This is a genomic window from Ruminococcus sp. AM26-12LB, from assembly GCF_003480785.1.
GTDB lineage: Bacteria > Bacillota > Clostridia > Lachnospirales > Lachnospiraceae > Blautia_A > Blautia_A fusiformis.
The window spans coordinates 1-57,671 of the sequence record NZ_QUJX01000021.1 but is presented as its reverse complement, the minus strand read 5'-3'; the positions used below and the strand labels follow the sequence as shown (position 1 = coordinate 57,671).

The following is a 57,671-nucleotide window of genomic DNA, read 5'->3' as shown; positions in this document are numbered from 1 at the left end:
GTCCGTTTTTCCGGGGTGTCATCCGTGCGGTAATACTGAGGGGAAGCGTTTAAGCCGTCCCTCGCTTTTTTGATAAAATAGACCACGCCAAGAGGAATCCCTTCCTCCAGTATGGCTGCATAGTCCGGCTTTTTCCAGACATTATCCTTTTTCACAAATTTTTCGGCTTCGCGCTCATTCATGGCTTCCAGATCATCTGCATACAGCCCGCGGTCTTTCCACAGATCTTTTTTAGCACCGCCGATCTTTTCGCCGAAATCTTCATGCACTCCTGCCAATCTTCATCACCTCCAGTCAGTGTAAAATTCTTATCGCTCCGGGGCAGGGCGGCGTTCTTCGTTTTTGTGAAGTTGTGGGAGGTTTCCTGTGAGCCGGTCAGTTTCCCTGCGGATCAGTTTGTCCAGAGCGCCTAAATCCTCCGGTGCAATGGCAAACTCCCGGTAATTTTCATACCACAGGCCCGTAGAGATTGCCGCGATGGGCGCAATTTTCTCCGAACCGGATGGAAGAAGGCGATACACAGGGGCTTCGTCATAAAGAAGCATCTGCTTTGCCGTTCCCTGTGGTATGCGGTACTTATCCATATCCGGGTTCTGGGCTGCCTCCATATATTGCATATTCAGGCGTTCTTCTAAATCCTGGGGCATATAACGAAATGCCTGATCCATCCACTGTCTGAACATCGTGGAATAGTGGTACTGCCATTCCGTAACTTGATTCGGGGCATAAGAAAATCCCCAGCTTTTCAGAGCATCTTTTTCGTAAAGCTCCATTCCAGTCCATTCTTTCAGGCTGACCGTAGCCACTGAACCATCTTTGCGTTCGATATTGACGCCGCAGGGATAGAGGATATTTCGTTTTATATCCTGCCGCAGCGTGTCTAAATCCATCATCAGGACATCTCCGTACAAGTGACCGCCCTCTCTGCGATCCGTATGAAACAGGAAAGCCCTCGCTCCGATAAACTCCGTTGTTAAGATCATTTGATGAAGATCTGCCGTAGAACAATAAGCAAACAAAGCGTCGGAAAGCCACATGTGATTTTTCCCCATGATGGCAATGGAATCAGCCCCGGCATTTGTCGCCAGAGAACGCATATTGAATTCGCATTCCCTGAGAAAATCTCCGGCAAAAATATGGAGCTCATACGCAAAGACGGATAAGTCTGTATCGCGGATCAAATGAATCTGCGGTAGTGGTTCCTGATCCAATCAAATTCCTCCTTTCATGTGAAGCAGCTCTTTGACCTGCTCATTTTCCGCAAACGGCTGGCTATCTGTCTCCGCCATTTAATCAATCCCTCCCATCTGCCGGTAGCTGCCCGCCGGCAATCTTGCCGACAATCTCCGGACCGGTTTCATAAATCTGCATGAGGCGTTTTGCTGTGCCGCAGGGCTGTGCAGCTCCGCTGGTCCAAAGACGCACTGTGGATGGGGCAACATTCATCAAAAGAGCAAAGCCCTTTTCGTTCATGTCCAGCTTTTTCATCAGCGATTTAACCATATCGGGGCCGTAGTCTGGACACCGGGAAGCCTCGGCAATCATCTGCAAAGCGGTATTTTCAATTTTTTTCATTTTCAAATCCTCCTGTTATTTGTTTTCCAGCCTTATGCCGGAGCAAAGCTGATCTGGTTGTGTTTCATCCTTTTGGCAAAATCCGGCAGCGAATAATTTACCCCGTCAATTTCTGCATGGGTGTCATCCAGACGATGACAAACAGCAAAGTGCCTGTCCCCGTTTCCATAGAACAGGCAGAGTAAACCATTGTCGGGAATGGAAAACAGCGCTTTTCCGGCGCTGTCTGTAAAGCAGATATGTTGAGATCCATTCATGTTGAAATCCTCCCTAAATTGAAACAGCCGCCTCTTTTGGGCGGCGTTGGTGCTGGCTGGTTTGCAGTTGTTCCCGAACCAGCAGCAATTTCTCATTGTAATCTTTTCCCATCCGGGGAGGGTTGACACTTACCCGGATATGACGGAAACGTTTATCCTCGTGAAGCATGGTCTTGATTTTCCGGGCATTGACAAATCCGGCAAGGTCGTGGTCCATATAAAGGGTAACACGCCGTATCTCCGGGTGGCGTTCCAGGAAAGAAGTCAGCGCCACATGGGAAGTACCGCCCAAAGACAAGCGATAACCATTCCATTTCCATCCCTCCAGCTCTTGAAGTGTCGCATGGGAAAGCGCATCAATAGGAGCTTCAAAGACTGCCACATGCCGGCTGCCCGGACTTTGCGGGGGATAACAAAAGTTATATCCTTTGTCGCTGCCATAGACATCCTTTTTGAGATTGCCGCTGATACTGCGCATACAGGCAAACTTCGCTTTCCCGGAATCATCTTTCCCAACAAACACACAAACCGGTTCTCCATGATACCGGGCTTCGTAAAAAATCCCGGCTTGTAAACACTGGCGAATGACTTCTGAGCTGATCCCCCGTTTCTGCAAATAGGAGACCGCAGCGGTCGCGCAACGTCTGGCCCAGGGGAGAGCGAATGTTTTCTTTTCCGGCTCTTTTGATACCTGTATTTCTGCCGTACTTCGGTAAGCCGGTTCCTGTGGGATTTCGCCACCTACCAGAGCATGAACCGCATCCACAAGACCATATCCCCGAATCTGGATCAGGTAGTCCAGCGCATTGATACTCCGTCCGCGGCTGTTCCAGTACCAGTACCTTTTCCCGGTCACATATACCAGACTGTCATGCTCCTTATGCCGGAAATTAGGTCCATCCTGTTTCAGCACGCCGGGTTCATGGAATTGCAGGTAAGTAAACAAGTCAGCTTCCCGCGCTGCCTGAATCTGTTCTTTGGTTACGCCGGGCATAGTACCGGCACAGTGTTTCTTTTCATTGTGCTTTGCCTCCTTCCTGTGATGAAATGAAAAAAGACACCCAAAGGTGCCTAACAGCCGTACAGGTCGTGATTGACCTCGGCACGGTAATAGCTGTCCATTGTAGCCGGGGCATTATACAGCGCCGCCAGCAGATACGCTTTGATGTTTCCGACCTTCGTTGTGTTCTTGTCGATACAGTCAAAGACATACTCTAAGTGGCCGGAATTGATCTTCAGGAACCGGCTCTTGACAATCTCCCTCGGAAAATCATCTCCGGCAATGCGAATGTAAGGGCGTTTCGACAAAATCACTTCAAGCATAAGTTCAAGGGCTTCATCCAAACGTTCCCTGCCATACCGTAAGACCAGTAAGTCATATTCAATATTTTCTTTGATGATTTCACGATAGGCTTCTATCAGCTCTATCCGATCCATCCCATCCGTGCGGTTTGCCGCTTCCGGCTCTGCCGGATAGATTGATGGATAAGTTATTGATTTATCTTTTTTTGATTTTTTTGTTTTTAATGGATTAGTATTTAATTGTGCCGGATTTTCCTGTTCAGGTTCCGCCTGTTTAGGTTTTGCCTGTTCTGGTTTTACCTGTCTTGGATTTTCCCGTTTAGGTGAAAGCCCTGTGTTTTCGGTACTTACAGGCTGCTCATGGATCGTATATTCAATGTCTCCCAACTGCCCGTTATCATAGCGGAGGCGCTGTCTGGTGAGATAACCATGCCGCTCCAGTTCCTTCAGGGCAGTAGTGATAGAATCCACACCATCCTTGCAGATATGGGCGAGTCCCTTTGTGGTATAATCCCAATCTTCCGGCAGCGACAACATAAGTGATAAAAGCCCCTTTGCCTTTAAGGACAACTCCGTATTGCGCAGATGGTGATTGCTCATTATCGTAAAGTCCTTTGTTTTCTCTACACGGAATACTGCCATTGTACCGCCTCCTTTCTTCGACTATTCCGTTACAAGGCATGATCCCTGCGGTCATAATGGAGATGACCGTCAGAGACCTTCGCATGGTTTTTCAGTTTCACTTCGCCCCGTTCCTGGCTCTCTAAAAATTTCTGATAGCCGGCATCTGTAAGGAACAAGCGCATCTTATCGCCTTTGTCGCCAACAGGGGAATCGTAAGACAATACATCAAAGACGATCATGTGCTTTACTTCTGGATCAAAGCGTTCAAGTGCCATGATGTCATGCCCCTTCAATTTTTCTGCCCCTGATTGTTGTCTGGCCTCGGCGATCTTTTCTCCAATCGTCCGGGCTGGATAGGGCAGACGGTAATTCTTCTGAATATCTTTTACCAAGTCCATGCACTCTGCATTTGACAGAACACGAAGTTTTGCCATAAGACCTTCTGCCGCCTCCCGCTGTTCGGAATTATTTGAATACCGCACGGTCATATAAAGTTCATTCAGGATCTTTGTCTGATAATCGCCCTCCACTTGAAAGAGCAGCTTTTTTTCCATTTCGTTTAATTCCATGTGGATCTCCTTTCTCTCGAAAATGAGTATGAAAAAAGGGCGTCCACCTATAAAAGTGAAACGCCCACGGCAACCAGCGGTCAGACATAAAGCCGGACCGCTGGCACTATTAAATTTTGTCGTTAATAAAACAGCCTCCTTTTTTCTTTATAGTTTTCGTCAATTTTCAACTTGGAAAAGGAATTGAATAAAAGACGACAAACGCTCAAACCCCTTGAAAATAAAGGCTTTTTCTGTTTGTCGTTATTATACCGTAACGGCATACCTACACCAGCAACCTGCTCTCGAATGGAGCTGCTCCGAAAGATGTACAGGAACTGTTAGGACATTCCGATGTCAGTACCACAATGAACATTTACGCTCACTCAACAAGAAAAGCAAAGCGGGATTCCGCAAGACTTCTTGATAAAGTAGCGAGCAACGCTTAAATAAAAATTTCCCTTATTTCCCTTGCGGATTCCTCACAAGGGTAAAAATAAGGGAAAATACATATCATTTCACTATCTAAGGGGCTAAAAAGCCTGTAAAATAAGGAAAACTCAGGAAATCTCTCCACAAATTCCGATTTCTATTTTTGTTTCCATAGCATAGTGTACTCTTTTTCACCAGTATCTTCATCTAAACCTTCACATTGAATAATGAACCCTTCTCTTTGGTAATTACTTTTCTTACATTGATAAAATGATAGATTGTCAGCTCTGCAAACTGGAATCTGATGCTGTCTACCTCTTATCCAATCCATTTTTTAATTTCAAAATATCTTTTCTGATTTTTTCAATGACTATCTTAAATTTCTCATCACTTTTTCCTGTTGGATCTTCAAGTCCCCAGTTATCATCAAACGGTCTTCCTATAAATGGACATCCCACATTACACCCCATTGATATTGCAATATCCGGATTTGGAATATCACTAACCAGCTTACTGAACTGCCCATCTGCTTCCATATCTATATTATATAATTCCTTCATAATACGGACAGCATCTTGGTTAATCTGTGGTTTTGTTTCTGTACCCGCCGAATAACTTTGAAACACATCTGATGCCAGATGTCTTCCAAAAGCCTCAGCAATCTGACTTCGGCAGGAATTATGGACACAAATAAATGCCACTTTTACATTACTCATGAAATGGACACCTCTCCTTTATACACTGCTCATTAAAATCTGTGAATCCACATTGCATTTGTTCGTATTGCAATGTTACTCCATAATGAGCATTCACATAATCAATACCATTCTTAAATGCTATCATTGCATCTCTCTTGCAACATCTTGGTCCGTTTATGGCTCCTAATTCTCCGATTGCTTTCGAGGTAAACTGCATATGATTTCCCCATGTTCCATCTGTTGAAAGCGGACCTGTTCCGTCGATGATTGCAAGTGCAGCGCCAATGGATGTGATTGCTCCGCATATTCCCCATAAACCGCACATTGCTCCCGGCATCCGAAGTCCTTCTGACATCAGCCTGTCCAATGCCTGTTCTAAGTCTATCTCTCCACCTGCGTTTTTGTAGGCTACTAGCAAACTTGCACCATCTAATATATGGTGTTCCGGTCCATGAATGCTGATATATTCCTTCTCTGCAATCTGCTTAAAAATAACAACCGGATTTGTTCCCTGTTCTTTCTTTATATCTTTTACAATCAGTTCTGCTTTTTCTCTTACTGTCATAGAAACCTTCCTTTCGTCTTATTTGCAATTCTTACAAGCATAAGCATTACCGGAACTTCTGTTAAGACACCCACAGTAGTAGCAAGTGCAGCCTCACTTGTTGTTCCAAACAATGCAATCGCCACTGCCACCGCAAGTTCAAAGAAATTAGATGCTCCTATCATTCCTGCAGGTGCTGCAATATTGTGTGGCAGTTTTAACAGATAACACGCTACGTATGCGATTCCAAAGATCAAAAATGTCTGAATTATCAAAGGTATTGCAATCAGTATTATGTGTATAGGATTTTTCAGAATAACTTCCGACTGAAACATAAATATCAGCACTAATGTCAATAGTAGCCCTATAGTTGTAACTGAATCAAATTTATTTAAAAACTGCTGGTTTAAATAATTCTCATCATGTTTTCTGATTACAGCCATTCTGGTAATAATTCCACCAACAAGCGGTATTACTACAAAAAGCACGACACTTAAAAATATTGTATTAAAAGGCACTGCTACATTGGACACACCCAGCAGAAATTTCACAATCGGTCCAAATGCAAAAAGAATGATAATATCATTCGTTGCAACCTGAACGACAGTATATACCGGATTCCCTTGCGTCAGACTGCTCCATACAAATACCATTGCTGTGCATGGTGCTGCACCAAGCAATACTGCCCCAGCCAGATATTCTGTAGCAAGTTCAACCGGAATAAATGCCCTGAATAACCCAAAGAAGAACAAGCATGCAATTCCATACATTGTAAATGGTTTGATCAGCCAATTAACGATCCAAGTCACAAATAATCCTTTCGGATTTTTGCTGATATACTTGACACTTTTGAAGTCCACCTTAATCATCATTGGATAAATCATAATCCAGATTAATACAGCCATAGGAATAGATATCCCTGCATATTCAAACTTATTTAATATATTGGGTATCATCGGAAAAAAATGTCCTATGGATACACCGATGATCATGCATAGAATGACCCACACAGATAAATACTTTTGAAAAAACTTCATCTTAGCATTTCCCCTCTAACAACAGCTATCTTTTTTGTCACAGCATGACTCACATGTCAAACTGCCAATAAAATTCTTGAATTCTAATATAGTATCACAATTCAAAGAGTAATGATGCCATTTACCTTCTTTGCGATCATTCACCAATCCACATTCCACCAGTATCTTCATATGATGAGACAGGGTTGGCTGTGTAATTTCAAATTTTTCCAAGAGCCTGCATCCACATTTTTCGCCATCTGACAACATTTGCACTATTTCTAATCTGTTTGAATCTCCAAGTGCCTTGCAGATTAATGCAACATTTGTTAGTTCCATTTCATTTACCTCGCATTGATATTTATCTATGTGTGTAGATTAGCATATACATAGATAATTGTCAATGTGTTTTTATAAAATAAAGCCATACATTTTCATGTACAGCTTTAAAAACAGGAATTTGATGTGTGCTTTATAAATTTTTTCCGATCCACTCAAGTTCGTTCATGGAATCCTTATTTTTTTCAAGTTCATCTCTGGCTGTTGCGTAATATGATTTTTTGAAAAGCATATCCCATGAAAGATATTTTGCCATACAGTCAAACTGCTTATCAATCAGCTCATACTGGATACTGTCTACGGGAGAACCACCTACAACAATCGTGCCCACTTTTTTATTTTTTAACTGCAATCCACGGCAGTAGCACTTATCAATGACTAATTTCAATTGTGCTGACATTCCCCACCAATAAACTGGCGTAGCAAAAAGAATCATATCTGCGGTAGCAATTTTATCAATTGTAGGATTTGTATCATCCTTATCGACGCATCCCTTAGAGCATTGACAGACACCACATCCTTTGCATGGTGCAATGTTGAGTTTGTCGGGTTCAATGATTTCAATTTTATTCTTTTCTGACGCTCCTTTTATAAATGCATTGATTGCTGCCAGCGTATTTCCTTTTCTGGCACTTCCATTAATGATTACAATTTTCATGCGTGTATCCTCCAACTTCCGATTTGCACATCAAATCGTTTTCTTCATTCTATCACAACTTCTATTAATCCGCCATCAGTCTTTCGAACCAGGTATCCATGACAATGATAAACTGGCCTACTCCTGGCAATTCTTGCAGCATTTCATCAAGAGTTTTCTGTTTCACATATTTCTGCACATACACCCAACAGGCAACGCTACTGGCTTCTGATACAATGTCAGCTATGGTTTTGCGCATAAGCTCTTCAAATTCAGCAATTTCTTCTTTTGGGACAACATCATACAAGGTTGGTGCCTGATGACTTAATTTTACTCCATTTTCATTTGCATCTTTAAGCAGATTCTTAACTTTTTCTCTTGAATTCTCCGGTACTTTCATGTACTCCCACATAAATGCTAGCACGCCATTGATCTTTACGCTTTCAACTAGCTCCTGCATCTTTTCATCATCTAGCACCTTGAACGGATGATTTTTAAACGGATGGATCTTACTAATCTCTATCTCCATTGCAGATTCTTCATTTACCACACCAAGCAGTTCATCAATGCTTGCCAGTTTAATCTTTTCGCCACTTCTATTTTTCATTCTTCAAAACCTCCTGTGTTAAGTTCATATAGGCCTCTACAACCTTTCCTTTCGGACAATATATGTAGATGCTTTTTCCCTCTGCACTGGTCTCAGCAGCTTTTACAGACATCGGGATCACATTTTCAAATACCTCGATCTGGCTTCCGTAGGTTGTGTGTACTCTTGATGCAATGTCCCTTGCATAATTGGTTCTGAAATCTACCATAGTCAGGAGAATACCCTCAATCGCCAGTTTTCGGTTCAGTCTTTTCTTTACTGTAAGAATTGGTCTTGATCAGCTGCTGAAGTCCTTTAACAGGCAGATATGCGGCCTGCACAGGTATCAGAACAGAATCAGAAGAGACCAGTGCATTGATTGTCATCATACCAAGGCTTGGCATACAGTCGATCAGGATATAATCGTATCGGCATCTTATCGCATCGATATATTCCTTCATGATCATTTCTCTGCTCATAACATTTCCCATCATTACTTCCAGGGCAGAAAGCTCAATATTTGCCGGAAGTAAATCTACATTTTCCTGGTGATGTAAGATACCATCTTCCAGAGAGATTTCTTCTTCGTTGATGACATCCATCATGATCGTTGCCAGTGTGATGCGAAGATCATCCGGTTCCTCATATCCAAGACTTGCTGTTAAACTTCCCTGTGGATCCGCGTCGATCAGCAACACTTTTTTACCTTCTCTTGCCAGTCCAATGCCTACATTTACGGTTGTGGTGGTCTTTCCAACGCCGCCTTTCTGGTTTACTACGGATATAACTTTACACATGATTTCTTCCTCCTTTAACTTTCCCATGATTCTTTTTTCCATAATTTCAACAGTGCCAGTATTTCCCGTTTCATCATTGCCGGTGTATAGGAATTTGGAAAATACTTGTGTAACTGCTCGTTTGTGAATGCCACTCTTGTGATCTCACCCTTTTTCACTTCACACATGATTTCTTCCATCTTTTCTAGCGATAACTGTTTTTCTTTACTCAGCTGCTTTATCCGCTGGGCCTGTGAGAGTGATGGAATCGCTTGTGCATAATCCATTGCTTTAAGCAGTTCTCTTTGTTCATTTTCTTTCAGTGCTGCTATCTCCACGGCCGGACAAAAAGAAATAATCTCATCATCCAGCTTCTGCAGCATTTCTGGTATAAGCTTTGTCAGTGATATATAACGTTGCACTTGTTTTGGGCTATCACCACAATTCTCACTGATAATATCTATCGATCGTTTTCTTGGTTTTTTGTGGTCAACTTGGCTCTTTTTTCGACCACTCTTTCTTTTTAGTACGTCATTTTTCAGTTTGTAAGCAAAAGCTTTTTCACTGTAACTGATCCGTTCTCTGTGAAGATTGGAATCTACCATACTTAAAATGGAATCATCTTCACTTAATACCCGGATAATTACCGGTACTTTACGGTATCCCAACTTCTCCGCAGCATGTTTTCTTCTGTGGCCGGATATGATCTCATAGTATCCATCCGGTACTGGTCTAACGATCAGCGGATTTAAGATGCCATACTTCTCAATGCTTTCCTGCAGAAGAAACATTTACTTATCATCTTTCACTTGAAACGGATGCTCTTTGAACGGTCGAAGACGCTCAATCTCAATTTCTATGATTCTTTCTTCGTTTTCTCCTGATTGTCTGTTTGGCTCAGTCATCTTGACTCCTTTCCTCCAGGATTCAGGATACTAAAAAATGCCTGCCTGGAACTTTTATAGATAGTAAAGTTCCAAACAGACATTGCTGTTTGACCATTAGCTGTAGCTAATAGAAGTGAATACTGTTTCAGCTAATTTATGTTTGCAGGTTTGGGAGAAATTGTTTCTTTTCCCGCCTTTTCTCTGATTTACATCCCCGAATAAGGGGTGACAACAGAGCGGAACCCAAATGTTAGCTAGACTTCCTAAAAACCATGTTTGCAAACCGGTAATTTTGATTAGCTGTCAGCTAACAAAAATCGGATTGCGTTAGCTGGAAATTGATCCTTTTGAATGGAATTTTGTGTCACGAACGTGTTTAGAAAATAACAAAAGCGTTCGTTGTCAGCTAATCCAGCTAACATTTTCGAACGCTTTAAAGCCCGTCCATAAGAGGATTTGAACCTCCGACCCCTCGCTTAGGAGGCGAGTGCTCTATCCAGCTGAGCTATATGGACATATATGGTTGTGAAACATTTCGAACACTTCCAAAAGTTTCACAACCATTATTTTACTATATTTATTTTGAAATTACAAGAATTAATTCTAAATTCGAAAACTTAATAGTGCAGCTGACCCTGCAGCCAGATTGTTCCTTTGAAGCGGCGTCCAACTGCCGGTTCACCGAGAAGATCTTTGCTGTTGATGCAGATATCAAACTGTATATCATTGCTCTCTATAGTCATCTGGCAGATTTCTTCACCTGTCAGGATATTCTTAAATTTCATGATATCCAGAATCTCACCAAGAACATTATACTGATCACATTCGATTCCATAAGGCATGAAATAAGAGTCCACGATCGTGAGAACATCATCTGTAACAATTCTCTGGGAAATCATGGAGTAAGTATCCATATCCTCCATTGTAAGGCTCTCCATAGCTTCCTCATCACCATTACGCGCTGCTGCGATCAGATTAGTCCTGTTTTTGGAAAGTTCTCTCTCCACCTTTACCGCTTCCTTATCCTTCTGCAGCGGAAACAGGATCTTTCCCTCAGAAGCCAGACCGGAAACCGTCACCGGACGGTCCCCCGGGTCTTTCAGGCCTTTGTATTTCTCCTGCATATATTCTGCCAGATTCTGCAGATAAAAGATCATAGTCACGCCAATACGCAAATCATCACATGCTCCTGCATAAGATTCCTTATCTGTATGACGTTCAACAGTCACTTTTTCCTTGGATGTGATTCCTGTTCCCCTGAAAAATGGGAAATAATATTCCACGTGAAACTCACCGTTCTCATCGTACTGACCACAAACGCTGATTCCACAGTCACAGCCATAATTCTTGGAAAACTGTACAAATACGCCTTCCGGATGATTTTCCACGCAAACCTTTTCATCGTAGCTTGCGATCACATCACGGATGATCTCTTTTATTTCACTTCTTCTGGTAATCTGTGAAAAACCAACGGTCTTTAAATAACTGTGCACAAGAACACCTCCCTGAAAAAGCCTGCGTTTCTCTTACGCGCGTGTCTTTTTCTCAATCTTTGTCATACCGCCCATATATGGCTGCAGAGCTTTTGGAATGTTTACAGATCCATCTGCATTCAGGTTATTCTCCAGGAAAGCAATGAGCATTCTCGGAGGTGCTACTACTGTATTGTTTAATGTATGAGCAAGATATTTCTTGCCATCTTTGCCGTTTACACGGATTTTCAAACGACGTGCTTGTGCATCTCCAAGGTTGGAGCAGCTTCCTACCTCAAAGTATTTCTTCTGACGTGGAGACCATGCTTCAACATCGAGGGATTTTACCTTAAGATCAGCAAGGTCACCGGAGCAGCACTCAAGCGTACGAACCGGAATATCAAGAGAACGGAACAGATCTACTGTATTCTGCCACAGCTTGTCGAACCACATCTTACTCTCCTCTGGCTTGCAAACAACGATCATCTCCTGTTTCTCGAACTGATGGATACGGTAAACACCTCTCTCCTCAAGTCCATGAGCACCTTTCTCTTTACGGAAGCACGGAGAATAGCTTGTAAGTGTCTTCGGAAGCTCTTCCTCCGGAATAATCTGGTCAATGAATTTACCGATCATGGAATGCTCACTTGTTCCGATCAGGTAAAGATCCTCACCTTCGATCTTGTACATCATAGCATCCATCTCCGCAAAGCTCATAACGCCTGTAACAACGTTGCTTCTGATCATGAAAGGCGGTACGCAGTAAGTAAATCCCCGGTTGATCATGAAATCTCTTGCATAGGAAATTACTGCGGAATGAAGGCGTGCGATATCACCCATCAGATAATAGAATCCGTTACCGGCAACACGTCTTGCGCTGTCAAGATCGATTCCATCAAAATTCTCCATGATATCTGTATGATACGGAACTTCAAAATCCGGAACAACCGGCTCACCAAATTTCTCAATCTCTACGTTCTGGCTGTCGTCTTTACCGATCGGTACAGAAGGATCGATGATGTTCGGGATCACCATCATATCTTTCAGAAGCTCTTCCTCAACCTCTTTTTCTCTCTGAGAAAGTTCCTCAATACGAGTTCCGGATGCAGCAACCTGTTTTTTAACCTCTTCTGCCTCTTCTCTTTTTCCCTGGCCCATAAGAGCACCGATCTGTTTGGAGATCTTGTTTCTCTCAGCACGGAGAGCCTCAACCTCCTGCTTAATCTCTCTGTTTTCTTTATCAAGTTCGAGAACCTTGTCAACCAGCTCCAGTTTGCTGTCCTGGAACTTATTGCGGATATTCTGCTTTACAACCTCCGGATTCTCTCTCACAAACTTAATGTCTAACATGATATTCCTCCTGTATTAAAAATATTCTTACTCTTTGCAGTTTTTTATTCCTTCTCAATCTCACCAAGGCCAAAGTTTACTGCTTTTCTCAAAGCTTCCACTTCTTCCTGACTAAGTACAACATAGGACTCACCTTTTACGATCTCCTTTAAATAAAGGAAACAGTTATCGCGGCTGTGAACCGCATTCAAGATCAGACCCGTATTGTTTTTATCAAGAAGCGCCAGTGCAAAGCTGAGTTTTCCACCTACATCATCAAATGCATCATACTTTTCAACGCCATATTTGCTGAACATTACATTCATATTTTTTTTGATAAAGCTGATGTCATGATCATGATCTTCCTTTGCTTCATACAGCCGGTCGATCTGTGCAAATTTTCTTACAAAAACTTTTTCCAGTGACTGTGCATCTCCGCCTCTCATAAACATCTTGTACTTCCGTTCCAAACGGCTGAGACGCATATTGCTACTCACCACATTGATCAGAAGAATGATGGTAAGGATCAGCAAAACAATGATCACAATCCCGGAATCAATTCCCATGCTTTCAAAAATCCCGCTCATTCTGCCTCCTATCTGATAGATTCGAACAGATCAATGATCCTCTCCAGTTCATCTCTGGAATAATATTCAATTTCAATTTTACCTTTGTTGTTCTTCTTTCGCTGAATGGATACCTTTGTTCCCATGATACCTTTCATTTTTTCTTCCAGGCTCTCATAAATGGCATCTTCTGCTGTGTTTTTCTCTGTTTTTACTTTTTTCGCAGGAGAAACCAGATTCTTTACAAGTTTTTCCGTCTCACGAACACTGAGTTTTTCATCAAAAACCTTCATGGCTGTTGTTTCCTGAAGAGCTTCATCAGAAATTCCCAGAAGTGCTCTCGCATGACCAGCTGAGATCATATCTGCAATTACCATTTCCTGAACTTTTGAAGAAAGCTTCAGAAGACGCATGGAATTAGTTACTGCAGTTCTGCTTTTGGCAACTCTGTCTGCGATTTCATCCTGTTTCAGGTGAAACTCTTCCATCAGACGTTTGTATGCCATCGCTTCCTCTATAGGATTCAGGTCTTCCCGCTGAATGTTTTCGATCAAGGAAATTTCTACGATTTCTTGGTCTGTAAACTCTTTTACAACAACAGGAACTTCCTTGAGTCCTGCCATCTTGGCAGCTCTCCAGCGGCGTTCGCCTGCAATGATCTCAAAATAATCCTTCTTATCGGATACCAACAACGGCTGAAGAACACCGTACTGTTTAATGGATTCCGAAAGTTCCAGCAGCGCATCCTCATCAAAATGTCTTCTGGGCTGATTCAGATTTGGTTCTACGCTGGAAATTTTCACAAGTCGTTCTGCGGCCGGATTATCTTTTTCAGTTGGTTTGTCTTTTTTTACAACTGCAGATCTTGTCTTTTTTGCAGGTTCCTTTGACGGACCGCCTGCTTTGTTCGGGATCAGTGCGTCAAGACCCTTTCCAAGGCCTCCTGTTCTTCTTCCAGCCATCACTCGTCCTCCCTGCCTATAACTTCTTCTGCCAGGAGGCGATAACTCTCTGCTCCTGTAGATCGTGAATCGTACAGATTGATCGGTTTTCCATAGCTTGGTGCCTCTGCAAGTCGTACATTTCTCGGTATGATCGTTTTGTATATATTCTGGTCCAGGTTTTCTTTTACATTTTCTACAACCTGAAGTGACAGATTTGTTCTGGCATCATACATAGTAAAGACCACGCCTTCGATCTTCAGTCTCTTATTCAATCGGTCTCTTACCAGTTCGATGGTATGTATCAACTGTGACAAACCTTCCAATGCATAATACTCACACTGAATCGGCACCAGAACGGAGGTTGCGGCTGTCAAAGCATTAATTGTAAGCATACTCAGTGACGGCGGACAATCCATGATTATGTAATCATATTTCCGGCGAAGTTTATCCGTGATCTTTTTCAGAATAAATTCTTTATCCTCAAGATCAACCAGTTCAATTTCTGCACCGGAAAGATTCATATTCGATGGTATCAGGTCAACATTATCTACAACGTTCTTTATAATGGTATCCTTGGTCTCTGCTTCTCCAAGCAGCAGCTCATAAAGGGTGTTTTCTACTGCATTCTTGTCTGCGCCAAGTCCACTGGTCGTATTTCCCTGCGGATCAATGTCGATGGCAAGAACCTTTTTCCCTTTTTCAGCAAGGCAGGCCGATAGATTGATGGCTGTCGTTGATTTTCCAACCCCGCCTTTCTGATTGGCAACTGCAATGATTCGTCCCATTGTACCCCTCCTTTTTATTTTTTTAAGGGATTTTTACTCATTGGATATCATTATAACACTTTTATTTTTAAACTGCCACATAATGTTTCACGTGAAACAATAGAAAATAGGTTTTGAATTATTTTATTTATTGTGTAGTATACCCAAACTCATTCCGGACTAAACAGAAGTTTGACAGTAACAGTACATCGATTATAAAGTCCATCAACTCCGCATAAACTTCCAGTTTTATTTGCTGTCAATCAGACTATATATTTTACGCCATAAAAACGTACCAGAAATGAAGTTCCCATTTATAGATATTTTGCTGAAATTGTTCTGATTTATCGTAATCTCGAAAATAATTCGATTTTCTCGGTATAGATATATTATCTTTTATGGAACCTTGCACACTGCTACATAGGCATCGAAATTCCTTTCTTTTACAGCATTTATAGCATTTTCAAATTTTATCTGAACGCTAAAAACATTACTATTATTATCAAGCGAATAAAAGCATCTGTAAACATATTCGCTGTTCTACACTGAATAACTGCTTCGCGATTTACCAAAAGGACTACAAGCTACTCTTCCCTGATAAGAAGCAGTTCTTCAACCACTGCTTATCGTTTCTTGCAATTGAAGCCAAAAACAGGGGGGAACTCCTGATTCGAGTCATACAAACAAAAGCATCCGCAGTTGCTACGCAGCTTTACACCGAATAACTGCTCCGCAGTTTATCAAAACTTGCTTGTACTCTTCCTGATACAAGCAAGTCACCAACCGCTGCTTATTGCTTCTTACACTTGAAGCAGGGGACCTCCTGACGCGATTAAAAACTATATCACGCTACCGTAAAGCGCATATGAGTTGTCGTTGTTGCGAAACATTTTTTAAGTCAAGCGGATAAAAACATCCTCTTCACTACTGCTCATAGCTTAATAAATGCTTCGCAGTTTATCAGAAGGAGACTGTACTTCTCCTGATACAAGCAAGTCCCCAACCGCTGCTTATTGTAGTTCACAATTGAAGCAGGTGAATTACTTGATTCGATTAAAATCTATATTAAACCTACCATAAAACACATAAGCACGAACTACAGCTGTTTTTTATTTCTGCAATTGTCAAAGATGGTGTTATAACTCTTTATTCTTAATCTGTCTTCGGATGTTTCACGTGAAACATCCGAAGATGGATTATCAAACCAATATTCATAATTGAATCAAGTGACTTCCTCGATCCGGTTAAAAATGCCATCAACGAAATCGATCCAGGACACGGTTTGACTTGTAACTGCAAGGGTACTGAACAGTTACGAACACATTATAAAATCAATGAGAAATATCAAAAAAATACTCCGATATATTCTCTCTGGCATTATCTGTATCACGAAAGCATGTAAAAAATACAAGAAACTCCCTCCACAAAATAATGTGGCTGTTATCTTTATATTCTCCAAAAGCATCTATATATAGTAAATGGAAACTTCTTTTCCCGGAGTGTTTTTATAGTGTGAAATACATGTATCTCTCGTGAAAAAATATAATATTATGAAACTGGAATTTTCGATTTTTGTTTATTTTATTATGTTTACGAAAGATTTGCGTATTTATTTCATTTTTCTTCCAATCCTGTTATATATTCGTTATGTACATGTTAACTAAAGGCTTTTTCAAGCATAGTTTCATTTTGTAATATCCAATATAAAATGTACCTGAATAAGGTTCTGGCATAGAACTGGCATAAAATAAATTTCACTTAATAGGCTTTTTTCTTCTAAATCAAGCCATAAAACACTTCCCTGCCTTCCCTTTATCCCAGTCATGCGGACAAAAATTTTTGCATTCGATCATAGTTTTACACAAAATAGCTGTTTTACAGTTTATCAGGAAGAGCACAAGTATTTTCCCACCCACAGCTTATTGTTTTTTTGTAATCGAAGCAGCTGCTTTCTTTTATTCGATCAATCAAAATTTCACATGTTTAAAGTAGGAACGGATCTATATTTTATCTTTTTGCCGTATGTGTGCAGGTGCACACTTTGCATTTCAAGGCTTTTTTATGTGTGTATACGTGTAAAGTACGTTTTATCGTACTTTTTTTTATTTAAAGTACTATAATTTGTACTTTAATACTTTTTTATTCGTAAATATCCTATTATTTCTATTTATTTGCCAGTATTTTCTTTCATAAAGTCCTTTTTATCGTACTTAACGTTTGTGCATTATCATAGTGTTCTCTTCGCAGAAATAATCTCTTATTTCTCTTTATTTCATCCTTACTCTTATATCGTTCTATAAAATCCCCCCATATTTTCCGCCTTACCCTCCGTTTTTTCATATAAATACACATTTTTATTACATTCACTTAACTTATTAATTCCCCATCCAGTTCACAAAAGCATCTAACCGAAATCATGCGGAATACTGATGACAGTATCTGGCAACTCACCTTCAAGTGTGCAAACATATCTATCCAATTTGGGATCAAACGAATAAAAATACCCGTATTCGCTACGCAGTTCTACACCCAATAGCTACTTTGCAATTTATCAGGACCTGCTTACAATGTACCCATAACAGTGGCCACATGAATTAGTGCAGTACCTTGTTTTCAGACATGCCCACTATTCCTTTCCCCGTTTCTAAACGCCGTCGCATTCTTCCTAATACACGCCACCCACTGCTTATTACTTATTACTTTTTACTTTTTCGTAATTGAAGCAGGAGACTTACTGTTAACTGGTAATATTATCCTCCGAGTTTTTTTGTGAGCAAAGACCACTGAAAGCCCTGGACATACCATGCAAATTTATGTGATTAGCATAATTTCTGTGCATCGCGAAGTGTATTACCAAGAACGAAGTGATCAGTAATCAGGAAACTTCTTGATTTAATGCAAGCAGATAAAAGCATCCGCTTCACTACTTGCTCATAACCGAATAAGTGCTTCGCAGTTTATCCGAAGGAGCCTGCACTTCTCCTGATGCAAGCAAGTTCCCCTGATTATTGCTTTTCGAAATCGAACCAGGGGACTTATTTGATTCAGTTAAAAACACTTCTTCTCTTGCCTCATTTTCCCCTGAAATGCTATAATCCATAAAGAAAGCATCCGCAAACTCCTTGCAGTTTGCGGCTAATACATTGTTTCGTAAATAACTATACCAATCGCGTGGGATGTGGATTCGAATGTGCAGGTATAAAAATGCAGGCGTAGCTGGCTATGCTGAGGCTTTTAGATCTGTGCAGTCGGATTCACCAACAAGTAATTGGTATAGTTATTTCGAAAACAATGTACTAGTACAGCGAAAATTAAGTTTCTGCTATATTGACGTAGGATGATTTTCTCATATGCAAGGCGAAGGAATGAGGCGTAGCGGTGGCTACGGCGATTGACGACAACGCAGCATATGAAAAATCAGACAAGTCAATATGGCGGTTACTTAATATTCGCTGTACTAGTCATTTATCATCTGATTGAAAGGAATATTTTATACATGAACACCACAAATAATCGCAACGATTTCTATAAAGAACAATTAGACAAGACTTTAAATGGCAATGAAAAGATCGAAACTGCCATTGCAGCACTCCAAAAAGAAGCAACCGAAGAAATGCTTGCTCATACTCTCACCGTAATCCGTCACAGAATGCAGGAGCAGGCACAGCTGATCATTGCTGTAGAACCTCCAAAAGGTGATGGAAAAATTTCTCTTCATGCGATCAAAACAAACGATGGAAAGCAATGGTGGGCTGCATTTACCAGCTTTGACGAAGAGTTAAAAGGCAGTGATAAGATCATGTCCACATTTACCGCAGATATTGATAAGATTTTTTCTTCTGCATTGCAAGAGCCGTCTGTTGAGGGAGTAATTCTCAATCCATGGAACCGCACACTGATGCTGAACAAAACCCTTATCAACATCATCCTCGGCAATCCTGTATAGCATCAGCTCTGTCGGATAACAAGTCCAATGTTTCACGTGAAACACTTGGTATTCTTACTGAAGTATAAAAGCATTCCAGCGGATAACAGCATCCGCTTCGCTACTTGCTCATAACCAAATAACTGCTTCGCAGTTTATCAGAAGGAGCTTTTCTTTCTCCTGATACAAGTAAGTCCCCTGCTTATTGCTCTTCGCAATTAAAGCAGGGGACTTACTTGATTCGGTTCGAAATCTGATTTCTATGTATCATGAAGCATATTGGCGATGCTACTGTTCACTGATAATATTCCGTAAGTTTTTTTATAAACGAAGGTCGCAGAAAGCCCGAGACCATACCGCACCAATTTATGCGATCAACATAAATTCTTTGCATTGCGAAGCGCGTTACTGAAAGCAGAACGAACAGCAACTTAGCGATCATCGCCAAGAACAGAATGGACAGTAGCGTCAGCATACAATAACAAGGTTAGGGTTCCCACAAAAGCATTGTAAATTTTTCGTTCCTGTCGTATAATAAAGCAAAGAAATATTCAGAAAAAATCAGATCAGATACCTGAATTACGTTACATCTGTCCTGATTATTTTTACGAATTCCAGGAGGCTTTTTAATGAAGAAAAATGGACACAGACTACTTACTCTTGCAGCTTTAGTCGGAACTGCCGCAGGTGTTATTCATATTGCTAACCGTTTCATAGATGCCACATCTCAGCTTAAAGATATGCTGGAACAGCCACACAGCAGAACCTATGACTGGCGTTTTGGAAAGATTTTTTATACAAAACAGGGACATGGCACCCCTATTCTTCTTATTCATGATATCATGCCAGGTGCTTCCGGTTATGAATGGAATGCCATAGAGAAGCAGCTCGCAACCGAACATACCGTTTACACCATTGATCTTCTTGGATGTGGACGTTCCGAAAAACCGGATATTACTTATACCAATTTTGTATTTGCTCAGTTACTCTGTGATTTTGCCAAGAATGTGATTCGTGAGGAAACCGATGTTATTGCCAGTGGTTTCTCAGGTTCTTTTGCGATCATGGCTTACCGTAACAATTCCGACCATTTCCGCAAGATCATGCTGGTCAATCCACCAAGCTTCAGTTCCCTGAAGCAGGCACCTTGTAAAGACAACAAGCTCTTTAAGTATTTTATCGAGCTTCCGATTTTCGGAACTCTGATCTATCATATGGTAGCTTCCCGCGAATCCATCAGCAGTCTGTTTATGGAAAAGCTGTTCTACAATCCCTTCCATGTAACAGATACGCTGGTAGATACCTATTATGAATCCGCTCACAAGGGCGGTTCCAACGCTAAATATCTGTATTCCAGCTACATTGGCAAATACCTGAATATCAGCATTAATAATGCCGTAGAATCTTCCGATGCATGCATCTATATTATTTCCGGAGAAAAAGAAGCTTCCGCTTCTCTTATCGCAGAGGAATACCAGAAGCTGAATTCTTCCATTGAAACCGCTGTGATCCCGGAAACCAGACATCTTCCTCATCTGGAAGATCCGGAACATTTCCTGGAACAGGTAGCTATTTTCCTGTAAAAACAACTTATGATCCGGCATCAAAATTTATCTATAGTAATTTTGGAAATCAACGTATCAAAAGAACATTGTTCATGTTCGGAGCCGTTGAGCTTCATGCAGTAATTTGTGGAAATGCTATAAACCAACAAAAAGCCAATAAAAAAAGAGTACTGTTTCACGTGAAACATGAGTTTTCCCTCAAACAAACGTGAAACAATACTCTTTATTTTTTACCAGACTCACAGCATGCATCCGGACATTTCTCTTATCTAAGTGCCTGCTCCAGATACATGTGTGTTGTATTATCGATCAGCTTATGTGTCAGCTCTGCCATATGCTGTGTACTCTCCTGATTCTCAGAAGACAGCCATGTCTTGATCATTCCCACGCATCCATTCAGACAAAACGCATACGCATACTCAATATCACGGTTGTCTTTCGGCAGACGAATTGACAAGCGATGCAGCACTGTATCTGCGATCAGTTTTTCTATACGATTCACAAAAGCCATATCTCCATTCTTTCCAAGAAGTGCGATACAAATATCCTTATTATGATCCAGGATCGTAAATATCTGCTCAATAAAAGGATACGAGCTCTCCTTATTATTAAGAGGATCCAGAGGATAGTCTGCCACCAGATGCGTGATTTCCTCCATCAATTCAGCCTCAATGGATTCCAGCATCTGATAGATATCTGTATAGTGAAGATAAAATGTGGAGCGGTTGATATCAACTTCTTCCACCAGTTCCTTTACCGTAATCTCCTTAATGCTCTTCTTCTGCATAAGACGGGCAAGCCCCGCTCGCAACTGTGCCTTGGTCTTACGTACTCTTCTGTCAACTTTTTCCGCCATCTTAATTCCCCCTGCAATTCAAAAAAGCAAGCACGTTTCCTTCGCCTCAATCACTTATTACTTACGATACTCTGCAACTGTCATACAATGCATAATGCATCCTTCAAACGAATAAAAGCATTCGCTTTCTCTACGCCGATCTGCATGATACCAGATATCTGCTGTTGTTAAGAATTGACAAGATTAAAATTGTTAACGACGCCGACCTACACGATACCAGATATCTGCTGCATATTTGTGTTGAAACATAGGAATCCTGTCTGCATTTAATATTACCAACTGCACATAAATTCAAAGGAAATAACGTACTTTTTGTCTATTATGCAGTTTTTTATTTGTAATAGACACTTCCATTATTTCCGTCTATTAATATACATTCAGTAAAGATTTAATGGTTGTATCTGTGGTATGTGTTTAGTATAATACATCACGTAAAGAAAATCAACACTTTGTTTGATAATGGAATATAAAGCTATTAATAGATTTTAATATGATTAATAGATCTCGTCGCCATTACTGGAATAAAGTTTGATTAATCAACTATGTTTGATAATACAATTTAATAAGAAAGGGATAGGTAATATGATCAAAAACGAATGGAAAAGCTTACTTCGTAACAAGCTCATGCTTATCGTCGTAATCGCCATTATCGTAATCCCGATCATCTATGCAGGTCTGTTTCTGAAATCCATGTGGGATCCTTACGGAAACGTAGACAGCCTGCCAGTGGCCGTGGTAAACGAAGACAAACCTGTCGAGTATAATGGCAAGACCTTAAGCATAGGTAAGGACATGACGGATGAGCTGAAAGACAACGACTCAATGGCATTTAACATTGTAGACAGCAAGACAGCAGAGGACGGTCTGGCCAATGGAACCTATTACATGGTTATCAAAATCCCGGAAAATTTCTCCGCAAACGCAGCCACTGTAATGGACGACGATCCAAAGCAAATGGAGCTATCCTATGAGACAAACCCTGGAACCAACTATATCGCCTCCAAGCTCAGTGAAACAGCAATGCTGAAGCTTCGTGATAACATTGCTTCCAAGGTTACGGAAACCTATACAGAAACCGTTTTTGATTCTATCTCAGAAGCAGGTGACGGAATGCAGGAAGCTGCAGACGGATCCGGAAAGATCGAAGACGGACTGAATACAGCAGCTGATGGTAACAAAACAATTACCAAAAACCTTAAGAAGCTTTCCACCAGTACTCTTACTTTCGTAAGCGGTGCTGACAGTCTCACCGAAGGTCTTAAGACCTACACCGATGGTGTTGCAAAGGTTAACGATGGTGCAAAGAGCCTGGACGATGGTGCAGATCAGCTGAACAGCGGCGTTGCAACTCTCACAGAAAAGGTTCCTGAGCTGACAACCGGTGTGGATACTCTGGATAAAGGTGTTCAGCAGTACACCGCTGGTGTGGATGAGCTTAATAAAAATTCTGATGCACTGAAATCCGGTGCAAGCAGCCTGGAATCCGGTGCAAACCAGCTGAACAGCGGCGTTGCAGCTCTGACAGAAAAGGTTCCGGAGCTGACAACCGGTGTAGATACTCTGGATGAAGGTGTTCAGCAGTACACCGCTGGTGTGGATGAGCTTAATAAAAATTCTGATACACTGAAATCCGGCGCAAGCAGCCTGGAATCCGGTGCAAATGCATTAAGTGCAGGTATTGATACTCTTTCCGACGGAGCAACACAGTATGTAGCTGGTGCTGACACTCTTGCAGATGGAACTACCACCTATGTGGCTGGTGCTGGCAAACTCGCAGCCGGTGCCAAAGAGCTTGCAAAACTTGAAGACGGACTCACAACAGTTTCCAATGGTATCTCTCAGCTGAATACCGGTGTTACCAAAGGAACCGATGACTCACAGTCACTGATATCCGGAACACAGCAGCTGGAAAACGGACTGAAATCCCTAAACGATAAGGTTTCTGCTCTGAAAGAGGGAACAACACAGGAATCCATCAACAAGCTTGCAGCCGGCCTTACTTCCGCAAAGGATGGTATGGACACAGCCGCAGCTGGTATGAACAGTGCTGCAGCTGGTATGAACAATGCCGCAGACGGAATCAACAACGCAGCCGGATATATCACTCAGGCCGCAGGCATCACAAGGCAGACCAGCAGCAGTATCACAGACAGTCTGATCCCTGCTCTCCAGAATGCAGGCACACAGTTCTCACAGGTAGGTGATCAGGTCAGCAGCATCCTTACAGGATACGGACAGCAGACAACGGAAGCACTTACTGATGCAAATACCAAGATCGGTACTGCCGGACAGACAATGACCGATTTAGCAGCACAGCTTCAGGCGATTCAGGCAACCGCTTCTGAGGACGGAACCATTTCCGCAGCAGCTCTGAATGATGTGATCAACGCTTTAAACAGCGTAGCCGGTGGAATGACTGGCGTGGACGGTTCTTACATGAGCAGCTATTCTGATCAGGTTTCACAGCTTGCAGCTGGTGTATCCGGTCAGCTCTCTTCTACTCAGGAAAATCTGAATACTGTTGCTTCCAAGCTTAACGAAGCAGCTTCCGGACTGACTCAGATCTCCGGAGGACTGACTCAGGGTGCCGGCACACTTTCTGAGGGTGCAACAACCATGACAGATGGTGCAAACCAGATGAGTGCAGGTGCAACAACCATGAGCGCAGGTGCAGAGCAGTTATCTGCAGCTACAAGTCAGCTTCCTACAGATCTGATCGCTCAGCTTTCTGCAGGTGTTACCCAGCTGTATCAGGGTGCACAGGCTGTAAACGCAGGAACCAAGAACGTTTCCGCAGGACTTCAGTCTCTGGAAGACGGCACAGTCGAAGCCTTCCCGGCTGCAGCAGCAGGAATCAAAGCTCTGAACGATGGATTTGACCAACTGACATCTTATGATAAGCAGCTCAACGACGGTGCAAAGAATCTGAAAACAGCCGGCAAACAGATCACTGGCGCACTTCCGGATATCAAATCCGGTGCAGGTCAGCTGGCAGATGGTTCTAAGGCACTGACAGATGGAATCACAACTTACACCGATGGTATTGCTAAGCTTTCCGAAAACAGTGCTGCTCTTACAGACGGCACCAAGAAACTGGCAACAGGAGCCAATGCTCTTTCCAGCGGTGCTACTACTCTTGCAGATGGAACAAAAGCATTAGCCGATGGTTCCGGAACACTGACAACCGGAATCACAACCTACACCGATGGTGTTGCTAAGCTTTCCGAAAACAGCTCCGCTCTTACAGACGGTACCAAAAAGCTCTCAACAGGAGCCAAAACCCTTTCCAGCGGTGCTACTACTCTTGCAAACGGTACTAAGACATTAGCAAACGGTACCTCAACGCTTCTCAGCGGTACCGAGAAGCTTGTAAGCAACAACAGCACACTTAACAATGGTGCAAAACAGCTTGCAGATGGCGCTGCCCAGATCCAGAGCGGTTCCTCTCAGTTGTATGATGGATCCAAGAAGCTTGGAAGCGGTATGAAAGAACTGAAAGACGGTTCCAAGACACTGACCACAAGCCTCAGCGATGGAGCTACCACTGTAAAAGACAATTCAGCAAGTAATGAAACGATCAAAATGTTCGCAACTCCTGTTGTGAACGATGAAACAAAACTTACCGATGTCCCGAATAACGGACACGCAATGGCACCTTACATGATGTCTGTAGGCCTCTGGGTCGGCGCACTGGCATTCTGCCTGATGTATCCTCTGGCTCAGTATAAAGGCAAACTGAAATCCGGTTTCGCATGGTGGGCAAGCAAAGCTTCCGTCCTTTATCCGGTAGCGATCCTTCAGGGAATCTGCCTGATCCTGCTGTTACGTGCATTTAACGGATTCACACCTGCAGAGATGGGCAAAACCGTACTCTTCGCCTGCCTGACATCAATGACCTTTACCTCTATCATGTACTTCTTCAACATTACTCTTGGTAAAGTAGGAAGCTTCCTGATGCTGGTATTCATGGTCGTTCAGCTTGCAGGATCTGCCGGAACTTATCCGGTTGAGGTTTCACCTTCATTCGTTGCAAAGATCCATGCATACGTTCCGTTTACTTATACGGTCGACGCATTCCGTGCAACGATCAGCGGTGGCCGGAGCATTACCACTTCCATTATTGTAATGGTTGCACTGTTAGTGATCTTCACGATCCTGACAATCCTTCAGTTCAATCACATGACCAAGAGAAAGAAAGCAGAAAAAGTTGTTCTCTTCGACTGGCTAGAAGAAAGAGGTCTTGCATAATACTTAGTTACTGACAGAAGCTCCCCCGAACCTTCTGTTAGATATAGAAAAATTAAAACTGTACAGTTGCTCAGATGAGCTTCTGTACAGTTTTTTTATATTGTCCTCGTCAATTCTCCACGCTATAATTATAGCAGTTATAGAAAATCAAGCTCGCCAGTACACCGTGCCTGACCTATGCAGCAGATTTCAGTTCAGAAACACTCCTGTCAGATTCAGAAGAAGCGGCAATATGACTTCTCAGATCTACTCACAAACCGGAGCTCTTTCTGACTGCAAGCCTGCGGTTTTCAATGGAAAAGCAACCTGGTATGCATCTAATCCACTGACCGCAAAAACAGACGGAATCATCACCTATGCTACACCATTTACCGTCTTCAGGGTAAAATCTGGAAAGCTATCGGCAATACAAAAAATACAACCTACACCGATAAAAAGCCAGGCACCGCAACCAAATACCGTATCCGTGCATACCGCATCACAAACGGTAAAAAATATACGGACCGTATTCATCTGTAAGGGCCGTAAAATAACAGCAACATAAAAACACCCCGGAAAATCCTGATCTGTGTGGTGTCTCCGAATATCTGATCATCAAACGGATATTCGGAGATCACCTTATTGTTTGCGGATCTCCGAGGTGTTTTTATTTATTTTCTTAATATTTTATTTTTCCGCCTCAGCTGTTGGTGTTGCTGTGGCTTCTGTCTCTGTTTCACCGTTTACCATGGTTTCATATGCATTGAACATTTCTTTTACTGTCATTTTGTTTACAAGAAATACCTTGTCTCCAACGACAGCTGCATAATAGTTTGTGTCATATGTGTAGAAGGTAACGGTTGTCTGGTTCTTGTCAGAGTCTGTGAATACAGCGGTCATCTCCGGGTCTGCAGCTGGTGTATAAACGTCTGTCAGTCTCTTCTGTCCTGCCATGTTTATCAGCTTGTTGTAGAAGGTGGTAAAGGTTGTACTTTCTATTTCCTTACCATCTAGCTGATAGGTTGTTGTTTCTTTTTCGTTTCCGTCATCATCTGTGGATGTTTCACGTGAAACATTTACAGTACTTGTTGTTTCACCGTAAGTAACCTGGAGCTGATCCAGATTTTTTACAGACAGATAATTGACGATCAGTGACCAGAGATCTGACGGCGTCTTGTCAATAACTGCACTCAGTGTATCCGTTGACATTGTATAGATCTGTTTGTTATCTACCGTTACATATCTGCTGCCATCTCCTGCCTCATCGCCAACGTAAATGACAAGCTGTTTATCCACTGTGGTTGTCTTGCTGTCTGCATCTTCTGAGCTGCTGTCCGTGTCAGTAGTGTCGCTGCTCTCAGAATTGCTCTCAGAGGCCGTAGAATCGTTTTCTCCGGATTCTGTACTGTCTGTGCTGTCATTCTTCACCTCTTCCTGATAATCCACTGTAATCGTCGCATAGGGCTTATCAAGGCCATACTCGGAAAGATCCTCTGCATTGTAGTTTACAAACTGGTCAAATGCAAAGCTTCCAAGTCCGGAGGTTACGTTTCCTGCTGCCGTTGTATCGGCAGACTCTTTATCGCTGCTTCCGTCACCGGAAACATCCCAGGTAGCTCCGTCGGAATTTTCTTCTAGGACATAGGAATCTTTATCCTCGCTGACCTGGACCTTTTTCACTGTGGAAGAATCAATTGTTGGGAAATCTTCTCCCTGTGCATAATCGTAAAGGGAATTCATAAACGGAGACACTGTGTCCGCTGCCACTACATATACCGTGCTGTCATCATCATCCTTGGAAATGTAATACTGATTCGTAGACGTATTCTCATCTCCGATGTTGAGCTTCGTTGTCCCATCAGCGGTATCAACGGTTACTGTGTTAGATGGAGAATCCAGTCCGTATTCCGTAAGATCCTCCACATCCTCCAGGACTCTGTCCGCTTCCACCTTTTTGATGGCGGAAGCTGCGGAATCCAGAGTTGTCTGATTTACAGGAAAAGCAGTCTCATCCTTTTTCACCCAGGAATCATCTTTTTTCTCAAAGGTCACTTCCTTCTTGTCTACGATAAATTCCAGGGATTTAATGTCATCCGTTTTCACGGAAAACACTTCTGTTTTGCTTTCCTCTTCGCTGCTGCTCTTTGTCTTTTCTTCTTTGGATACGTAGGTGTTCAGTCCCACATAAACGCCGCCGAGAACTGCCAGAACAACAACTGCTGAAACAAGTTTAGTCGATTTTTTCATTATGCTTTTCTCCTCTTAAGCCAGATCAAAAATCCTGCAACAAGGAATACTCCCGGGATCAGACCAATGGTACAGATCTTCCAGAAGGCTGCATCATAATCGGTTACTGTCAGGCTTGTGGACTCAAGGCTCTTGGATGGAATAGAAACGGAATTACTGTCGTCTGTGCTGGTCATCCAGTTTAAGGACTCCAGAAGGAGCTTTTCATTTCCGCCGGATACCATCTGGTTTATCTGGCTCTCCATCAGATTGGCTGTGGAGTAGTAAACGATCTGTGTTTCCTTATCATCATCCAGTTTCTCAGTGATGGCAACACCAAGATCAAACGGTCCGTCTACATCTCCGTCTTCCTTTTCGATATTGCTGCTCTGCATATTTGTTTTGGAGTAAGCCTTGTCAGAGGTTGTCAGGATACTGTCGATGGTTACGGTATCTCTTACATCATCTGTTTTCTGAATGCCCTGTGCATACGGTGCCAGTACGTAGGAGCCTGCAGAAGCTGTCTCAGAGCTTGCATCTGTGCTGTTGACTGTTGGTACAAGATAATATGGCATCTGCATTCCATAATGCTGATTATCACCCTCAAATACAATTCCCTCGGCACACTTTACACCATAGTTTTCAAGAACCGCATCAAAGTTCGGCAGATCATCCTGTGTATAATCCGAGAAGATCATAGCTTTTCCGCCTGCCTCCAGATAATCCAGGAGCTCTGTTTTTTCTTCCTCGGAAATATCGCTGGTCGGAGATACGATCATCAGGCAGTCTGCATCATCCGGAACCTTTCCCTCTGTGAGAAGGTTCAGCTCCTTGATATCAATGTTTGCTTTCTGGATATCTTCTTTAAAGCTGGAATCCAGATCTTTTTCTCCGTGTCCGGATAAGGTATACATGATCGGAAGATCCTCGGATGTCACATAGCCGATCGCACTTGTGATCTGTCCTTCTCCATCAAATCCGGTAGTAGTCTGCTGCCAGGTATTATAGTCTACTGAAGAGGAATACATATCTTTGTAATTGATAACCTTGTTTCTGTCGCCGCAGACTACGATCAGGCTGTTTGACGCAAGATCATCGGTTGTATATTCCGATGTAAATTTCGGATTTACAACAGGGTCTTTCACCTCAACTTTAATATGCTTGGACTCATCTTTATAACGTGAAAGCAGATTGGAGATCGTGTCGTCCTCAGAACCGCTTGCCGCGATCTGATAAATGGTAACATCCTTATCCAGTGCCTTCAGTACCTTCTTTGTTTCATCACCGATGGTGTAAAGCTTGGATGAGCTTACATCCAGCTGTGAATATTTGGATGGGATCGCACCGACGATCATATTGATCACAACCACGATCACGATAAAGACGGCTGCCATAGCCATGCTGTAGGAACCATTTTTGATATGTTTTTTGCTGATGGTGCCTACCAGTTTTTTCGGATCCGGTTTATGTTTCTTTTTGCCGGAGTCCTGTGCGGTCTCCGGTACGGCTGCCTCGCCTTTATTTTTCTTAAATTTCTCACTGAATTTCATTTCCATTCACCCCCTAGTTCCAGCGTCTCTTCTGAATGGACTGCATGGTAAGGAACAGGCAGATCGCAATAACAGAAATAAAATAAACGATTCCTGTCACGTCAAACACGCCTTTTGTAAAATTATCATAATGTCCACTCAGGTTAAATACATTCAGTACCTTCTGGATACCACCCTGGAAAATACTGGATTTTACAACGTATACGATCACAAGGGCAATCTCTCCCACAGCTCCGATCACTACAGAGATCAGGACATTTTTGATCATGGTATAAATGATGATAGCGATCGCCACGATCAGAAGTCCGAATGCCACTGCGGTTGACATGGAGGTCTGTGAAAAGAATGAAGAAATTCCGTTCATCATATAGAAGGCGAACAGGAATACAAAAGTAAGTACTGCTGCAATTACCTGGCTTTCTGTAAGTGCTGACATAAATACACCGATTGCCAGATTTGCGCATCCCAGAAGGAAAAATCCCAGGATCCCGGTGTATGCGGAAGCATAGGAAATCGTTCCGAACTTACTCATGATCAGCGGATAAACGCACATGATCACGACCGGAATGGCAAACACAGCTACTAGTGCAAGATATTTTCCAAATACGATATCCCATACAGATACCGGTGCGGTCAAAAGAAGCTGATCCGTTTTCTGCTTGCGCTCTTCTGCAAGTACACGCATGGAAAGGATCGGCACACCGATCAGGAACACAAAGGTCAGTGCGCTTAAGGTAGTTTCAAATTTTGAATAGCCGCCTGAAAGCTGATATGCGGAAAAATAAATTCCGGTCAGCACCAGGACAAAAAATATGAAGAGATATCCAACCATGGAGGTCAGATAGCTTTTCAGTTCTCTTTTAAAAATCGCTGTCATGACTGATCCCCCTCTTTCTCATCAGAAGCCTTCTCTGGTTCCCCGTTTTTTTCTTCCTGAGTTTTTTCTTTTTCCGATGATCTGTCTTCTACCGGTTTCCACTGTGAGCTTTCCGGTTTTCCGGCGGATTTTTTCTCTCCTTCGGTAAGCTCAAGGAATACATCCTCAAGGGAAACTCTCTTAACCTGCATCTCGTAGATTGGACAGTTCGCTTTTGCCATAGCGTAGAAGACTTTTTCACGGATATCCACATTTTCCTGAATGGAAAGTTTTGTTTTCCACAATTTCTCATCGCTGTCATAGGACATTTCCACCCCGGTTACGCCTTCGATCGTTTCCAGAGCTTTTCGAATCGTGTCTTTCTCGCCTTTTACCTTCATAAGGAGGCTGTTGGAGCCTGCTGCCAGACGTTCCAGATTATCCGGTGTATCGCTGGCTACCAGCTTTCCATGGGAAATGATCAGAACATAATCACACACTGCTCTTACCTCGGAAAGGATATGGGAGCTTAGGATAACCGTGTGCTTCTGCTTCAGGCCTTTGATCAGGTCACGGATCTCGATGATCTGCTTCGGGTCAAGTCCTACTGTCGGCTCATCCAGGATGATCACCTCCGGATATCCCAGGATTGCCTGTGCAAGGCCCACCCTCTGGCGATAACCTTTGGAAAGGTTTTTGATCAGACGGTCTTTCATGTCTGTGATCTTTACCATATCCATGACTTCTTTTATCTGCTTGTCTTTTTGGTTTCTTGGGATTTTTTTCAGATCAGCCGCAAATTTCATGTACTCAAGAACAGTCATGTCAAAATAGAGCGGCGGCATTTCCGGCAGATAGCCGATACATTTCTTGGCTGCCTCCGGTTCCTCCAGAATATCATGACCATCGATCATCACTTTTCCTTCTGTGGAAGCAATGTATCCTGTGATCATGTTCATAGTTGTTGATTTTCCTGCACCGTTGGGGCCCAGGAATCCGTAAATTTTCCCCTTTTCGATCTGAAAGGAAAGATGGTCAACTGCAGTATGATCGCCATACTTTTTGACCAGATTACTTACTTCGATCACTTTACTCTCCTCCTTTTATTCTCAGGGAAATACTTTTTTTAATTATCGATTTCCCATTTTATAAGATGCCAGAGGCAAAAGGTCCTGAAACTGAAGCCCTTGACTCTGGCGTCTTTTCAATACCAATAGAAAATGCCCCTGGATGAAACAGAGAATGGGGGAATCCAGGGGCATCTCTATCGGATTATAGTGTAAAAGTAATTTGTGATAAAAGTAGGATAAATTTGTGATAATTTTGTGAAACTCCCGGACAAAAAAATCTCCTGTCGGACAGATTTTGACTTTGTTCGACAGGAGGTAATTTATGCCAGCGGCTCTCTGAGCGGTGTTCCGGCTTTTCTCGGATATTTGCCTGGGGTGTTCTTTACCTTCTCGATAATGACCAGGGAGCGGCCGATCTCGGAGCCCGGAAGGTCAAAGTACTGAATATCCCTGATCTTTCCACCAAGGATCTTTACTGCTTTCTCTGCTGCTTCTGCTTCTTCCTTTACAGAACCGGATTTATAGGAGACAAAAAGCCCTCCGACTTTTACATACGGGAGACAGTATTCGGACAGGGTTGCAAGTCCGGATACTGCTCTGGATACGCAGAGATCATATTTTTCTCTGTAGGCTTTGTTTTTTGCATATTCTTCAGCTCTTCCGTGAATGGCGGAAATCCCCTCCAGGCCCAGGAGCGCAAAGGTTTCCTCCAGGAATTTTACTCTTTTATTGAGGGAGTCCAGAAGGCAGGCTTCCACCTCCGGGAAGGCAATCTTCAAGGGAACACCCGGGAATCCGGCGCCGGTTCCGATGTCCATAACGGTTTTTATCTTACCCATATCTACAGCCTTGACGCAGCAGAGGCTGTCCAGGAAATGTTTCACGAGAACCTCGTCAAATTCTGTGATACCGGTGAGGTTCATGACTTTGTTTTTTTCTACAAGATATTCGTAGAACCGGATAAACTGGTTTTTCTGCGTGTCACTGAGTGTGATCCCAAGCTCCTCGCAGCCTTTTTCCAGGATTTCTAAATTGTACATGCAGCTTCCTCTCTTATTTTCTGTGTTTTATTGTTATTCTTTGTATTATCCGTGTTTATGTCCGGATCTGCTTTCCAGATATACAAGAAGTACGGAAATGTCAGCCGGGGATACACCGGAGATACGGGACGCCTGGCCGATGGACACCGGTCTGTAGGCTTCCAGCTTCTGGCGTGCCTCAATGCGGAGGCTTCCTACATCTTCGTAATCAATGTCTTCCGGAAGCTTTTTCTGCTCCAGTTTCTTAAATTGCTCTACTTGCTTCATCTGGCGGCGGATGTAGCCATCATATTTGATGTTGATCTCTACCTGCTCACACACATCTTCCGGAAGCTCCGGTCTTTCTTTATCGATGGGTGCAAGCACCTTATAGTTAAGCTCCGGCCGACGGATCAGCTCTGCAATGGTGGTTCCGGATTTCAGAAGGGTACTGTTCAGAGATTCCAGAAGGCTCTGTACCTCTGCAGAACCACCTACGGTTGCATGTTCCACTCTCTCGATCTCTTCCTGGATCCGGTGCTCTTTTTCCTGTAATTTATGGTATGTCTCATCATCGATCAGGCCGACCTCCCAGCCTTTTTTGCGAAGACGAAGATCTGCGTTGTCCTGGCGGAGGAGCAGACGGTACTCAGCACGGCTTGTCATCATTCGGTACGGCTCATGGTTCTCCTTTGTTACCAGATCATCGATGAGAACGCCAATATATGCCTCTGAACGGTCCAAAATCAGCTGTTCCCGGCCTTTTACCTCCATAGCTGCATTAATTCCCGCTATGAGGCCCTGAGCGGCTGCTTCCTCATATCCGGAGCTTCCGTTAAACTGTCCGCCGCTGAAAAGGCCCTTGATCTTTTTGAATTCCAGTGTGGGATAGAGCTGGCGCGGATTGATGCAGTCATACTCAATAGCGTAAGCATTTTTTACAATCCTGGCGTTCTCCAGACCCGGTACGGAATGGTACATCTCGTACTGAACATCCTCCGGCAGGGAGCTGGACATTCCGCCGATGTACATTTCATTTGTGTAAAGACCTTCCGGTTCGATAAATACCTGATGGCGTTTTTTGTCTGCAAAACGAACTACTTTATCCTCAATGGACGGACAGTAACGTGGTCCGGTTCCTTCGATCATTCCGGAATAAAGGGGGGATCTGTCCAGATTTGCACGGATGATCTCGTGTGTTTTTTCGTTTGTATAGGTCAGCCAGCAGGATTTCTGCTCGATCTGTACCGATTCCGGGTCTGTGGAAAAAGAGAACGGTACGACTCTTTCATCTCCGAACTGCTCTTCCATCTTAGAATAATCAATGGTGTTTCCGGCGATTCTGGCCGGAGTTCCTGTTTTGAAGCGGAACATTTCGATCCCCAGCTTTTTCAGGGAATCCGTAAGGTAATTGGCTGCCTGAAGGCCGTTCGGTCCTGTATAGTTGCTGACGTCGCCGTAAATGCAGCGTGCCTTGAGGTAGGTTCCTGTACAGAGGACTACAGCTTTTGCGTGGTAGGTGGCTCCTGAGAAGGTTTTTACACCGGTGATGTGCCCGTCTTCTACCAGAAGCTCGGTCACTTCACCCTGGCGGATGGTTAAGTTCTCTGTATTTTCCAGTGTCTTTCTCATTTCTGTGCTGTAGGCCTGTTTATCGGCCTGTGCACGAAGGGAATGGACTGCAGGGCCTTTGGACTGGTTGAGCATTTTGGACTGGATGAAGGTTTTGTCTATGTTTTTACCCATTTCCCCACCGAGAGCATCCAGCTCACGGACGAGATGCCCTTTGGAGCTGCCGCCTACATTGGGGTTGCAGGGCATAAGGGCGATGCTGTCTACGCTGACTGTGAACATGACTGTGTTGAGCCCTAAGCGGGCGCATGCCAGTGATGCTTCGCAGCCTGCGTGGCCGGCGCCTACTACTATGATGTCGAAAAACTGTTCCAGATTTTTCATGCTTTTTCTCCTTTATTTTTTCTCTTATTCTTTTTCTTTATTTTTCTTTGTGATTTTCTTTTTCTTTGTTTATTGTGTGGTTGGTTTTTGGTTTTATTTTTACTTTCTTGGCAGAGGGCCTGGTTTTTTTGCTTTGGGAAGCTGTGGAAAACCGCAAAGGGGCCGTAAAGCCACGGCCCCTCTGCACACCCCTCGGGCTTTTTTTAGGAGTTCTTGGGTTGTGGTGTGGGGTACGGTGTTGACTTTTATCTGTATGCTTCGGTATTGGATGTGAAACGTTGTGCCGATTGTTGTGATGGAACTGTAACGAGGTTCTCGACGTGCGGTGCACGTCTGCGGGGTTATTCCTGCTTCCGTCTGCCACATTTCGGCTCAGTGTTGAATTGCCAGTACAGAAGCATACAGGTACAAGTTAGCATCTTTCAGCTTTCCACAATCGCTGCACTATATAAAAAAAGGCCCAGGGGTGTGCAGAGGGGCGCGGCCTTGTGCCCCTTTGCGGTTTTCTCACATTCCAATGTGATCTACCCTCTGCGGGCTTCCACAGTCTATGTGCCATACAGCCGGAGTTCCGCAATCTATGCGGTATATACGGCCGGGTCTCCGCAATCTATATTATGCAACAATATATCCTACAGAAATATACAAAGTTCCGTTTGATACATTTCGGCTCAGTGTTGAATTACCGATACAGAAGCATACAGGCACAAGTTAGTTTCTTTCAGCATTCCACAATCGCTGCACTATATAAAAAAGGCCCAGGGGTGTGCAGAGGGGCGCGGCCTTGTGCCCCTTTGCGGTTTTCTCACATTCCAATGTGATCTACCCTCTGCGGGCTTCCGCAGTCCATGTGGCATACAACAGGTAGCCGCAATCTATACGGTTATACGACCGGAGTTCCGCAATCCATGCGGCATATACGGCCGGGATTCCGCAATCCATGCGGCCATTCGGCCGGGGCCTCCGCAGCACATGCGGTTATTATTTCCCCATACAAAATTTAGAAAATATCTCATTAACAAGGTCTTCCCCAAGTGATTCTCCCAGAATCCGTCCCAGACTTTCGTATGCATCTGTCAGGTCTATGGAATAAAAATCCTCCGGCATTCCGCTTTCTATGCTATTTTCTACCAGAGAAAGACTTTCCTGTGCTTTTAAAAGCTCCTGTCTGTGGCGTTCATTGGTGATGTAGACTTCATCATTGAAGTCAATCTCCCCACTGAAGAACATTTCCCGGATTTTTTCTTCCAGGTCTGTGATCCCGGTTTCTTCTTTTGCGGAGATTGGGATCACCGGCTGGTTTATTCTGCTCTTTAAATCCTCTATATCTATAGCAGATTCAAGGTCTGTCTTGCTGTAGAGGACAATTGTCTTTTTCTCTTGCAAAATTTTTATGATTTCTTCGTCGTTTTCATCTAACGGTACGGAGGAATCTACGACATAGAGGATCAGATCTGCGTCTGCTGCCATTTCCTTGGCTTTGGATACGCCGATTTTCTCTACGATGTCTTCTGTCTGGCGGATTCCGGCTGTGTCAGCGATCTTTAATGTGATCCCATGCAGGTTGATATACTCTTCCAGTACGTCTCTGGTGGTTCCTGCGATATCGGTCACGATGGCTCTGTCCTCTCCCAGAAGCAGGTTCAGCAAAGAAGATTTCCCTGCGTTCGGCTTGCCCAGGATCACGGTCCGGATACCTTCCTGTATGATCTTTCCGTCTCCGGCTGTTTTTAACAGGTTCTGTATTTTTTCTTTTTCTTCTGCTACGATCTGCTCTAATTCTTCAGAATATCCTGTCAGATCATAGTGCTCCGGATCGTCTAATGCCGATTCAATGTACGCTATATGGTACAGTAGTTTTTCTCTGATCTGTTGTACAGTATTTCGGACTGAACCTTTTAATTGTCCTACAGAATTCTTTAATGAGTACTCATTTTTGGACTGTATCACGTCCATAACGGCCTCCGCCTGTGAAAGATCGATCCTTCCATTGAGGAATGCACGCTTGGTAAATTCTCCCGGCTCGGCAATAATGGCTCCGTTTTTCAACACAGTTTCCAGTACCTTTTTCATGGCTAAAACGCCGCCGTGGCAGTCGATTTCTATGGTATCTTCTCCTGTGTATGTCCGTGGTCCGCGCATGGTCATGACCAGCACTTCGTCTACCATTTCTTCGTTATCATAAATATATCCATAATGGATGGTGTGGCTTGGGACGTTTTTCAGAGATTTTTTTCCACCCTTGGAACGGTATACTCCGGATGCGATCTCAAAAGCCTCCGGGCCACTGATCCTGACGATCCCGATTCCCGATGCGCTCATAGCTGTGGAAATCGCAGCAATCGTTGTCTCTTCCATTTTTCACTCTCCTTTGTCAAACGGATAAAAGCATCCGCTATATCACACTGCAGCTGATCGCTGCCATGCCGTTTATCCTGGTCCAGCGGATAAAAGCATCCGGTTAAACGCAAAAATGTTACTCCGGAAAAGCTTTTTACACGCAAAAAACACGTGTTATTCACGCTTTCACCTAGAATAACATCTTCTGTCAGTTTCCATATTTATAATGCTAGAGCGTGTTTGAAAAAGGCTTTCTGCAAGATGTGCGTCACACTTTGTGGGAGATTTTGTCCGGATGAAGGCGCCGTAGCGGGCTACGGCAACTGAATTCGGGCAAAATATACCGCAAAGTGGGGCGTGCAGATTGCGGGAATGATTTTTCAAATACGCTCTAATCTCTGCATTCCGGATGTCCGCTGCAGAAATATCTTTTGTTATTTGCTCTTCAATGATTATAAAGAATTGTTGCGGAGATTGCAATGATAATTTTTAATTTTCAGTTCCATACAAAAAAGCCGTACCCACGGAGCTTACGCTCCGGGATACGGCTTATAGCTTTACCGGTGGATCATCAATTATTGCGTTTCAGTTTTACTACTACATGTCTGTAAGGTTCTTCTCCCTCACTGACTGTCTCTACATAGCGGTTGCCTTGCAGAGATGCATGGATGATCCTTCTTTCGTACGGATTCATCGGTTCCAGAACTACCGGTTTTCTGGTTTTCTTTACCTTGAAGGCGATTCCTCTTGCAAGGTTCTCCAGAGTTTCCTTACGACGGCGTCTGTAGTCCTCGGTATCGAGTTTTACACGAATGTAGGTAGACTCGCCTTTGTTTACCACAAGGCTTGTCAGATACTGAAGAGAATCCAGTGTCTGGCCTCTTTTTCCGATGAGGATACCCATATCCTCACCTTCAAAATCCACATCCAGAGAACCGTCTGCAGTGTTGTATTTCGATGTGATCTCCACTTCTCCAAGATCCATGGAGCCGAATACATCACGAAGAAATACGACTGCTCTCTCCTCAACCTCTCTGATCTTCTCCGGATCGCTGAGGATCTCTATCGGTCTGCCCTGCTTCGGTGCTCTCTCACGTGTTTCCTTCGGCTGACGCTCCTTTGGAGCTCTTGGCTGTTTCTCACGTGCAGGCTTTGCTTTGCCCTGGAAATCCCTTGCAGGTCTTTCCTTTGGCGCTGCTGCCTTTGCAGGTGCTTCTTCGGATGCCTTCTCCACCTGTACAGCTTCTTTCTTCACCGGCTTCTTCTCCTCTGCAGGAGCTGCTTTCGGTGCAGATTCTTTCTTTACATCCGGAGTAAAAGGCTTTTCTAATTTCTTCTCTTCTTTGATAGCGTCCAGTTTCACGGACTCTACCAGTTCATCGATTTCCTGCATATCAGAAACTGGCTCGATTCTGCGAACTTTGATCACGGCAGGTTTGCTGCCGATTCCGAAGAATCCGGAGCTGCCTTCACTGATAACCTGAATATCAAGCTGGTCACTGGAAGTTCCAAGCTCAAGACACGCTTTTGTGATAGCTTCATTCTTTGTTTTTGCTGAAAACTGAATGTAATCCTCCATTACGAACCCCTCCGTTCCTGATTATTTCTTCTTATTTCTCTCATCAAAGTCTCTTACGAGATTTGCTTTAGCTGTGATGCTGCCCGGTTTTGCACTTCTTGCCTTCTCATAAGCAGTATCAACCTTCTGTGCTCTGTCTGAAGCACCATTGTTTCCGCTGTTGCCCTTATTGATCACAGGTTTATTGATATTCTTGGCGGACTGATGAGCCTGATTGGTGATCTTCTGCGGCGGAAGTCCTTCCTTCGCACGCTTCGCTTCGATCTTCTTCATATTCTCATTAACCAGATCATCAATGTTCATCTTATCAAGATGACGATTGATTGCAAACTGCTGGGCACTTCGAACGACAGCACTGGCGATCCAGTAGATACCAAGACCAACCGGGAATGTGAAACAGAAGAATGCAGACATCAGAGGCATGACCATGTTCATGGTTTTCATGGAGTTTGCCATTGCGCTGGCCTGATCATTTCCGTCTGCCGGCTGTGTTGCAGCCTGTGGCATAAGCTTCAGGTTCAGCATCTGAGTTGCCCATGCAAGAACCGGGATCAGAAGTGCTACGATCGCAAGTAACAGAGAACCATGATTTTTGAAGAATTCCATGATATAGTACAGCGGCTGGTCTGCGATATTCAGTCCACAGAAGCCCTGCATCTTGGAAATATTGCCGGATGCTTTTGTGATCGCATCAGAAAATCCTGAAAACTGATTCATCTGTGCCAGCTCTTTCCACTGGGAAGGAGAAAGTGCATACAGAAAATCAACAATCGAGTTACTTGTAGCATTTCCGGCACTGTCCATAACGAGACGCACTCGTGTCATGGAATGGTCTGTGATAAACTGCTGCAGGATATCTGTGTATCCGTTTACAGCTAGCAGGTTGTCAACTACACCAGTAAAAATGTTCTTTACACTTCCAACGTAAGCAGGAATCCGGTAGATAACCTGATACAGAGCAAACAGAATAGGCATCTGAATGGCTAACTGTACACAGCTACCGGTTGGAGAAACACCATATTTCTGATAAACAGCCTGGGTTTCTTCGTTCATTTTCATCATGGAAGCCTGATCCTTTTTACCCTGATATTTCTTCTGGATCTTCTGGATCTCAGGCTGCATGATCGCGCTTAACTTGGAGAATTTCTGCTGCTTGATCTGCAGCGGTGTCATAAAGGCAAAGATAAGAATACTGAAGATAATGATACAAAGACCAATGTTCTGGATTCCGAACAGGCCGTCAAGCATCTTATATATGCCATCCATGATCCATCCCATCACAGACGCGATCTGTCCGATAATAGGAGTTCCGGTTTTTGTTGCTAAAAACAGTTCCAAATTCATTTCCTCCTAGACTTCTTATTCAATTGTAAAAGTCCGGTAACTATTCATTCGTCCACTAACTGCGGAGGTACTGAACAGTTACAAATTCCGATAACTGCTCTGCCCGGGAAAAGGCTGAACAGTCACAAAATAATTCATGGCACAGGGTCATAGCCTCCGTGGGAAAAAGGATTGCATCGCAATATCCTCCATACCGCAAGAAGACTGCCCTTAAATGCGCCATATTTTTCGATTGCTTCCAAACCATATTGAGAACATGTGGGAATATAAGGACATTTCGTTCTCTTCATCGGCGATATATATTTTTGATAGAGCCTTATCATCTTAATCAGAAATTTCTTTATCATGTTCATTCCCTGTTATATGATGCTTTCTTGCAAGATGCAGAAAAGCACTCTCGATCTCGTGAAAGCTCTTGCCCTTGGCTGCGGCTCTCGCTACTACTACAATATCAAGGTTACTGTCAAAATCTGTTTCGTTGAGACGATAGCTTTCTCTGATCAATCTGGTGAGTCTGTGGCGAACCACACTGTTCCCTACTTTTTTGCTTACTGATATTCCCAGACGATTCTTCATGTGCTGATTCTTCAGCACGTACATCACCAGAAGCCGATTTGCGTACGATGTTCCGTTCTGATATACAACTTTAAAATCTTGGTTTTTCTTTAAGGACTCTGATCTGATCAAACGAATCCTCCTTAATTAGATTCCGCCTGCGCGGATATTTCTCCGGATAGAAGAAAAGACCACATAAATGCGGTCTTGCAGCTTATGCTGATAACTGTTTTCTTCCTTTTAATCTTCTTGCAGCTAATACTTTACGTCCGCCCTTTGTGCTCATGCGAGCTCTGAAGCCGTGAACTTTAGCTCTGGATCTCTTTTTTGGCTGAAATGTCATCTTCATAGGTAAAGCACCTCCTTTATCTATTTTTAATTGTTATGAAATAACTTATCATTCAGAACATCGTTTCAATTATATAAATAAACCTCCTTTTCGTCAAGTAAAAATTGCAAAAAACCCGATAAAATCAAGGGTTCTATAAAATACCCCTACCTTACGGTATTTATTTTTTTCTCTTATGTGGAAAGCGCTTATGGTTTACGTAACATTATCCACATTTTGTGGATAACTTGTGGATAACTTGTGGATTGACCGGAAATCTATCCACTTTTTCGGAGGGTTTGTTCACATCGTTTTCAAAAAAACCCTTTATTTGCGGTATTTTTAAGGTGGATTTTTTTATACACATAATTCTTCCACATTTTCCACCAATTCTCGACTTATGGAAACCTCCAGGACTCTTATCCACAATAATCCACCCTAATCCACAGTAATTTCCCCTCATTATCCACATTCTTTTCCCCAAAATCTCAAGGATTTTCCATTGCGAAAACCCCATTTTCATTGTAATATATAAAAGGATATCTATCTCCAGTCGCAGACTGGGGTTATTATAATACTCATGGGAGGAAAAAATGGACGCTGTTATTGAAAAATGGGAGGAGATCCTGCAAACTGTCAAATCTGAATATGAGGTGACTGATGTCCCTTTTAATACCTGGCTCAAGCCGCTGAAAGTTTATGAGGTTGACGGAAAGCTGATAACAGTGGTTGTTCCCTCTGAACAGGCAGCGATCGGAGTCAATTACATCAGTAAACGCTACAAAATACCCCTCCAGGTTACTATCTGTGTGCTGACAGGCATGGAAGAATGCGAGGTTCGCTTCGTTCTGGAAAAAGATCTCCCCCAAAAAACAGAAAAAAACACTTCTTATGATAAACAGGTTCAGGATACACGTTACGAAGAGGCGCATTTAAATCCAAAATACACCTTCGACACCTTCGTTGTAGGAAGTAATAACAAATTCGCCCAGGCCGCAGCTCTTGCAGTTGCCGAATCACCGGGAGATACCTACAATCCACTGTTTATCTATGGCGGAGCCGGTCTTGGTAAGACGCATCTTATGCATTCCATCGCTCATTTCATTCTGGAACACGACGAAAACAGCCGTGTTTTGTATGTAACCAGTGAGGAATTTACCAACGAGCTGATCGAAACCATCCGAAACGGAAATAACACGGCAATGAGCAAATTCCGTGAAAAATACAGAAATATCGACGTTCTTCTTGTCGATGATATTCAGTTTATTATAGGAAAAGAATCCACACAGGAGGAATTTTTCCATACATTTAACAGTCTTCACAGTGCCAAAAAGCAGATCATCATATCCTCTGATAAACCACCGAAGGATATGGAAATCCTGGAAGAGCGCTTCCGTTCCCGGTTCGAGTGGGGTCTGATCGCAGATATCACGCTGCCTGATTACGAAACCCGAATGGCGATCCTTCATAAAAATGAAGAAATGAACGGCTACAACATCAGTGAAGATGTTATCAAATATATCGCTACCAATATCAAATCCAATATCCGTGAGCTGGAAGGTGCCTTCAACAAGGTCATGGCCGGAGCCAAGCTTGAGAAAAAGGAAGTAACTCTGGAGCTGGCAGAGCAGGCACTGAAGGATATTATTTCTCCGGATGAGAAAAAAGTAATCACACCGGAATACATCATCTCCGTTGTTGCAGAGCATTACGGAGTCACACCTGCGGACTTAAGCGGAAACAAACGAAACTCCAAGATCGTCATGCCCCGCCAGGTTTCCATGTATCTCTGCCGTGAGATCATATCCACACCTTTGAAAAATATCGGAAAAGCGCTCGGAAACCGTGACCATACCACCGTTATGCACGGTATCGAAAAGATCGAAAACGAATTGCAGAACGACGATAACTTAAAAAATACCATTGATATATTGAAAAAGAAGATTAATCCACAAGGTTAGGGAAGTTTTCCACATTACTGGTGTATAACGTGTTGATTGTATGTGGAGAGATGTGTACAACTTTTTTGCCAAAACGCGGCGGTAATTTTATCCCCGGGTTATTCACATGCGAAAATACCACTTTTACACAAAGTTATCCCAACGGAAAACCCCTGAAAACATCAGGCCTGCGGGAGTTTTTCACAAAATCTGGCCCCCTACGGCGGTTACTGCGGATTTTTTCTATAAATATATTTATAAAAACCACAAATTGTTCAGAAAGGGAGTTATACACACTATGAAAATCATCTGCTCCAAATCAAGTCTGTTAAAAAGTGTAAGTATCGCACTCAAAGCAGTTCCATCAAAAACCACAATGCCAATCCTGGAATGTATTCTCATGGATGCAACCACAAACCAGATCAAATTTACCACCAACGATATGGAGCTGGGAATTGAAACCATCGTTGAGGGTACTATTGAAGAAAAAGGTAAAGTTGCTCTTGATGCAAAAATCTTCTATGAAATCATCAGACGACTTCCGGATAATGATGTTACCATTAAGACCGATGATAAATATGCAGCAACCATTACCTGTGAAAAAGCAAAATTCAATATCCCTGGAAAATCAGGAGAAGATTTTGCTTATTTGCCGATGATCGAGAAGGATGAACCGCTGACGATCTCTCAGTACACACTGAAAGAAATGATCCGCCAGACTATTTTTTCGATTGCTGTGAATGAAAACAATAAGCTTATGACCGGTGAACTTTTTGAGATCAAAAATAACTGTCTGAAGGTAGTTTCTCTGGACGGACATCGTATCTCTATCCGCAAAATGTCTCTTAAGAAAGATTATTCTGACCGTAAGGTGGTAGTTCCGGGCAAAACTTTAAGCGAGGTCAGCAAGATCCTTTCCGGAGAAGTGGATGATCAGGTCAGCATTTACTTTACAAAAAACCATATTTTATTTGAATTTGATCAGACTATGGTAGTTTCCAGACTAATCGAGGGAGAATATTTCAGAATTGACCAGATGCTTTCCAGTGATTATGAGACAAAACTGAAGATCAACAAAAAAGAGTTCCTGGATTGTATCGACCGTGCCACACTTCTGGTACGTGAGGTTGATAAAAAACCGATCATCATCAACATCACAGACGATGATATGGAGCTGCGCATTGATTCTGCAATGGGTTCCATGAATGAGGAGATCGATATTGAAAAAGAGGGTAAGGATATCATGATCGGCTTCAACCCGAAATTCCTGATCGATGCGCTTCGTGTTATTGATGATGAAACCGTGACGATCTATCTTGTAAATCCGAAGGCCCCGTGCTTTATCCGTGACGATGAGGAGAACTATACTTACCTGATCCTTCCTGTAAACATCAATCAGAATCAGGCCAGATAAGACCTGGGGTAATGTGACCGTTTTTGACCGATTGTGCATGGGAATGCGATCGTGTTCTGAGAATTGTTTCATGCGTAAACTGCTGGAAGGGGGTATTTAAATTACCGCCTTCCGGTGAAATTTGTATTTTGGGGAATTTTAAATACCCCCAGAAGATCAGAAAAGATCGATCTGACGGAGAAAATACCCCGGAGATAAGAGGAGAAAAAATTGGAGATCAGAATTAAAGACGAATTTATCAAGCTTGGTCAGGCGCTGAAGCTGGCCGGTGTTGTGGAGGACGGCGTTGAGGCGAAATATGCCATCAATGATGGTCTGGTACTGGTGAACGGTGAGGTGGAGAACCGCCGTGGCCGCAAGATCCATCCTGGAGATACCATTTCCTACGATGGAAAAGATATTTATGTGATCGGGTGAAGGAATGTACATTGAATCCATCAGACTGAATAATTTCAGGAATTATGAGTCGCTGGAGATGAATTTTGATCAGGGCACCAATATTCTCTACGGTGACAATGCCCAGGGAAAGACCAATATCCTGGAGGCGGTTTATCTGGCAGGTACCAGCAAATCCCACAAGGGAAGCAAGGACCGGGAGATGATCCGCTTTGAGAATGAGGAATCCCATATCCGAATGATGGTGAAGAAGGGCGATCTTTCATACAAAATAGACATGCACCTCCGGAAAAACAAAGCAAAGGGAGTTGCCATCAACGGGCTGCCGATCCGCAAGGCAAGGGAGCTGCTGGGGGTGGTGAATCTGGTGTTTTTTTCTCCGGAGGATCTTAATATTATCAAGAATGGACCGGGAGAGAGAAGACGTTTTCTGGATTCGGAGCTTTGTCAGCTGGATGGTGTTTATATCACGGAGCTGGCCGGCTACAATCACATCGTGAACCAGAGAAACCGTCTTCTCAAAGACTGTTATATGAACCCCGGGCTGAAAGGTACCCTGGATGTCTGGGATATGCAGATGGTCGATTACGGAAAGAAGATCATCGGGAAGCGGGAAGCCTTTGTGGAGGAGCTTAACGAGATCGCAAGGGGGCTTCATAAAGGGCTTACCGGCGGGATCGAGGAGCTGGAGATCCTTTACGAGCCAAGTGTGACGGCGGCCGAGTTTGAGGATAAGCTTTCCAGGAACCGGGAGCGGGATCTTCGGATGAAGCTGACCTCCGTGGGACCGCACAGAGATGATTTCTGCGTAAAGGTCAACGGGATCGACATCCGGAGGTATGGTTCCCAGGGGCAGCAGAGGACTGCGGCCCTTTCCCTGAAGCTTTCGGAGATCTATCTGGTGAAGAAAAAAATCCGGGATACACCGGTTCTTCTGCTGGATGATGTTCTTTCGGAGCTGGATAGCAGCAGGCAGACATATCTGCTGGAAAGCATCCACGATATACAGACTCTAATCACCTGTACAGGACTGGATGATTTTGTCAGCCATCAGTTCAAGATCAACAGGGTTTTTCAGGTGGTAAAGGGGCATGTTTATATGCCTAAAGGGTTTTGACAAGCCCGTATGCATATGGTAAACTGATTCTGATTATGGAAAGTTGGTGAATATTTTGGATAAAGAGGAGTTTCGCGTTAAGCTGGGACAGATCAATAAGCTGGTCGAGACCCAGGATTACAAAGGCGCCATGCAGATTGTGGACAGCATTGACTGGCGTCGTGTGAAAAACGTCCGTACCCTTTGTGTAGTGGGCGAGATCTACGCGGCCAACAAGCGCTATGAAGAGAGCAAGGAAATTTTTCTTCTTGCCTACCACAGAGCGCCGATCGGCAAGAACATACTTTACCGTCTGATCGAGGTTTCCCTGAAAATGGGACAGATCAGTGAAGCCACAGAATTCTTTGATGAATACAGAGAAGTGGCAGGTAATGATAACAGCCAGTATATACTGAAATATAAGATCGCCAGAGCGAAGAATGCATCTCTGAATGAACAGATCCGTATTCTTGAGGAATATAAGGAGAAGGAATTTACGGAGCGCTGGTCTTATGAGCTGGCCAAGCTCTATTACAAGGCAGGAGACAAGCAGAAGTGCCTGGATCTCTGCAATGAGATGATCCTTTGGTTCAATGACGGAACTTATGTGATGAAGGCCCTTGACCTGAAACAGCGGATGGGTGTTCTCACTGGCGAAGAGAAAGAGAAATACGAACAGCGTTTTATCCCGAAGCTGATCCCGCCGGAAAAGGCGCAGGAGATCAGGGAGAGTAAGGAAGCATCCGGCGAGTATGAGGAGGCAAAACCGGTCACAGATACTATCCAGGTAGATGATGAGCGGGATCTGAACAGTGCGGAGACATTCCAGGAGAAGCTTTCCAAGGGATTCCGTGATATCTTTGGCGGACATAAGAAATCTGCGGAAGAGGATATGGAGGAAAAAGAAGCTGCGCAGGATGAAGAGCCGGATGAGGTTTCCACAGGCTTTGAGGATGTGACGGAACAGACGGAAGCGCCGGAGGCTGAGACTGCTGCGGCAGCAGAACCGTCAGAGGAGTTTACAGATTCTGAGGAGATCGAAGCAGCAGAAGGAAGTGAGGAAGCTTCGGATGAGCCTTCTGAAGAGCAGGAAGAGTTTTCCGGACAGGAAGCGGATGAGATCCCGCTGGCATCCGGTGTTGAGAACCTGTCATCCGGAAGTATGAAGCTGCAGGCTCAGGAACAGCAGGATAAAGAGGAAGAAGAGACTTATCAGGAAGCGGAAGAAGCTGAGGCTGAGAAAGCTACAGAGATGTCTTTGTCCCAGAGTGTTGCAGAGATCATGAAGGAGAAGTCTGCCGGAAATGAGGAAAGTGAGGAGAAGCCTGCAGGGGTTCCGCTCAATGAGGAAGGCAAGCCTGATTTTTCCGCAACGATCCGTATGCCGGAGCTGAAGATCCCGAAGTCCATGATCAATGTGGACCCGGAGAATGCAAGCAGTTCCGCAGAGATCCCGGACGCGTCCGGAATTTTCGGAAGTATCGAGGATATTGCGGCATCTGTAGGTGACAGGTCCGGGAAGGATAAAGATAAGGACTTCAACCTGGAGGATACTATTCTGGCAGCAGCTACACAGCAGGGAATCGATATCCCGGAGGAAGAGAAATCTCCGGATGTCCAGCAGTCCGACGTAACGGAAGAGCCGGCAGGTATTGAGGATCTGGATATTGCGGCTGATGAATTTGTTCCGGAGGAGCCGGATGCGGCAGATATCGAGGATATCATGGCGCAGATCTCCGCTCAGCAGGAGGAAGAGGTAACGGAGACTTCCGATACCAGACTTCCGGATATCGTATTTGATGAAGATGAGGAGCCGGTTACTGAGGAGGATCTTCAGGCTGCAGAAGCAGAGTTTCTGAATGGTCCGTCAGGAGTACAGAAGCCGGTGGAAGAAGAGGATGTGCTTCCGGAGATTCCTTCACTGGAATCTGAGGAGCAGGTGCAGAAGGCGGCAGCAGAGCCTTCAGCGAAGCTTCATCATGAGGAACCGCTGGCTTCAGCGGAAGAGGAAAATCTTCTTGATGAGGAAGAAGAATACAGTGATGACGCCTTTGAATTCCAGGAAGAGGATGAGGATGACTTTATCAGCAGTCTCATCGGTGATGATTCTGATGAAGCCATGGAAGAGGACGATGAGGAAGAGGAGCTCAGCGAGGAAAAGCAGCTTGAGAAATTTATCGCTACGATCCATCCGGAAAAGGATCCTACAAAGATCGTTTCCAGAAAGAAAGAGCTCACAGATGAAGAGAAACAGCTTTTCACCTATTTTGTTACAGTTCCCGGAATGAAGGAACAGCTGCTTGATGTACTCTGCGATGTGCAGATGGGCGCAGCAGACAAGACCTCCCAGACCGGAAATGTGATCGTTATGGGCGGCAGAGAAACAGGTAAGACGAGACTGATCTCAAGTCTGATCCCGGCAATCTGTAAAGAGCTGAATATCGAGGCTTCCAAGGTTGCCTATATATTTGCGGATGATCTCAACGGAAAGGATATTCCGGAGATCGTATCCAAGCTTGCCGGCGGTTTCCTTGTTATCGAGGATGCAAACCAGCTTTCCCAGGAAACAGCAGATGAGCTTGAGGAAGCTATGACCGGAAACACAAAGGGAATGATCGTGATCCTGGAGGATGAAAAGATCGGTATGCGTAAGCTGATCGCAAGATATCCGAAGCTTGCGAAGAAGTTTACATCCATGATCAACATTCCTGTATTTACAAACGATGAACTTGTTAATTTCGCTAAGGTCTATACCATGGAGAATGGATTCCGTATCGACCAGATGGGCATGCTTGCTCTGTATAATCTGATCGGGATCAACCAGAAGGAGGATCAGCCGATGTGCATTGGTACTGTGAAGACCATGCTGGATAAGGCTATGGAGAGAGCTCAGAGCGGATTGTTCAAGCGTTCCAAGAAGCGTGTGGACCGTGATGGCTACACGGTACTTTTTGAAAAGGATTTCAGCTGAAAATAAGAAAAAGCAGAGGTAAAAAATATGGCCAGACCTTATCTTGGTAACCCGAAATATACCATTGAAGTCCTTCAAAAGTATCATTTTGTTTTCCAGAAAAGGTTTGGTCAGAATTTTCTGATCGACGAGCATGTTCTGGAAAAGATCATTGAGTCTTCGGGTATCACGAAGGATGATTTTATACTGGAGATCGGTCCGGGTATCGGAACTATGACCCAGTATCTTGCGGAGGCTGCCAGAGAGGTGGCTGCTGTGGAGATCGACAGTTCGCTGATCCCGATCCTTAAGGATACGTTGAAGGACTGGGATAATGTTTCCGTGATCAATAACGATATCTTGAAAACGGATATCAAAAAGATCGCAGATGAGAAAAACGGCGGTAAGCCTGTGAAGGTGGTTGCGAATCTGCCGTATTATATTACGACTCCGATCATCATGGGGCTTTTTGAGAAGAATGTTCCTGTGGATTCGATCACTGTCATGGTGCAGAAGGAGGTTGCAGACCGTATGCAGGTTGGTCCCGGTACCAAGGATTACGGTGCGCTTTCCCTGGCTGTGCAGTATTATGCGAAGCCGGAGATCGTTGCGAATGTACCGCCGAACTGTTTTATGCCGCGGCCGAAGGTTGGAAGTGCGGTGATCAAGCTGACGCGTTATGAGAAGCCGCCGGTGGATGTGAAGGATGAGGGGCTTATGTTCCGTCTGATCCGTGCATCTTTTAACCAGAGGAGAAAGACGCTTGTGAACGGGATCAGAAATTCCGGAGATTTTTCCCTGAGTAAGGAGGAGATCGAGGATGTGTTCAACAGGTGTGATCTTCCGCTGAATATCAGGGGTGAGGCGCTGACACTGGAGCAGTTTGCGATGCTTGCCAACTGTATTTATGATGAGAAAAATTAATATATGATAAATGCAAAAAGAGCCCGGGCAGCTGTTCCGGGTTCTTTTTGCGTTTCCGGACGGGAATGTTGGAGAGGTTTCCTGTCCGGACCTATATATTTGTCATAGAAAGGAGGTTATGTCTGAGGTGCCAGACATAAGTAATGAAAAATTTACATTTTTTATTTTACTGATGAGATGTTAGGAAAGTTTGTTTAAAATATGAAAATATTGTGAATATATTTTTGGCGATATACATAAAGTCTGAATGGTGTGGGTGGGAATGGGGAAAATTGAGGTTTACAGAGGGGTGGGTGTGTGTGGTATACTGAGGGGCGTCGAAAAGGTAATGATGAGGTAATAAAAAGGCAGTAAAAGATAGTTAAAAATAGTAAAAGGAAATTTTTAATAAGGGCTGGTGCCCGTATGGAGGTTGAATATTATGAGAAGATTGAACAAGGTTACAGCTTTGGTTATTGCGGGCGTTATTTCATGTACATCTCCGATGATGGTTATGGCGTCTGATTCCGGTTCTGTTATGAGTCAGGCGGAGGAGATCCTGAAGGATAATGAGGTTGGGTCTCTTGCTTCTGATCCGGATAAGGTTGGGGATATCATTGTTTATGTGAAGGGGCTTTTTGATTCTAACCAGATCACGGATGATGAGATTTCTCAGGGGATCGATGAGGCTGCGGATCATTTTGGGGTGAGTCTTAATGAGGATGATAAGAGTTCGCTGGTTAATATTATCAGTAAGTTCCGTGGGATCGAGATGAGTGATGATCAGATCAAGGGGTATGTGAGTGATGCTTATAGTACTTTGAAGGATATGGGTGTTACGAAGTCTGATGTGAAGAATATTTTTGAGAAGGCGATTGAGTTTATTAAGGGGATGCTTTCACGGCGGTGATGGTGTTTGGATGGAACTTTTGATGGAGATTTAGGACATGGAGTTTTTGTTAGAGGGTGAGGGTTGTGGCTCTTTTGTTGGGGTTGTTGTTGGTTTGTTTGGTTGAGATGTACAATATGTACAATGTTTAGGGGCTTGGTTTTGTTTGTGAATGTGGTGTTTTTATAAATTGGGGGAGGGTGTTTTTGAAAAAATTGTGCAAATGCGCTAATTGTTTACGAGATGTTCATTGTTTGTTCATATTTGTCTGGTAGTATAGGGATAGTTCGAAAGAACGTTACGAAAGACGCTGTAATGGTGTGTATCTGTATCATTACACATACAATTTTTTTCATAATAATCGCCCCGGTAAGCCACTACCGGGGCACTCCTCGTTTTTGGGCCTTTTTTGGGCTCTTTTTTTTGTGGGTGGGGAGGGACGGACGGACTGCCGGAGGGGCGGCTGCATGGTCGTGCCTGGTGCGGTCGTTTCGCCGGGTCATACTAAGCGTCTGAGTCTTCTGCCGTGCAGGGCGCCCCTCCGGCAGTCCGTCCTGTGCGTTGGAGAGAAACAAAAAGGATGCACTACAAAGAAATTCTGGAATCGTACTAAGTCCGTCCTGTACGTTGGAGAGAAATAAAGAAAGCATCAAGGTTGTGATAAATGGGCTGATCTAAGTCCGTCCTGTGCGTTGGAGAGAAACAAAGAAAGCATCAAGGGTGTGATAAATGGGCTGATCTGAGTCTGTCCTGTGCGTTGGAGAGAAATAAAGGGGTTAAGAAATTTCCAGTGCAAAAAATATAGCGCGGGTGGGGTGTGCATGCTATAATGATTAGGATTATAGTGCTGTCGTCTGGTTTGGGGCGGCGGTGGTTGGGTTTTTGTTTGAATGGGAGGTCTGGATATGGCGGAGTCTATGAAGGATTTTGAGAGGGAGCTGGAGGCTTCTTTTAAGAGGATCGATGAGGGGGATATTATCTCCGGGACTGTTGTGAGTGTGGATGAGTCGGGGGTTGTTCTTGACCTTAAGTTTTATGCTGAGGGTTTTATTCCGGTGGAGGAGTTTTCCCGGGTGCCGGGGTTTAATATTAAAGAGGCTGTTCAGCCGGGGGATGAGGTTCAGGCGATGGTTCTTCGCAGGGATGATGGTCAGGGGAATATTCTTCTTTCCAGAGCGGATGCTGCGGATGTGCTTGCCTGGGACAGGCTGAAGGAGCTTCAGGATTCGGGTGAGGTGCTGGATGTTGTTGTGAAGGGGATCGTTAACGGGGGTGCCATTGCTTATGTTGAGGGTGTCCGTGGTTTTATTCCGGCGTCGAGGCTTGCTTTGGAGTTTGTTGAGGACACTGAGGTGTTTCTGAATAAGCCGATCCAGGTGCGGGTGATCGAGGCTGATAAGGCGAAGAAGAGGCTGGTGCTTTCGGCGAGGGAGATTCTTCGTGAGAGGGCTGAGGTGGAGAAACGGAATAAGATTTCCAATATCCAGGTTGGCTTTGTGACTGAGGGTACGGTTGAGAGTTTGCAGCCGTATGGTGCTTTTGTGGAACTTGGGAACGGGGTTTCCGGGCTGGTGCATATTTCTCAGATCTGTGAGAAGAGGATCCGGAAGCCTTCTGAGGTTTTGAGTGTTGGGGATAAGGTTAAGGTGAAGGTTATCGCGATCAAGGATGGTAAGCTGAGCCTGAGTATTAAAGAGGCATCGGATCTGATGGCTAAGGAGGTTGAGGAGGAGTCTTTTGAGCTTCCGGAGTCGGGGGAAGAGGCTACTACTTCCCTGGGTGCTTTGTTTGCAAATATTAAATTATGATTATTTTGGATGAAAAAGGATGGATGTGTATGAAAAAACCGGAGAGAATATTTGTAATCGGACATAAGAATCCGGATACGGATTCCATCTGTTCGGCTATTGCTTATGCGGATATTAAGAACAGAACTACGCAGAATAAAAAATATATCCCGAAGAGAGCGGGGCAGATCAATGAGGAGACCAGGTATGTGCTGAACCGTTTTGGCGTACAGCCGCCGGCTTATCTGGGGAATATCGGTACGCAGGTCAAGGATATGGATATCCGGACCAGTCCGCAGGCGGATAAGAATATGTCGCTGAAGAATACCTGGGATCTGATGCAGGAGAACGGGATCGTTTCTCTTCCGATCCGGGATAAGGATGGGTGTCTGGAGGGGCTTGTGACGATTGGTGATATCGCAAAGACCTATATGGATACTACAGACAGTTATCTTCTTTCCAATGCGAGGACGCAGTATCAGAGAATTGCCGAGACTGTTGGCGGTGAAGTGGTGGAAGGTAACGGACACGGATATTTTGTGAAGGGGCGTGTGCTTGTCGGTACTGCCAACCCGAAGATGCTGGAGGGCTATGTTGAGGAGAATGATATGATCATCATGGGTGACCGTGAGGAGGATCATCTTCAGGCGATCAGCCAGAATGTCAGCTGTATCATCGTGGGTCTGAATATCGTGGTTTCCGAGAAGGTTGTAAAGCTTGCTCATGAGAAGAATATCGTGATCATCCGGTCTCCGTATGATACGTTTAATATTGCGCGTCTGATCAATCAGAGTATTCCGGTCAGATTTGTTATGAAGCGGGATAACATGGTTACGTTTAATACCGAGGATTTTACGGATGATATCCAGGATGTTATGATCAAAAACCGTCACAGGGCGTTTCCGGTGATCAATCCTCATGGTAAGTGTATCGGTACGATCTCCAGACGTAATTTTCTGGATATGCATAAAAAGAAAGTGGTTCTTGTGGATCATAATGAGGTGGATCAGGCTGTTGATAATATCGAGAAGGCGGAGATCCTTGAAATCATCGATCATCATAAGCTGGGTACCTTGCAGACTATGACGCCGGTTGCTTTTCGTAATGAGCCGGTGGGATGTACGGGCACGATCCTTTATGAGATCTACGGAGAGCAGAGACTGGAGATTCCGGAAAAGATCGCGGGGCTTCTCTGTGCTGCTATTATTTCGGATACATTGATGTTCCGTTCACCGACCTGTACGCAGACGGATAAGATCGCTGCCAGTGCTCTTGCGCTGATCGCGGGGATCAAGATCGAGGAGTTTGCCCGAGAGATGTTTTCTGCGGGAAGTAATCTGAAGGATAAGTCTCCGGAGGAGATTTTTTATCAGGATTACAAGAAGTTTATCGGTGAGGGTAATGTTTCCTTTGGTGTGGGTCAGATCAGTTCCATGGACAGCGAGGAGCTTAAGGAGATCAAGGAGAAGCTGATGCCGTTTATGGTGAGTGAGTGTGGCCGTCATGATATCACGAGAGTTTATTTTATGCTGACGAATATCCTGGAGGAGTCTACAGAGCTTCTGTTTTACGGGGAGGGCAGCCAGCAGATGGCGGAGATCGCTTTTGAGCGGAAACCGGATGGAGATACCTTCAGTTTGCCGGGTGTGGTTTCCAGAAAGAAGCAGCTGATCCCGGCTATGATGGAGGCTGCTCAGCTGATGAACAGCGATTATGCATAAGAGGTGACGGAAAATGGCGAAACAGTTATGGAAGCCGGGGAACATGATCTATCCGCTGCCGGCTGTAATGGTGAGTGTTACCGATGGTGAGGGAAACGATAATATCATAACGGTTGCGTGGACGGGTACGGTGTGTACCAATCCGGCGATGGCTTATATTTCTGTCCGACCTTCCCGTTATTCCTATGATATGATCCGGAAAACGGGTGAATTTGTGATCAATCTGACAACGGAGAAGCTGGCGTATGCAACGGATTTCTGCGGGGTCCGTTCGGGACGTGATGTGGACAAGTTCCAGAAGCTGAACCTTACGAAAGAGAAAGCGCAGTTTGTTTCTGCACCGATGATCGGGGAGGCTCCGGTTTCGATCGAGTGCAGGGTGCGTGAGGTGAAGGAGCTGGGGTCTCATGACATGTTTCTTGCGGATGTGCTTGCGGTCCATGCGGATGAAGCTTATATGGATAAAAACAACAGGTTTCGTCTTAATGATGCGGGTCTTCTGGTTTATTCCCATGGGGAGTATCTGGCGGGTGGCCGGAAGGTGGGAACCTTCGGCTACAGCGTAAAGAAGAAGCAGAAGAAGTTGGATAAGAAATCAGACAGGGAAGCAGAGATGGCAGGGATGGCAGAGAAGTTGAAGACGTCGGGGAAGGCAGAGATGTCAGGGAAGGTGAAGACGTCAGGAAAGCCAGGGATGTCAGGGAAGTTGAAGATGTCGGGAAAGCCAGGGACGTCAGGGAAGTTGAAGACGTCAGGAAAGCCAGGGATGTCAGGGAAGTTGAAGATGTCAGGAAAGCCAGGGATGTCAGGGAAGTTGAAGATGTCAGGAAAGCCAGGGATGTCAGGGAAATTAAAGACGTCGGGAAAGGCAGGGAGAGAGAAACGGTAGGTTCTCGGAGCTGTAAGGTTTATTGAGATTTGGCAGCTGTTATGCTAAAATGAAAGGATACAGTATGAATAATATTACACTGATAGGAATGCCTGGTGCGGGGAAGAGCAGCATCGGTGTCGTACTTGCGAAGGTACTTGGGTACCAGTTTATTGACTCAGATCTTCTGATCCAGAAGGCGGAGAAGAGGACTTTGAGTAAGATCATCGAGGATGAGGGTACGGAGGGCTTCAAGGCGATCGAGAATCGTGTGAATGCTTCGATCCAGGTGGAGAATACGGTGATCGCTACCGGTGGAAGTGTGGTTTACTGTGATGAGGCTATGCAGCATCTGAAGTCTGAGGGTGTTGTGGTGTATCTTAAGATCTCGCTGGAGCTTCTTTCCAGGCGTCTTGGTAATCTTAAGGGGCGTGGTGTTGTGCTCAAGGAGGGGCAGACGCTGGCGAGTCTTTATGATGAGCGTGTTCCTTTGTATGAGAAATATGCGGACATTGTGGTGGATGAAGAGGATAAGGATCTGGAGGGGAGTCTCCAGGTTGTGCTTGAGGCACTGAAGAACAGGGGAGATAAGGCGTAACTGTTGGCTTGTGGAAACGGTTTGCTGGAGTGTTTCGGGTCATGGGTTGTGACAGGTTTTCGTCATAAATTGTTTACAAATCTGAAATATGTGTTATAATATACAACTGACCTAAAAAACGGTATTGCGGAACGTTTGTTCCTGCAGTAAATTCAGAGAAAGTTTCTGCTCATAGAGGAGTAAATAATAGAGGTGTGTTATGGAACAGTATGTGATTAAAGGCGGCAATCCTCTGGTTGGAGAAGTGGATATTGCGGGTGCGAAGAATGCGGCGCTTGCGATATTGTCAGCAGCCATTATGACTGATGAAACTATATTGATCGAGAATCTGCCAGATGTTAGGGACATCAATGTTCTGCTTGAGGCGATCTCCGAGATCGGGGCTCAGGTTGAGCGTATTGATAAGTCTACTGTAAAGATCAACGGTTCTACTATCGGCAATCTCAGCGTGGATTATGAGTTTATCAAGAAGATCCGTGCTTCTTATTATCTTCTGGGTGCTTTGCTTGGTAAGTATAAGCATGCGGAGGTTCCGCTTCCGGGTGGATGTAATATCGGCAGCAGGCCGATCGACCAGCATTTGAAGGGTTTCCGTGCTCTTGGTGCGGATGTTGATATCTGTCATGGTGCTATTGTTGCCAAGGCGGAGAATCTGCATGGCAGCCATATTTTCCTGGATGTGGTTTCTGTTGGTGCTACTATTAATATTATGATGGCTGCTTCTATGGCGACTGGCCGTACGATCATTGAGAATGCTGCGAGGGAGCCGCATGTTGTTGATGTGGCGAATTTCCTGAACAGTATGGGGGCGAATATCAAGGGTGCCGGTACGGATGTGATCCGTATCCGTGGTGTTGAGACGCTTCATCGTACGGAGTATTCGATCATTCCGGACCAGATCGAGGCTGGTACGTTTATGTTTGCTGCTGCGGCTACTCGTGGTGATGTTACTGTTCGTAATGTTATTCCTAAGCATCTTGAGGCTACTACTGCTAAGCTTGAGGAGATCGGGTGTGAGGTTGAGGAGTTTGATGATGCGGTTCGTGTCCGTGCGCCGCATGTGCTTCATCGTACGCATGTGAAGACGTTGCCTTATCCTGGTTATCCTACGGATATGCAGCCGCAGATCGCGGTTACTTTGGCTTTGGCTGAGGGTACGAGTATTGTTACTGAGAGTATTTTTGAGAACCGGTTTAAGTATGCGGATGAGCTTTCCCGGATGGGTGCCAATATTAAGGTGGAGGGGAACTCTGCTATTATTGATGGTGTGAGGAAGCTTACGGGGGCGCGTGTGAGTGCGCCGGATCTTCGTGCGGGTGCTGCGCTTGTTATTGCGGGGCTGGCTGCTGAGGGTGTTACGGTTGTTGATGATATTGTTTATATCCAGCGTGGGTATGAGAATTTTGAGGAGAAGCTCAGGAGTCTTGGGGCTGAGATTGAGAGGGTTTCCAGTGAGAAGGAGATTCAGAAGTTTCGGCTGCGCGTTGGGTGATGGTTGGTGACAACTGGTAACGATTGATGATAATTGGATATTTGAGTTTTGGGAGAGTTCCTGGGTGTTTGGGCCTGGGGGCTCTTTTTTTGTGTGGGTGGGAGGAATGGGGGGAGGGACGAACGGACAGTCTGCCAGCGGGGCGGCTGCATGGTCGTGCCTGGTGCGGTCGTTTCGCCGGGTCATACTAATCGTCTGAGTCTTCTGCCGTGCAGGGCGCCCCATAACTCGCCATGTACGCTGATGCGTACCTGGCTCAGACAGATGGGGCTTACTCTGCGGCTTGTGGCCGCAGAGTACCTTCCCGTCAGAAGCCCCAGGCGCCAAGTATGACCAGCGGCTTACTCCGACGCACCGGGTCCCGACCATGCAGCCGTCCCGCTGGCAGTCTGTCCGTTCTGTTTTTTTGGGGGTGTGAGGGGTGGTGGTTTGCCGGAAGGGGATGAGCCATCAGCGCTGCGCTGGATGGCTGCAAAGGCTGAGTTTCCTTGTGGTTTGCCGGGAGGTGGTGTGGCATCGGCGCTGCGCTGGATGCGTTGTGGGGTGAGTTGACATCGGCGCTGTGGTGGATGCTGTGGGATGTGGTATTGGTGGTGTGGGGATGGCGGTTTTTGTCGAAGGGTTTTTGTTGACTTTTGCTGGTGGGATGGTTATACTGAAGGTACATATCTGGGAACATTCTGGGCCGTTCGGCTATCTGATCCCCATATGGTTGGTTGTATAAATATGGCGGGGAGGAGCCGGTTGGTTGTGTGAGGCTTTTTCTTTTGCCATCATAGTGAAAGGAGGAGTCTTATGCAGAGGAAGCGGCTTGAGGATATGAATCTTCTGGATGATTTTTTGTTTAATGCGGTGATGACGTTTCCTGGTATTGGTGAGAGGTTATTAACAGTTAAATATAAATTATAAAATCATATAAGTACAT

Annotated in this window: 49 protein-coding genes, 1 tRNA gene and 5 pseudogenes (1 of these 55 running past the window's edge); 17 read left to right on the top strand and 38 right to left on the bottom strand. The window is 44.3% G+C overall.

What is annotated here, in order from left to right; all coding sequences use genetic code 11:
* From DW694_RS14790 to DW694_RS14760, 7 genes are all read right to left on the bottom strand, one after another.
* Positions 1-269: the start of an LPD1 domain-containing protein gene (locus DW694_RS14790; protein ID WP_330417138.1), read on the bottom strand. The gene continues 1,747 nt to the left of window position 1, outside the view; only the first 269 of its 2,016 coding nucleotides appear in the window; it begins with the start codon at positions 267-269; its stop codon lies off the left edge, out of view.
* Positions 270-308: 39 nt separating this feature from the next.
* On the bottom strand, positions 309-1,211 hold the full coding sequence (locus tag DW694_RS14785) for a hypothetical protein (protein ID WP_064786909.1): 903 nt from the start codon (positions 1,209-1,211) through the stop codon (positions 309-311).
* 82 nt (positions 1,212-1,293) lie between these two features.
* The gene (locus DW694_RS14780) at positions 1,294-1,575 is read right to left on the bottom strand and encodes a hypothetical protein (protein ID WP_005361060.1); all 282 of its coding nucleotides are present in this window, start codon (positions 1,573-1,575) and stop codon (positions 1,294-1,296) included.
* A 32-nt stretch (positions 1,576-1,607) separates the two neighbouring features.
* Positions 1,608-1,832, bottom strand: coding sequence for a hypothetical protein (locus DW694_RS14775; protein ID WP_055156485.1), 225 nt, complete (start codon positions 1,830-1,832; stop codon positions 1,608-1,610).
* 13 nt (positions 1,833-1,845) lie between these two features.
* Positions 1,846-2,778 (bottom strand): DUF3991 domain-containing protein, encoded by a 933-nt coding sequence (locus DW694_RS14770; protein ID WP_242992161.1) that lies wholly within the window; start codon positions 2,776-2,778, stop codon positions 1,846-1,848.
* A 125-nt stretch (positions 2,779-2,903) separates the two neighbouring features.
* Complete coding sequence (locus DW694_RS14765; protein WP_005361053.1) at positions 2,904-3,776, bottom strand: DUF6017 domain-containing protein; 873 nt, start codon at positions 3,774-3,776, stop codon at positions 2,904-2,906.
* Between the two features lie 29 nt (positions 3,777-3,805).
* Positions 3,806-4,327, bottom strand: coding sequence for a DUF5720 family protein (locus DW694_RS14760; RefSeq protein ID WP_005361050.1), 522 nt, complete (start codon positions 4,325-4,327; stop codon positions 3,806-3,808).
* A gap of 257 nt (positions 4,328-4,584) precedes the next feature.
* Here DW694_RS14760 and DW694_RS14755 point away from each other — a divergent pair.
* A pseudogene (locus tag DW694_RS14755) lies at positions 4,585-4,755 on the top strand (tyrosine-type recombinase/integrase); the annotation flags it as partial.
* 140 nt (positions 4,756-4,895) lie between these two features.
* On the opposite strand, the pseudogene DW694_RS17565 reads toward DW694_RS14755, so the two are convergent.
* The 16 genes and pseudogenes from DW694_RS17565 to DW694_RS17010 all read right to left on the bottom strand — a co-directional run.
* Positions 4,896-4,991 (bottom strand): annotated as a pseudogene (locus DW694_RS17565) (GNAT family N-acetyltransferase); the annotation flags it as partial.
* A gap of 58 nt (positions 4,992-5,049) precedes the next feature.
* Positions 5,050-5,454, bottom strand: coding sequence for an arsenate reductase ArsC (locus DW694_RS14745; protein ID WP_015526524.1), 405 nt, complete (start codon positions 5,452-5,454; stop codon positions 5,050-5,052).
* Positions 5,447-6,001, bottom strand: a complete 555-nt coding sequence (locus tag DW694_RS14740; RefSeq protein WP_015526525.1) for a DUF5714 domain-containing protein — start codon at positions 5,999-6,001, stop codon at positions 5,447-5,449. The genes DW694_RS14745 and DW694_RS14740 overlap by 8 nt, the downstream gene beginning before the upstream one ends.
* Positions 5,998-7,017, bottom strand: coding sequence for an ACR3 family arsenite efflux transporter (gene arsB / locus DW694_RS14735; RefSeq protein WP_118753248.1), 1,020 nt, complete (start codon positions 7,015-7,017; stop codon positions 5,998-6,000). The genes DW694_RS14740 and arsB overlap by 4 nt, the downstream gene beginning before the upstream one ends.
* A 15-nt stretch (positions 7,018-7,032) precedes the next feature.
* Positions 7,033-7,335 carry a metalloregulator ArsR/SmtB family transcription factor gene (locus DW694_RS14730; RefSeq protein ID WP_118753247.1) on the bottom strand — a complete coding sequence of 101 codons (303 nt, stop codon included), beginning with the start codon at positions 7,333-7,335 and terminating at the stop codon, positions 7,033-7,035.
* Positions 7,336-7,468: 133 nt separating this feature from the next.
* Positions 7,469-7,993, bottom strand: coding sequence for a flavodoxin family protein (locus DW694_RS14725; protein WP_114001995.1), 525 nt, complete (start codon positions 7,991-7,993; stop codon positions 7,469-7,471).
* 64 nt (positions 7,994-8,057) lie between these two features.
* On the bottom strand, positions 8,058-8,579 hold the full coding sequence (locus DW694_RS17560; RefSeq protein WP_015526530.1) for a hypothetical protein: 522 nt from the start codon (positions 8,577-8,579) through the stop codon (positions 8,058-8,060).
* Positions 8,569-9,355: pseudogene (locus tag DW694_RS14715) on the bottom strand (AAA family ATPase). Before DW694_RS14715 ends, DW694_RS17560 begins: the two are co-directional and overlap by 11 nt.
* A gap of 14 nt (positions 9,356-9,369) precedes the next feature.
* Positions 9,370-10,125, bottom strand: coding sequence for a ParB/RepB/Spo0J family partition protein (locus DW694_RS14710; RefSeq protein ID WP_015526532.1), 756 nt, complete (start codon positions 10,123-10,125; stop codon positions 9,370-9,372).
* A 537-nt stretch (positions 10,126-10,662) separates the two neighbouring features.
* Positions 10,663-10,736, bottom strand: a tRNA-Arg gene (locus tag DW694_RS14700).
* Positions 10,737-10,838: 102 nt separating this feature from the next.
* Complete coding sequence (locus tag DW694_RS14695) at positions 10,839-11,714, bottom strand: DUF3881 family protein (protein WP_021650156.1); 876 nt, start codon at positions 11,712-11,714, stop codon at positions 10,839-10,841.
* A gap of 33 nt (positions 11,715-11,747) precedes the next feature.
* Positions 11,748-13,043 carry a serine--tRNA ligase gene (serS, locus tag DW694_RS14690; RefSeq protein WP_015526534.1) on the bottom strand — a complete coding sequence of 432 codons (1,296 nt, stop codon included), beginning with the start codon at positions 13,041-13,043 and terminating at the stop codon, positions 11,748-11,750.
* Positions 13,044-13,087: 44 nt separating this feature from the next.
* Positions 13,088-13,609 (bottom strand): DUF4446 family protein, encoded by a 522-nt coding sequence (locus tag DW694_RS14685; RefSeq protein WP_015526535.1) that lies wholly within the window; start codon positions 13,607-13,609, stop codon positions 13,088-13,090.
* 8 nt (positions 13,610-13,617) lie between these two features.
* Positions 13,618-14,550: a ParB/RepB/Spo0J family partition protein gene (locus DW694_RS14680; protein ID WP_015526536.1), complete on the bottom strand. Its 933-nt coding sequence runs from the start codon at positions 14,548-14,550 to the stop codon at positions 13,618-13,620.
* The gene (locus DW694_RS14675; RefSeq protein ID WP_015526537.1) at positions 14,550-15,317 is read right to left on the bottom strand and encodes an AAA family ATPase; all 768 of its coding nucleotides are present in this window, start codon (positions 15,315-15,317) and stop codon (positions 14,550-14,552) included. Before DW694_RS14675 ends, DW694_RS14680 begins: the two co-directional genes overlap by 1 nt.
* Positions 15,318-18,219: 2,902 nt before the next feature.
* Positions 18,220-18,396, bottom strand: coding sequence for a hypothetical protein (locus tag DW694_RS17010; RefSeq protein ID WP_015526538.1), 177 nt, complete (start codon positions 18,394-18,396; stop codon positions 18,220-18,222).
* A 396-nt stretch (positions 18,397-18,792) separates the two neighbouring features.
* On the opposite strand from DW694_RS17010, the gene DW694_RS14670 reads away from it, so the two are divergent.
* Together DW694_RS14670 and DW694_RS14665 are read left to right on the top strand one after the other, a co-directional pair.
* Complete coding sequence (locus DW694_RS14670; protein ID WP_110103562.1) at positions 18,793-19,242, top strand: SseB family protein; 450 nt, start codon at positions 18,793-18,795, stop codon at positions 19,240-19,242.
* Positions 19,243-19,850: 608 nt separating this feature from the next.
* Positions 19,851-20,804, top strand: coding sequence for an alpha/beta fold hydrolase (locus DW694_RS14665; RefSeq protein WP_015526540.1), 954 nt, complete (start codon positions 19,851-19,853; stop codon positions 20,802-20,804).
* 247 nt (positions 20,805-21,051) lie between these two features.
* Here the strand turns inward: DW694_RS14665 and DW694_RS14660 are convergent, their stop codons facing one another.
* Positions 21,052-21,642 (bottom strand): TetR-like C-terminal domain-containing protein, encoded by a 591-nt coding sequence (locus tag DW694_RS14660; RefSeq protein ID WP_015526541.1) that lies wholly within the window; start codon positions 21,640-21,642, stop codon positions 21,052-21,054.
* 582 nt (positions 21,643-22,224) lie between these two features.
* Here DW694_RS14660 and DW694_RS14655 point away from each other — a divergent pair.
* Positions 22,225-25,890 carry a YhgE/Pip domain-containing protein gene (locus DW694_RS14655; RefSeq protein ID WP_118753246.1) on the top strand — a complete coding sequence of 1,222 codons (3,666 nt, stop codon included), beginning with the start codon at positions 22,225-22,227 and terminating at the stop codon, positions 25,888-25,890.
* Between the two features lie 666 nt (positions 25,891-26,556).
* Here DW694_RS14655 and DW694_RS14645 read toward each other — a convergent pair.
* The 8 genes and pseudogenes from DW694_RS14645 to DW694_RS17555 form a co-directional block, all read right to left on the bottom strand.
* Positions 26,557-28,116: a DUF4340 domain-containing protein gene (locus DW694_RS14645; protein ID WP_118753245.1), complete on the bottom strand. Its 1,560-nt coding sequence runs from the start codon at positions 28,114-28,116 to the stop codon at positions 26,557-26,559.
* Positions 28,116-29,645 (bottom strand): GldG family protein, encoded by a 1,530-nt coding sequence (locus DW694_RS14640; RefSeq protein WP_118753244.1) that lies wholly within the window; start codon positions 29,643-29,645, stop codon positions 28,116-28,118. Before DW694_RS14640 ends, DW694_RS14645 begins: the two co-directional genes overlap by 1 nt.
* 13 nt (positions 29,646-29,658) lie before the next feature.
* Positions 29,659-30,522 carry an ABC transporter permease subunit gene (locus DW694_RS14635; protein WP_015526545.1) on the bottom strand — a complete coding sequence of 288 codons (864 nt, stop codon included), beginning with the start codon at positions 30,520-30,522 and terminating at the stop codon, positions 29,659-29,661.
* Positions 30,519-31,589 carry an ABC transporter ATP-binding protein gene (locus DW694_RS14630; protein WP_118753243.1) on the bottom strand — a complete coding sequence of 357 codons (1,071 nt, stop codon included), beginning with the start codon at positions 31,587-31,589 and terminating at the stop codon, positions 30,519-30,521. The genes DW694_RS14635 and DW694_RS14630 overlap by 4 nt, the downstream gene beginning before the upstream one ends.
* 302 nt (positions 31,590-31,891) lie before the next feature.
* Entirely contained in the window at positions 31,892-32,611 is a 720-nt protein-coding gene (gene rsmG, locus DW694_RS14625; RefSeq protein WP_059086520.1) for a 16S rRNA (guanine(527)-N(7))-methyltransferase RsmG, read from the bottom strand.
* A 45-nt stretch (positions 32,612-32,656) separates the two neighbouring features.
* On the bottom strand, positions 32,657-34,546 hold the full coding sequence (gene mnmG / locus DW694_RS14620) for a tRNA uridine-5-carboxymethylaminomethyl(34) synthesis enzyme MnmG (protein WP_092072373.1): 1,890 nt from the start codon (positions 34,544-34,546) through the stop codon (positions 32,657-32,659).
* Between the two features lie 981 nt (positions 34,547-35,527).
* Positions 35,528-36,904: a tRNA uridine-5-carboxymethylaminomethyl(34) synthesis GTPase MnmE gene (gene mnmE / locus DW694_RS14615; protein WP_118753242.1), complete on the bottom strand. Its 1,377-nt coding sequence runs from the start codon at positions 36,902-36,904 to the stop codon at positions 35,528-35,530.
* Positions 36,905-37,072: 168 nt separating this feature from the next.
* A pseudogene (locus DW694_RS17555) lies at positions 37,073-37,210 on the bottom strand (DUF6783 domain-containing protein); the annotation flags it as partial.
* Here DW694_RS17555 and DW694_RS17550 point away from each other — a divergent pair.
* Positions 37,148-37,369: pseudogene (locus DW694_RS17550) on the top strand (DUF6783 domain-containing protein). The pseudogenes DW694_RS17555 and DW694_RS17550 sit on opposite strands and share 63 nt — an antisense overlap.
* An 88-nt stretch (positions 37,370-37,457) precedes the next feature.
* Here the strand turns inward: DW694_RS17550 and jag are convergent.
* The 6 genes from jag to DW694_RS14580 all read right to left on the bottom strand — a co-directional run bounded on the left by jag (position 37,458) and on the right by DW694_RS14580 (position 41,176).
* Positions 37,458-38,465, bottom strand: a complete 1,008-nt coding sequence (jag, locus tag DW694_RS14605) for an RNA-binding cell elongation regulator Jag/EloR (protein WP_015526551.1) — start codon at positions 38,463-38,465, stop codon at positions 37,458-37,460.
* A 21-nt stretch (positions 38,466-38,486) separates the two neighbouring features.
* The gene (gene yidC, locus DW694_RS14600; RefSeq protein WP_015526552.1) at positions 38,487-39,809 is read right to left on the bottom strand and encodes a membrane protein insertase YidC; all 1,323 of its coding nucleotides are present in this window, start codon (positions 39,807-39,809) and stop codon (positions 38,487-38,489) included.
* Between the two features lie 134 nt (positions 39,810-39,943).
* On the bottom strand, positions 39,944-40,153 hold the full coding sequence (gene yidD / locus DW694_RS14595) for a membrane protein insertion efficiency factor YidD (protein ID WP_353615832.1): 210 nt from the start codon (positions 40,151-40,153) through the stop codon (positions 39,944-39,946).
* The gene (gene rnpA, locus DW694_RS14590) at positions 40,134-40,496 is read right to left on the bottom strand and encodes a ribonuclease P protein component (protein WP_021650160.1); all 363 of its coding nucleotides are present in this window, start codon (positions 40,494-40,496) and stop codon (positions 40,134-40,136) included. Before rnpA ends, yidD begins: the two co-directional genes overlap by 20 nt.
* Before the next feature lie 82 nt (positions 40,497-40,578).
* Entirely contained in the window at positions 40,579-40,713 is a 135-nt protein-coding gene (gene rpmH / locus DW694_RS14585; protein WP_005423866.1) for a 50S ribosomal protein L34, read from the bottom strand.
* A gap of 205 nt (positions 40,714-40,918) precedes the next feature.
* A complete protein-coding gene (locus DW694_RS14580) occupies positions 40,919-41,176 on the bottom strand; it encodes a hypothetical protein (RefSeq protein WP_147420737.1) in 258 nt (85 codons plus the stop codon).
* A gap of 109 nt (positions 41,177-41,285) precedes the next feature.
* Here DW694_RS14580 and dnaA point away from each other — a divergent pair, with 109 nt between their 5' ends.
* The 12 genes from dnaA (at position 41,286) to DW694_RS14520 (ending at position 56,746) form a co-directional block, all read left to right on the top strand.
* A complete protein-coding gene (dnaA, locus tag DW694_RS14575; protein ID WP_118753240.1) occupies positions 41,286-42,653 on the top strand; it encodes a chromosomal replication initiator protein DnaA in 1,368 nt (455 codons plus the stop codon).
* 277 nt (positions 42,654-42,930) lie between these two features.
* Positions 42,931-44,046: a DNA polymerase III subunit beta gene (dnaN, locus tag DW694_RS14570; RefSeq protein ID WP_015526556.1), complete on the top strand. Its 1,116-nt coding sequence runs from the start codon at positions 42,931-42,933 to the stop codon at positions 44,044-44,046.
* Between the two features lie 210 nt (positions 44,047-44,256).
* A complete protein-coding gene (locus DW694_RS14565; RefSeq protein WP_021650164.1) occupies positions 44,257-44,463 on the top strand; it encodes an RNA-binding S4 domain-containing protein in 207 nt (68 codons plus the stop codon).
* A gap of 4 nt (positions 44,464-44,467) precedes the next feature.
* Complete coding sequence (gene recF / locus DW694_RS14560) at positions 44,468-45,559, top strand: DNA replication/repair protein RecF (RefSeq protein WP_118753239.1); 1,092 nt, start codon at positions 44,468-44,470, stop codon at positions 45,557-45,559.
* A gap of 55 nt (positions 45,560-45,614) precedes the next feature.
* Entirely contained in the window at positions 45,615-48,509 is a 2,895-nt protein-coding gene (locus tag DW694_RS14555) for a hypothetical protein (RefSeq protein WP_147420736.1), read from the top strand.
* Between the two features lie 27 nt (positions 48,510-48,536).
* Complete coding sequence (gene rsmA, locus DW694_RS14550; protein WP_015526558.1) at positions 48,537-49,412, top strand: 16S rRNA (adenine(1518)-N(6)/adenine(1519)-N(6))-dimethyltransferase RsmA; 876 nt, start codon at positions 48,537-48,539, stop codon at positions 49,410-49,412.
* A 421-nt stretch (positions 49,413-49,833) separates the two neighbouring features.
* Complete coding sequence (locus DW694_RS14545; protein WP_015526559.1) at positions 49,834-50,301, top strand: DUF1002 domain-containing protein; 468 nt, start codon at positions 49,834-49,836, stop codon at positions 50,299-50,301.
* A gap of 884 nt (positions 50,302-51,185) precedes the next feature.
* The gene (locus DW694_RS14540) at positions 51,186-52,088 is read left to right on the top strand and encodes a S1 RNA-binding domain-containing protein (RefSeq protein WP_015526560.1); all 903 of its coding nucleotides are present in this window, start codon (positions 51,186-51,188) and stop codon (positions 52,086-52,088) included.
* Between the two features lie 29 nt (positions 52,089-52,117).
* Positions 52,118-53,788 carry a putative manganese-dependent inorganic diphosphatase gene (locus DW694_RS14535; protein ID WP_118753249.1) on the top strand — a complete coding sequence of 557 codons (1,671 nt, stop codon included), beginning with the start codon at positions 52,118-52,120 and terminating at the stop codon, positions 53,786-53,788.
* A gap of 13 nt (positions 53,789-53,801) precedes the next feature.
* Complete coding sequence (locus DW694_RS14530) at positions 53,802-54,677, top strand: flavin reductase family protein (RefSeq protein WP_118753237.1); 876 nt, start codon at positions 53,802-53,804, stop codon at positions 54,675-54,677.
* A 64-nt stretch (positions 54,678-54,741) separates the two neighbouring features.
* Positions 54,742-55,254: a shikimate kinase gene (locus DW694_RS14525; RefSeq protein ID WP_059086952.1), complete on the top strand. Its 513-nt coding sequence runs from the start codon at positions 54,742-54,744 to the stop codon at positions 55,252-55,254.
* A gap of 199 nt (positions 55,255-55,453) precedes the next feature.
* Positions 55,454-56,746 (top strand): UDP-N-acetylglucosamine 1-carboxyvinyltransferase, encoded by a 1,293-nt coding sequence (locus DW694_RS14520; protein WP_092073580.1) that lies wholly within the window; start codon positions 55,454-55,456, stop codon positions 56,744-56,746.
* Positions 56,747-57,671 lie beyond the last annotated feature (925 nt).

What these genes read in the sequence shown, in the direction of transcription:
- DW694_RS14780 (WP_005361060.1), bottom strand. Translation starts at nt 1,575, where the DNA reads ATGAAAAAAATTGAAAATACCGCTTTGCAGATGATTGCCGAGGCTTCC.
- DW694_RS14775 (WP_055156485.1), bottom strand. Translation starts at nt 1,832, where the DNA reads ATGAATGGATCTCAACATATCTGCTTTACAGACAGCGCCGGAAAAGCG.
- DW694_RS14765 (WP_005361053.1), bottom strand. Translation starts at nt 3,776, where the DNA reads ATGGCAGTATTCCGTGTAGAGAAAACAAAGGACTTTACGATAATGAGC.
- DW694_RS14760 (WP_005361050.1), bottom strand. Translation starts at nt 4,327, where the DNA reads ATGGAATTAAACGAAATGGAAAAAAAGCTGCTCTTTCAAGTGGAGGGC.
- DW694_RS14745 (WP_015526524.1), bottom strand. Translation starts at nt 5,454, where the DNA reads ATGAGTAATGTAAAAGTGGCATTTATTTGTGTCCATAATTCCTGCCGA.
- DW694_RS14740 (WP_015526525.1), bottom strand. Translation starts at nt 6,001, where the DNA reads ATGACAGTAAGAGAAAAAGCAGAACTGATTGTAAAAGATATAAAGAAA.
- arsB (WP_118753248.1), bottom strand. Translation starts at nt 7,017, where the DNA reads ATGAAGTTTTTTCAAAAGTATTTATCTGTGTGGGTCATTCTATGCATG.
- DW694_RS14730 (WP_118753247.1), bottom strand. Translation starts at nt 7,335, where the DNA reads ATGGAACTAACAAATGTTGCATTAATCTGCAAGGCACTTGGAGATTCA.
- DW694_RS14725 (WP_114001995.1), bottom strand. Translation starts at nt 7,993, where the DNA reads ATGAAAATTGTAATCATTAATGGAAGTGCCAGAAAAGGAAATACGCTG.
- DW694_RS17560 (WP_015526530.1), bottom strand. Translation starts at nt 8,579, where the DNA reads ATGAAAAATAGAAGTGGCGAAAAGATTAAACTGGCAAGCATTGATGAA.
- DW694_RS14710 (WP_015526532.1), bottom strand. Translation starts at nt 10,125, where the DNA reads ATGTTTCTTCTGCAGGAAAGCATTGAGAAGTATGGCATCTTAAATCCG.
- serS (WP_015526534.1), bottom strand. Translation starts at nt 13,043, where the DNA reads ATGTTAGACATTAAGTTTGTGAGAGAGAATCCGGAGGTTGTAAAGCAG.
- DW694_RS14685 (WP_015526535.1), bottom strand. Translation starts at nt 13,609, where the DNA reads ATGAGCGGGATTTTTGAAAGCATGGGAATTGATTCCGGGATTGTGATC.
- DW694_RS14680 (WP_015526536.1), bottom strand. Translation starts at nt 14,550, where the DNA reads ATGGCTGGAAGAAGAACAGGAGGCCTTGGAAAGGGTCTTGACGCACTG.
- DW694_RS14675 (WP_015526537.1), bottom strand. Translation starts at nt 15,317, where the DNA reads ATGGGACGAATCATTGCAGTTGCCAATCAGAAAGGCGGGGTTGGAAAA.
- DW694_RS17010 (WP_015526538.1), bottom strand. Translation starts at nt 18,396, where the DNA reads ATGGATTATAGCATTTCAGGGGAAAATGAGGCAAGAGAAGAAGTGTTT.
- DW694_RS14670 (WP_110103562.1), top strand. Translation starts at nt 18,793, where the DNA reads ATGAACACCACAAATAATCGCAACGATTTCTATAAAGAACAATTAGAC.
- DW694_RS14665 (WP_015526540.1), top strand. Translation starts at nt 19,851, where the DNA reads ATGAAGAAAAATGGACACAGACTACTTACTCTTGCAGCTTTAGTCGGA.
- DW694_RS14660 (WP_015526541.1), bottom strand. Translation starts at nt 21,642, where the DNA reads ATGGCGGAAAAAGTTGACAGAAGAGTACGTAAGACCAAGGCACAGTTG.
- DW694_RS14655 (WP_118753246.1), top strand. Translation starts at nt 22,225, where the DNA reads ATGATCAAAAACGAATGGAAAAGCTTACTTCGTAACAAGCTCATGCTT.
- DW694_RS14645 (WP_118753245.1), bottom strand. Translation starts at nt 28,116, where the DNA reads ATGAAAAAATCGACTAAACTTGTTTCAGCAGTTGTTGTTCTGGCAGTT.
- DW694_RS14640 (WP_118753244.1), bottom strand. Translation starts at nt 29,645, where the DNA reads ATGAAATTCAGTGAGAAATTTAAGAAAAATAAAGGCGAGGCAGCCGTA.
- DW694_RS14635 (WP_015526545.1), bottom strand. Translation starts at nt 30,522, where the DNA reads ATGACAGCGATTTTTAAAAGAGAACTGAAAAGCTATCTGACCTCCATG.
- rsmG (WP_059086520.1), bottom strand. Translation starts at nt 32,611, where the DNA reads ATGTACAATTTAGAAATCCTGGAAAAAGGCTGCGAGGAGCTTGGGATC.
- mnmG (WP_092072373.1), bottom strand. Translation starts at nt 34,546, where the DNA reads ATGAAAAATCTGGAACAGTTTTTCGACATCATAGTAGTAGGCGCCGGC.
- mnmE (WP_118753242.1), bottom strand. Translation starts at nt 36,904, where the DNA reads ATGGAAGAGACAACGATTGCTGCGATTTCCACAGCTATGAGCGCATCG.
- jag (WP_015526551.1), bottom strand. Translation starts at nt 38,465, where the DNA reads ATGGAGGATTACATTCAGTTTTCAGCAAAAACAAAGAATGAAGCTATC.
- yidC (WP_015526552.1), bottom strand. Translation starts at nt 39,809, where the DNA reads ATGAATTTGGAACTGTTTTTAGCAACAAAAACCGGAACTCCTATTATC.
- rpmH (WP_005423866.1), bottom strand. Translation starts at nt 40,713, where the DNA reads ATGAAGATGACATTTCAGCCAAAAAAGAGATCCAGAGCTAAAGTTCAC.
- dnaA (WP_118753240.1), top strand. Translation starts at nt 41,286, where the DNA reads ATGGACGCTGTTATTGAAAAATGGGAGGAGATCCTGCAAACTGTCAAA.
- dnaN (WP_015526556.1), top strand. Translation starts at nt 42,931, where the DNA reads ATGAAAATCATCTGCTCCAAATCAAGTCTGTTAAAAAGTGTAAGTATC.
- recF (WP_118753239.1), top strand. Translation starts at nt 44,468, where the DNA reads ATGTACATTGAATCCATCAGACTGAATAATTTCAGGAATTATGAGTCG.
- rsmA (WP_015526558.1), top strand. Translation starts at nt 48,537, where the DNA reads ATGGCCAGACCTTATCTTGGTAACCCGAAATATACCATTGAAGTCCTT.
- DW694_RS14545 (WP_015526559.1), top strand. Translation starts at nt 49,834, where the DNA reads ATGAGAAGATTGAACAAGGTTACAGCTTTGGTTATTGCGGGCGTTATT.
- DW694_RS14540 (WP_015526560.1), top strand. Translation starts at nt 51,186, where the DNA reads ATGGCGGAGTCTATGAAGGATTTTGAGAGGGAGCTGGAGGCTTCTTTT.
- DW694_RS14535 (WP_118753249.1), top strand. Translation starts at nt 52,118, where the DNA reads ATGAAAAAACCGGAGAGAATATTTGTAATCGGACATAAGAATCCGGAT.
- DW694_RS14530 (WP_118753237.1), top strand. Translation starts at nt 53,802, where the DNA reads ATGGCGAAACAGTTATGGAAGCCGGGGAACATGATCTATCCGCTGCCG.
- DW694_RS14525 (WP_059086952.1), top strand. Translation starts at nt 54,742, where the DNA reads ATGAATAATATTACACTGATAGGAATGCCTGGTGCGGGGAAGAGCAGC.
- DW694_RS14520 (WP_092073580.1), top strand. Translation starts at nt 55,454, where the DNA reads ATGGAACAGTATGTGATTAAAGGCGGCAATCCTCTGGTTGGAGAAGTG.